Source organism: Streptomyces sp. JHA26, assembly GCF_002005565.1.
GTDB lineage: Bacteria > Actinomycetota > Actinomycetes > Streptomycetales > Streptomycetaceae > Streptomyces.
In genome coordinates this window covers 1-57,671 of record NZ_BDJC01000041.1, presented here as the reverse complement: position 1 = coordinate 57,671, position 57,671 = coordinate 1, and the positions used below count along the sequence as shown (strand labels likewise).

Sequence of the window (57,671 nt, the reverse complement as noted above, 5' to 3'; positions counted from 1 at the left end):
CGGGACCTGGACGTCGAGGTCGGGGGCGGACGCGATCGCGGCGCGGAACGCGGCCGATCGGTCTTCGATCAACCGCAGGACCTCGGGGAACTCCAAGATGTTTTGCACGTCGGTTGTGTATCACGGCGCCCCGGCCGCCGGTAGCGAATTTGTCGGACGAACGCGTCGACGGCCGGGCGGAGCGCCGGCGCCGGAGGAGGGAAACGAGCGCTGGTAGGACTCCGTTGCTGAGATCGAACTCGTGGAGTCGTGGGGGCTGGGGGCTCGTCGCCCGTGCGGTAGCACCGGGGCGTGCGGTGTCCGCAAGGATGCGGGCCGGCTGCCGAACGGCAGTGGTTCCGTGAGGAGTTACGGCTCAGGGTCGTCGAACGATTCTCCCAGGGTGAGGCGAGCTGGGTGATCGCCAAGGGTCTGCGGGTCGGTGTCCGCCCGTGCCCGTCACTCGCCGAGGCGGTAGAAGTGGAAACGCGAGCCGGTGTGATGGGGCGGAAGCGGCTCGGGGACGAGGGTGCGCAGGTGGACGGCGTTCCTGAACGAGAACTCGAGGGAGCCGTGGAGGACGCGGTCACCGGTCTCGACCACCACCAGGCACGGCGCGTAGTCGCGGGACCGCTGGATGTCCCGGATGATCTCGGGGACCGGGGGCGAGGTACGGGTCAGGTCGAGGCCTTCCGGGGTGAAGGCCGGGCCCCAGGAGGGCTCCACGATGTAGACGTCGCGCTCGCTGCGGGCGGGAAGCGCGCCGAGCAGGTCGCGGTAGTCCGCCAGTCGGAGATCGACGGTGGAGCCGACGCGGTCGAGGTTGTGCCGGCAGGCCTCGTGGACGACCGGGTCGAGTTCCGAGGCGTGTACGGGACGGTTCAGGCACCGGCCGAGGTGGTGGCCGAAGTTTCCGGAGCCGCAGAACAGGTCGACGACCATCGCCTCACCACCGGTCCCGGGGGCGGTGGCCTCGATTTCGGTGATGACGCCGGCGACGGCCACGGGGTGGGGGTCCTTGGTGCACTCGACGGCGGTGCGGCCCAGGACGCGGATCCCCCGGGCCTCCATCTCGGGGGCGGGGATGCCGTAGAGGGACAGGTCCTCGGAGCGACCGCACATGAGGCGGCCTGCCTCGCACAGCTGGTCCGGGGTCAGGAACTGGTCGCGCAAGGGGCCGAGCAGCCGGTCCCTGAAAGCGAAGCAGGCCGCGTGACCGAGTTCTTCGGAGGCGTTCAATCCGTCTCCAGGTGTCGGGAAGGTTCTCCTGCCGGTCGCGCGACAGGCGCGGTACGGGCCGCGGCGGTTGGCCGGACCGGCCGTTCCCACGGGGCTGGGCGCCCTGGGCTGTCACTCGCCGCGTCGAGGGGGAGGATCCTGGCCAGCACCGCGTGGACCGGCTCACCGCCGAGCAGTCTCCGCAGTTCCTCGACGCCGTGCCGCCGCCGCACCGGGGTGAGCGAGACGTGGTGTTCGATCCGCTCGTTGAACGTTCTGCGGAACACGCTGTAGAGCTCGTCGTCCTCCTGGACACGGCCTGCGATCTCCACGAGGGCCGCGGTCCCGGTGAAGTCGTCCTCGGGTATCCGGTGGAGCGGCAGGACGTCCGCGAACCGGCAGGCGTTCCGGCCGAAGACCGTGCCGTCGAGACGGCGCAGTGTGTAGACGTGTGCGTAGTGCTGTTCGTGGATCCCCAGCGGCAACCGTCCCAGGGCCATCGACTCGTGGAGTGCCGTGAGCCCCGGGGCGAGCAGGTAGCCGGGCGTGCTGGCCACCGCCCGTAGCAGGTCGCGCTGCCGCAGGAGACGGCAGTCGGCCCGTCGGCCGGCGACCGAGACCTTCCGCTCGCGGTGCCCGCCGAAGGGGCCGCCGCAGACCAGGACGCGCGGAAACCGGGGCCAGTCCCGCAGCAGGTCGGGGATCCAGCGGTGGAGCAGGCGCAGGTAGTCGTTGTTGGCGTCGAAGTCCAAGAGGAAATTCTTGAACCCGCCGACGTTGACCAGCAGGTCGTACTCCGGTTCGGCGTCGCGCGGGGTGTTCCTCAGTCCTTCGAGGTCGATGATCGGGCCGGTCAGGCGGATCGCGGACCCGACACCGAGAGCGGTGACCTCGGCCGCGCGCTCGGGGACGCCCGGGAAGTTCTGCACCACGCTGTGCGTGGCGAGCAGATGGGCCGCGACGACGCGCTCGTGAGGTGAGAGAGCGGCCAGGTGTCGGTCTGCCGCGCCGTAGGAGGAACGCGGCATGCTCGCACACAGGTCGCGGATCTGGGCCAACGGCCGTCCGAGCCGCCAGAAGCCGAACAGGCTGTCCACCATGACCACCGGACGCCGCGCCACGACGGACCGCAGGACGAGATCGGCGTCCATGACCGAGACCACCTGGTCTGCGGTCTTCAGCAGGTCGTCGACCGACTCCGCCCCGGCCCTCCCGCACATCCCGTCGTACTCGCGGACGGCGTCGAAGGCGTCCGGGTTGCGCCGCGCGAACGTCGCCGCCACGCCGCTGCCGACGAACACCCGTTCATGGCCGGAGAACAGCCGGGAGATCGCGACGAGTTCGGAGACCGGGCCGAAACCACAGTTCTGAGCTCCCATCACGATGCGCATGTCAGCGTCCCGCACCGGTGCGGGACGGAGTCACCGCGTCGGACGGGGTCGCGAACATTCCGACGAGTCGCCTGGCGAACTCGACCGGATACCTCGCGTAGCCGACATGGCCGCCGGGGAACAGGATCCGTTCACAGCCGAGCCGCTCCGCGAGGACGACCGCGGGCCGGTGGACGGTGTGGGTGCGCGAGTCACGACCACCTGCCACGACGATCCGGTCCGCCACTGTCACGAGCTTGGCGAGGTCGGGTACGAAGCGCGTGACCGGCCTGACGGTGTGGGCCAGGAAGAACGCGGTGTTGTCGTGGGCCTCGGGCAGCGTCGGGGCGGGTCCGTCGCCGAACACGAGCTGGAGCTTGCGCAGGGCCGCCGCCGCGCCTTCGCGGCGGAACGTCTCGTGGACGTCGTCGAAGAACGCCAGGTGGTCCTCGGCATCCGGCAGCAGTCCCATCGCGGGTGGTTCGTGGGCGATCGTCAAGCGGATCCGGGCTCGGTCGCGGACGGCGAGTTCGAGTGCGACGAGCCCTCCCGAGCAACTTCCGAAGACGTGCGCGGGTTCATCGGGTCCGGTGAGGTGATCGAGCAGGCGGTACGCGTCGTCGGCGTGCTCCTCGATCCGCTGATCCGTCGGTGGGCCGTCGAGGAGGCTGCGCGAATTGCCGCGCGGGTCGTACGTGATGACGCGGTGGTCCGCGGCCAGGACGTCGGCCAGGCGTTTGAAGACAGCCGCGTCGGAGTTGCCGCCCGCGATGAGCAGCACCGGTGGTCCTTCTCCGCGCACTTCGAAATGAAGCCTCGCGCCCGGTACCGCAAGTGTGCCGTTCTTCCGTGGACCCATCACACTCCAGGATTCGAAGCCGGTACGGCGTTCCAGGGGGTCGGGAGGACCGCCCGCGTGGAGGAACGGGCAAAAGCCCGTGCTCCCGTCTGCCGCGCGCATGGTCCACTGACTCACACCCGTGTGCCGGGCGACAAGGGAGTGGGCCGGAAGAACGGAGGCGACACCCGGCGCAGTCTTCACGGGGGCAGCGCAGTCTTCACGGGGGCAGCGCGCGGGACTTCGCGTACCTCCGTCACTGCTCCCGCGCGCTCGTCTCACGGACGGGCGTGCCGGGCATCATCCCCACCACGCCGTCACTTCGAAGGAGGCCGCCTCATGTCCGTCATGGGGTCATGGGCACGCTCGGCAGTCCTGACAACCGCCGCTACCGTACTTCTCACGGTCGCGCCGGCCGCCGTGCCCGCCCACGCGGAACCGCTCGCGCTGTTGCAGTGCCAGGGAACCGAGTCCGTCGCCTACAGTCCGGGGATCACCTTCCAACCGCGGGACGTCGACGTCAGTACCGACGGACGTCTCGGGTCGTGCGTCGACGGTGCGGGTGAGGTGACGAGCGGGGCGTACGGGGAACGGTTCACCCTCCATGCGGGCTGCAACGACCTCCTCGACGGATTCCAGGGTCCGCGGACTTTCACGTGGAGCACCGGCGACACCAGCGTCGTCGAAGCCGAGGGCAGCAGCACCGCGATCGCCGGGCAGGTCGTCACCACGCTCACCGGGACCGTCGTCCAGGGCCGCTTCCACGGCCGCTCGGTGGTCCAGGTCATCGTCCTTCCGCAGCCGGCACTGCCGTTGTGTCTGACCACCGGTGTCACGGGTGCGACCGGGGCGACGACGCTCACCATCGTCTGAGGCCGTCCGCGCGGCCGGTCACCGGACGCGGCGGACCCAGGCCGGGCGGCAGGGGCAGGCCGGCTCCACGACGGACAGCGGGATCCGTGACCTCCCGGTTGCGGACGCGGCGTCCGCCGTACACGTCAGGGACACGAGCGGTCCGCCGCCGGTGACACCCTCTGCCTGAGCCGTCCCCGCACCAGAACGTTCCCTCGACCCGACCGGGAGGGCCGGTTGCCGGGCATCGACGACGTGCGAAGGATCCTCTCCGAGCTGGGCATCGCGCAGGAGCTCCTGCGCGAGGACGCGCTTCTGCGTGCCCATCTCGGGCTCGACTCGGTCGACATCACGCAACTGGAGATCGAGCTCTCCGAACGACTCGGCACCCGCGTCGACCTCTGGAGCGAGCACGACTGCACCCTGCGGCAGCTCGCCGACGCCCTGGACGGGAGAGGGCCGGACCCTCAGGCGTCGGCGGACTACCGGAGCCGCGGCTGGTGGCGCCCGGACCTGCTGGACGGACTGGTGCTGGACACCCGCGGGCGTCGGGGCTGCCGTGAGGCACTCGTCGGCGGCGGCCGGGTTCTCACCGGGGCCGAACTGGACGCCGCGGTGTCAGGCTGCGCCGCCCGGTTGGCGCGCTGCGGAACGCAGCCGGGCGAGAACGTACTCGTACAACTCCCCAACCAGCCCCAGTTCGTCGTCCTCGTGCTCGCCCTGATCCGGCTCGGCGCGCGCCCGGTCCTCGCTCCGCCGACGCTGCGCGAACACGAACTCGTCCCCGTGCTGTCTTCGGTACGGCCGGGAGCGATGGCCGTACCCGTTCGGCAAGCCCGTTTCGACCATGTCCGGTTCGCCGAAAGGCTTCGCGAACGCCATCCGTTCGTTCGGAACCTGCTGGTCTCCGGCGGGGTCGACCCGGTCCGCGGCCATCTGGACCTCGACGAGTTCACCGCGGCCGAAGAGACGGCTCCCGCGGCGGACGGCCGCCGGGACCCCTCGGACATCGCCCTGTTCCTGCTGTCGAGCGGTACCACCGGCGCGCCCAAGCCCATCCCCCGTACACACGAGGCGTTCGGCCATGTCATCCGTGCCTCGGCGGCCGCGTCGGCTCTGACACCGGACTCGGTCTACCTCGCGGTCCTGCCCGTGACGCACAGCTTCGCCTTCGGCCACCCCGGAATCCTCGGCGCACTCGCCCACGGAGGGAAGGTCGTGCTCGGCGCACCCGGCGATCCTGTCGGCGCGATGGCGCTGATCGAGCGGGAACGCGTCACGCACTGCGCGCTGACCCCTGCGGTCGCCCGCCAGTGGCTCACCGCACGTGCCGCCTCGCACGGGTCCGACCTGTCGAGCCTGGAGGTACTGCAAGTCGGTGGGGCCCGTCTGGAGGAGGAGACGGCCAGGCAGCTCGGTGACGCCTTCGGCTGCCGGATCCAGCAGGTGTACGGAATGAGCGAGGGACTGCTGAACTTCACCCGACTCGGTGACCCCCCGGAAGTGGTGTTCACCACCCAGGGGCGGTCCGTCTCACCGGGTGACGAGACCCTTGTGGTGGACGGCCGGGACCGCCCCGTCGCCGACGGGGAGACGGGCGAGCTCCTGGCCCGGGGACCTGGTGTCATCACGGGCTACCACGGCGACACGGACACCGCTTCGTTCACCTCCGACGGCTTCTACCGCACCGGTGACCTGGTCCACCGCCATCCCTCGGGCAACTTCGTGGTCATCGGACGCGTCAAGGACGTGATCAACCGCGGTGGCGAGAAAATCCCGGCGGGCGAACTGGAGGCACTGGTCCAGAGGCATCCCGGCGTACGCGCCGCCGCCGCTGTCCCGATGCCCCACCGGGTCCTGGGCGAAACGGTCTGCCTGTACGTCGTCGACGGGGAGGGCTCTCCGACGCTGAGGGAGATCCGCCGTTTCCTCGAAGACGGCGGACTGGCTCCGTTCAAACTGCCCGAGCGCATCGTCAGGGTGCCGGCATTGCCTCTGACCGGAGTCGGCAAGATCGACAAGAAGTGGTTGCGCGAGGACATCGCGAACCGGATGGAGGCCGAGCACGACGGCCGTCGCCCCCGCTGAGGGACCGGTACCGCTGTCGGGCGACCACGGTGCGGAAACGGACGCGTTTCCCCGTCGGGCCCAGGCTCATCGACGCCGTGCAGACGCGCTTGAGGGCAACGGCCTCGTCGGGGAAGTGACCGTGAGCGCGGACGGCCTCGCGGATGGGGCGCTGACGCTTTCGATCACGTTCGTGCTGCAGACGGCCTTGCGGATCTCGACGTCGAAGGAGCGGGTCCGAGGACACGGAGGCACCACGCGTGTGCCTCCGGACGTGGGAATTCCCGACGACTCGCCGCGGCCGTCGACGGCCGCGGCGGAAGGAGGGGACGGCCACCGCGCAAGATCGTCTGGCCGGGCACGCACTCGGTGGTGAACGCCGGCCGGAGCCGGCCCTCGACGTCGGCACACCCTGACAACACGGACGGGCAGTGGCTCCAGGAGGTGATCGGATGAGGATTCCCCCCAGGCATCAGTCACGCTCACATCCGAAAGTGCGGCGGTCCCCACCGGGAACCCCGTGGTCCCGCGTGACAATGACGGTGATCCTGCTGGTCCTCCTCACGACGACGCTGGTCATGGGGTGGTTCGGCCTCGAGGACTTCGTCCACGCCCTGACCTTCCCCGGACGTCTCACGGGCGCTGTGCTCATCGCGGTCGCCTTCATCACGTTCCTGGGCGCCGCCGCCGTCGTGGACCACTGGTGGTGGCACAGTTTCCCCTACTCCGGCGTGGTAGCGCTGATCAGCACGTTCGCGGCCCTGCTGACGAACGCCCTGCTCGTGGTCGAGACGGCGAGGGGCGACACCGCGTTCTACCTCGCGGTGTTCGGCGCGCTCACGGTGGGTTCGGCGTGGGCCGTCTTCGCGGTGTGGCGGACAGCAGTCAAGATCCCCGCTCCCAAGCGGGTGGCCGCGGCGCTCATCGTCTCCTCGGCCATCGCGATCGCCAATTTCGGCTATCAGAACCTTTACCAGCCCTACCAGCGTGAGACCAGACCTCTCATCGAGATGTCCCTGGGAGATCCCGTACTGAGTCAGGACCGGAAAGAATTCTCCCTACCGGTCGACATCACTCTGAAGAACCAGGGGAACGTCGGTTTCTACGTACTCGGCACGGAGTTCCACGCCATGGGAGAACGGGTGCCCTTGAGCGCGAAAGACCGGCTCCGTCAGCAATGGCGGACCGATGCGGAGCAGTGGAGCAAATTCCAGGAAATGAATCCGCTCTCCCGCAGGAAGATCCATCAGCCCGGCGAAATGGTCGAGGCCCGGCCGTGGATGCCCTTCGGGCAGTGGATCGAGTCGAGCGATACGTTCGCCACCCGAGTCATGGTGCAACTGCCCATGGACACCCCGTACGACCAGCTGGCGTTCTACGCCACCGCGAGCCTCGCCCGCAAGGACCGGCTCGCCCTGGAGCCACCGCTCCAGTTCAAGGCGTACTCCTGGAACGGAAAGGGGGTCCCCACCTGGGTGAAGAAGGGGCAGCAGCAGGGCCTGGACTCCATCATCTACCGCGCCAGGGTGCACGAGAACAACGCGATCGACGAGCGCGCCCGGGACCCCCGGTACGTGACCGTCTACTGGAGGTTCGGCACGCACGGCGCGAACGTGGCGACGAGCATCGCACGCAAGGGCGAGGAGGACCACGTCCCCACCGGAGAGGAGAGGCGCGCGCTGGTGAGCCGCTACGGTCTCGTCGACGTCATCACGGGCCCGATCGAACGGTCACTGTGGGACGTCAAGAGTCGGCGCTGACAGGCCGGGCCGCGCCGACACCGCTGGAGCGCCCTTCCAGCCGCTCCAGCCAGGCCACCAGCGCCAGCGAACTGTTCACCCGGTCCCAGGCGTGCGCGTCCCCGAGCCCGAAGCGGGCCTCCTGCACCGCCCGGCACAGCAACGGGACGTCGAACATCTCCGCGACCAGCGGATGCCGGGCGGAGCGACACAGGTCGACGAGTGCGCCGCCGTGGGTCCGCAGACCGCGGGTGTAGAGACCGTCGAAGGGGATCTTGACCGTCCTGCGGCTGATCCGGGCCGGCAGCAGGTCCGCCATGGCCTCGCGCAGAACCGCCTTCGGACGGTCGGGGTCAAGCACGTCTTCGGTGGGGAGGCGTCGCATCGTGGCGATGACCTCCGGGTCGAGGAAGGGGTGCGAGAGGAAGAACCCGTCCTCCCGCGCGCGCTGCCAGGACAGCAGGTCGGGAGCGGCGAGGTAGTTGGCCGCTTCGTAGAGCGACCGCTCCGGCCTGCGCCCGTAGACGAAGCGGCTCTCCGCGATGGCGGCCTCCCGGTATCCGTGCGCCCGCGCGAACGCGGCTCGTAGCCAGGGGGGACGGTTGAAGGAGCCCAGTCCGCCGAGCACGGTTCCGCTGCGGACGAGGGCCCCCGTCCGTTCGGCCGTCAGTGGGAGGGCCGGCCGTACGACGTAGGCGTGGATGGTCTCCCGCAGCCCCCGCTCGCCGCCATCGGCCCAGGCGCGTGCCTGCCTGGCCAGCTCCCGCAATTTCCCCGTGCGGGCGAGCCGGTGCAGGTGGAACGGGTTGGCGTCCACGACCGGGTCGGCGCCGCAACCGGTCAGGACGGTGTCACAGCCCAGTTCGGCGGCGGCGTTGTGGAGCCTGGCCCAGAACGGGGCGCGGAAGGCGTGCGCATGAGGTTCGTCCGCGTCTCCCGCGTGGTGCTCGAAGTCGTCGAAATCGGCAACGTCGTCGGCGTCGACGATCACCGGGCGGGCCGCGGGGGCGAGACGGCGGATCCCCTCCACCGCCGCGTCGAGGTACGGCTGCTCCCCGGCCAGCTCTCCCGTCGTGAAACGTCCTGCGAGCAGCAGGAGGTTCCCGCTGCCGTCCCCTTCCCCTTCCTCGGCCAGCAGCTGTGCCGCGAGCAGCGCCACGCTGGTGGAGTCGAGGCCGCCGGAGACATGGCATGCCGTCGTGGTGCCCAGGCGGCGCCGGACGGCCTCCTCCAGCACCCGGCGCAGCTCCTCGGCCGCCCCGTGGCGGTAGGACCCGTCGGCTGCGGGCACGGGCGGGTCGTGGGCCCGGCGGGCTCGTCGTGGCTCCCGGCCGCGCACCCGCCCGGTGACCGAAAGTTCCATCACCTCACCGCCGAGGACACGGTGGACCCCCGCGAAGGGTGTGAGGTCCGCGTGCGGTTGCGCCATGTTGCCGGTGAGATACCGGCAGAAGTAGCGGGGTTCCAGCGTCGAGCCGCTCCCCAGCCGGCGGGCCGAGGTGCTCACGGCGCTCACGCGGCCACCCGACTCCCGGAAGAACAGCGGGACGCGTGCCTGCTCGTCCCGGGTCACGAGGACGCGGTCGCGGTACACCAGAACGGCCGCGTAGTCGCCGGCCGGCAGCGGTGCGACGGCTCCCCGCCGGCCGAGGGCGTCCAGGAGACGGCGGGCGCCCGCCGCCCGGCCCCGGGCCGAGCCGACGAAGCCGACGACGGCCGCGGTGCCCTCCGGCGAGGAGACCGTCGTCACGAGTCCCTCACGCTCCATCGACGCAGCGGTCCAGAGCTTCGGCGCACCGTCGGCCCACTCGAGACGGAGCGCATCCATGTCACGGTCCTCCGCGGCCGATCGACAGCACGGGGGTGAACGCGTGCCCGCGCGGGTCGGCGTCCGGGATGCACAGACCGGCCGAGGAGACCCAGGTGTGCATGGCGAAGGGGTGTTCGCGTACGCCGACGTGCAGGACGGCCTCCCAGCCGCGCCGCCGCAGCAGCGCGAAGGCCGTCACGGCCTCGGTCTTGCAGTCGCCGTTGACCAGGAAGCTCCTGCGGCTCTGTGCCCGCACCGCTCGTTTCAGCCGTCCCACCTGCTCCGCCGGGGGACTGTCCGCGCGGGCGTAGTCCGGGGCGGCCACCGACAGCAGCCGGAGCACCCGTCCGAATCCCATGGTCCGGACCAGCAGGTGGGTACCGTGCAACCAGAGCCGGACGCCGGCGTCCGTGTACTCCCGTCGACGTCCCTTCGCGCAGCCGGCCCGGACGAGACCGGTGACCACTTCGGCGCGTTCCTGGGCGTTCCCCTCGGTCAGCATCCGCACGTCCGCCGGTGTCATCCCGAGGAAACGTGTCCGCTTCCAGTCCGCGATCAGCGCTCCACCGGACAACCGGGTCACACGGCAATGCGGTGCCAGGATCTCCGCCAGGGCTGTCAGGGCATCGGCCTCGTCCGCCACCGCGCCTCCTTCCGGGTCCGGTGGGGATCGGTGTCAGGCCTGGTAGCCGTGGCCGTCGTAGAGGCCTCCGCTGAAGCCCCGGATCAGACGGCCGGTGCCGAGAAGAACGAGCCGACGAGGGGTACGGATCCGCAACAATCGGAGAAACATGATCTACCTCCGAAATAGGGAATAATCTCCCAACTCCAGGCTACAGCGCCCCGAATGCTCCGCAACAAGGCCGCACGTCCCGCACCGCGTACCCGGGTGCCCGGACGGGGACGCCGCTCCTCATGCCCTGGTCCGCCACCGGCGCGCGGCCGCTGTTTCCGGCTCGGATCCGCACGCTCATCCCCTCGGCCGGGGGGGCTGCGGCCCAGACCGGCCTGGACGCCCCGTCCGCCGAGGACACCGTCGCCGGGCGCCTCACCACAGGCTTCCTGCGCTGATGCATGGGCCATGGCCTCCTGCCCCGGCTGAAGAGCTCCGTGATCCGCACCGAGAGCCCCCACCGCTCAGCCGACCCCGTCGCGTCGCCCCCGTACCAGGCATCGGACGCATCCGGCGCGTCCTGATCAGCGACGGCTTCCCGGAACCGGAGCGCACCACAGCCGCGCTCCCCCTTCTCCACGCGCTGCTGGTCGGCGCTCGGCCGACTCACCGTCCACGACGTCCTCACCGAAGCCGAACGGACCCCGTCCGTCCGGGCAAGCATGGTCGTCGAAGACGGCGCCGCGGCGCGCGGGCCGTACGCCGGGAGGCGAGGACGGACGGGATCTCGTCCGCGCTGCTGTCACGGCCGGCAGCTTCGGCCAGGGCGGGTGGGAGGCTGCCGAGAAGCGTCCGGGGCAGGCGCTCGGCGCCGCCGGCCACCGCTTCGGCGCAGCCCGTCCTCGACGAGCCGTCCCAGCAGGCCGACGACACCGTCCGGGCGCGTGTGCAGGTAGGCGGGCACGGTGCGGTCGGTGAGCATTCCGGGCCGGGTTTTCAGCAGCCGCAGACGGGTTTCGATTCCGGCGAGGTGGGGGCACCGTCTCGGGGCCGGTGCGGTGCAGTCCGCGCCAGGGGTCCTCGAAGGCGGCGGCGATCTCGCCCACCGTCTCCGTCCTGCCCTGATCGTCGGCATGGGTCTGCTCACCTGGCTGCTGTCCGGCGGCCCTGGTCACCCGGCCAGGGGTGCTCGGCTCAGCGCTTGGCGGTCGACCGACCAGGTGGCCATCGGGTGCTCCCTCGTCGACGACCGGCCGGACGGGCCGACGGATCTCGCCGTCGTCACCGCATGAGGGGCCTGCCCGATGGTGTCTTTCCGTGAAACGCCGACATGGCGGTCAACAGGGGCGGTCACCGTCGTCTAGCGTGAACAACGGGGGAAAACTCCTTGTCATCGAGCGAACAGGTGGACGAGTACCGTCGGCCGAAGGCGCCCTTCTCCGACGCCCGACGCCCCGGCACGGTTCGTCGCAGCCGACGCTCCGGGCCGAGGGCCCCGACGTCGTCTGCTGAACGCCCCGGACCGGTGGGACCTCGAATGAAGAACGGCGACGACGGTGCAGGACCGGCGACGGGCGCGGGACCGACGAGGTTCCGCGGCGCCCGGTGGGCGAGCACGCCCGAGAAGGGGTTGTGGGAACTGCGCGAGAACCTGAACTCGCGCATCGGCGAGCTCGAGGCGCAGTTTCGGGCCAAGAGCGAACGGGGGCAGATCGGCCGGGAGGATCAGGCTCTGGCCGACCAGGCCCACGAAGAGCTGAGGGCGGCACGGGACACGCTCGGCCACAACCATCGCCGACGGCTGCCCGCGGCTCATCTGGCCGTCGCCCAGACCCACTTCGATGTGGCCCACAACCTGCTGCTACGAGTGTCGTCGACGGACGAGATCACCTCGATGATGCCGGGCCTGGTGGCCTTCGTCCGGGAACACCTCCCCATCAACGACGCACGGAGGGTACAGGTCGAAGAGATCGCCCTGTCGGTCCGCAGCGGGGCGCCCCTGCAGACGGCGCAGCGCGAGGTCGTGCTCGACAGCGTGGCCGTCGCCCGTCAGGCGTATCTGAGGGAGAGGCTGCGGGTGCGCAGCTTCACCTATGTCGTCTACGGGGTCGCGATCACTCTGACCGTGATCGCCGCCCTCGTGGGCGTCTTCGGTGCGCTCGCCCCGGGCACGGTGCCGCTGTGTTTCAGCCCGGAGGGCGTGGGGGTGGTCTGCCCCACCGGGAGCGACACCTCCGAGGAGAGCCGAAAGGGCAACGTCGACGCCCTGCAGTCCCAGGTCGCTTCACCCTGGGACTACGCGGTCGTGGAATTCGTCGGCACCATCGCCGCCGCCGTGGCGGCCGCCGCGTCCCTGAGGCGGATCAAGGGCACGTCCACTCCGTACAACGTGCCGGTCGCCCTGGCCCTGCTCAAGCTGCCGACGGGCGCGCTGACCGCGGTGCTGGGGTTGCTCCTCATCCGCGGGGAGTTCGTCCCGGGTCTGCAGGCACTCAACTCGTCGGCGCAGATCATCGCCTGGGCCATCATCTTCGGCTATGCCCAGCAGTTGTTCACCAGGTTCGTCGACCACCAGGCGCAGAGCGTCCTGAACTCGGTGGGCGGGCCGAACAACACAGTCGGCAAACCGGTCCGGGACCCCCAGGTGCCGGCGGCCTGACGGACGTCGCGTGGGAGGGGTCCGGTCAGGCGAGCCGGCCGGCGGCCGTCACCAAGGCGGTGGGTACGCGGCGGGTCTTGTTCTCGGAGTGCTCGGAGAGGGGCACCCCGCGTTCCCGTACCGTCTGACGTGAAGGCCGGCACCGCGTCGCGCCGGATGTTCGCTCCGGAGGGACCCGCCCGCGCCCTGATGCGCACACCGCTGCCCGACGGGAGCGGACACATCCACGGACCGGAGTTCCGCCGCATCGAGGACGAGTCGTGACGTCGGCTCTCGGTGCGCGTCCCCCTGCTGTCGGCTTCCCTTCCTCGAGGTGGAACTCCCGGCCCCGTGACGAGCCGCAGGTCTGTTCCGGCCGACCCGTCGCCGACGAAGCCGGCCGCGTCCTGGCCGCCCTCTCGCAGTCCGTCGTCCGGACCGCCGGGCCCCGCGGCGATCGCGAGGGCCGGCCCTTTCCGCGGCGCCTCGGCGCGCGAGGCACCGGGGCCTGCCGCATCGCAACGACGCGATCGAAGTCCGGAGGGCATGGTGACGAGGTGCGCGAGGAATTGCTCGTCGCCCTTACGACGAGCTCGGTCAAGACGAAGCGTTCGGGTTTCAGCGCGCAGACGGCTGTCCCGGTCGTCCGCCGGTCGTCGGCGTACACCTGTTGCGGCGTCGCCCGCATCGCTGGTGGAGGCGGCCTCGAGCAGGACCTGGAAGCCGGGAGGTCGCATGAACATGGGCAGGTGAGAGCTGTGCCGCCTCCTCCCCCACCGACGGTGCGGAGCTGACGGCCGGTCTGGAAACGAGCGGGGACGCGAATTGACCGTTGGAGCGTTATGTGAAAACGCAAATTCGAGGCCGTTCCGCACCGGGGAAACGCGATGTTGCGTCGATCCCGGAACGTGCAATGATGGCCATGTGAGATACCTCACATCGTGACGCTGCGACGGATGGAACGGTCACCGGCCCGACGGACCGTACGCGGCCGTCTTCCGGGCGCATGCGCCTGTCCGGCGCGGGGGCTCGCGCACGGAGTCTGGACGCCCTCGCAGCGAGGAACAGACTCCCCCTGGATCACGGAGTACCGCTATGACCGTCGAATCTCGACACCATTGCATAATCCCTCCGTACCTGCTCGAGAGATTGCTGAAAAGTGACGACGGCGAGGTCCGCCAGGCCGCGCTGAACACCCTGCTCACCACTGCCCACCTGCGGGGCGAGCGAGCGGTCCGAGCAGCCTTCCCCGGTGTCGCCACTCCCGGCAACGCCCGTAGGACGATCTACGACTGCCGGAACACCACGTCTCTGCCCTTCGCGGTCCTGGCGCGGTCCGAGGACGGGCCGGAGTCGGCCGACGTCTCCGTCGACCGGGCGTTCGACATGCTCGGCAAGACGCGGGACTTCTTCCAGCGGGTGTTCGCCCGGAACTCGATCGACGGTCACGGGATGCGCCTGGACGGATACGTCCACTACGGCTACGAGTTCGCCAACGCCTTCTGGAACGGGCGCCAGATGGTGTTCGGTGACGGGGACGGTCGCCTCTTCTCCGACCTCACGGGCTCGATCTCCGTGATCGCCCATGAACTGGGGCACGGGGTGACCGAGCACACCGCGGGGCTTGAGTACCACAACCAGTCCGGAGCCCTGAACGAGTCCATGTCGGACGTGTTCGGGGCGATGGTCGAACAGTGGACACTGGGGCAGACGGCCGAGCAGGCGGACTGGCTGATCGGCCGTGAGGTGTTCACGCCCCGGATCGAGGCCGACGCGCTGCGGTCGATGAAGGCTCCCGGGTACGCGTGGAACACCGAGAAGTTCGGCAAGGACCCCCAGCCGGACCACATGTCCAAGTACGTCAACATGCCGGACACCTACGAGGGAGACTGGGGTGCGGTGCACTACAACTCCGGCATCCCGAACAAGGCGTTCTACCTGACGGCGGCGACCATCGGCGGGTACTCGTGGGAGACGCCCGGACTCATCTGGTACGAGGCTCTCAAGGCGTCCAACAGCGAGACGCGGTTCCAGGAGTTCGCGGACACCACGTACCGGAAGGCCGGAGAGCTGTACGAGACCGGCGGCGCCGAGCAGATGGCCGTGCTGAGGGCGTGGCAGGAGGTCGGCATTTCGGTCACCGGGGTCTCGGTCGGGCTCGCAAAGGCACGCAATCGCACAGTCGGCCAGAACGGGGACGCGACCGCGGCAGTCAGGTCGCTGACGGCCCAGGTGCAGGAGCTGAGCCGGGAGGTGGCCGCGCTCAAGGGGCGTGTGGCGGCAGGCGGTTGACGTCGGGGTGCCCGACGGACGGCGCCGGGCGCCTTCGCGGGAACAACGGGGGCGGCGGACAGTCGCGAGGTGCCATGAGGGTTGCTTCGGCGACGCACGGCGGGCCGGCCGCGCCGGTCCGCGCCGGCCTCCCGCCGGACGTGGTGGACACCGACGCGCTGCCCGAAGGTGCCACGGCCGAGTTGTCCCGGCTGGTGGCAGCGGCCGTCCCGGCGGCTTCGGCCGCCGCGAACACATGAGCCACGCCGTCCAGGTCCTCGCCGGCCTGCTCTCACACCCGCGGACCGCAGACCCGACGTCGGCACGGCAGACGTGAACACCGGTCCCCGCCGCCGTCCTCGACGCCTCACCGCCTGCCGCGCACGAAGTCGTTGGTTCCGGTGCTTTCCGCCTTCCGCCCGGCGGACAGAACACGGAAAGGCGAACCCGAAGAACTCCCGGGTAAAAACATTTTTACTTGAAGCGGCGATTCACCCGGCATGTCACCGGAGGACGTCGATGCAGAGGCGATCATGCCGGGACCGGCGTAGCCTGGTGTACAACTTGCGCTCCGGTCGCTGTTTCTGACAGATCGGCGAGGGTGGAGATGAACGGCGAGAAGCGGTGAATCCTCATGGCTTTGGCTCGCAGCCACTACACACAGGAAAACAATTACTCGACGGAGGCGCAGAATTGCGCCGATGTCGAGAAATATCTGATACCTGCGGGGATGGCGGCGCATTCCGCGCTGCACGTCGCAGGGGTGGGCGACGGCCTGCGGGTGAGCGCGGCGAGGGACACCGCCGAAATCAGGGTCTCTCCGGGAACAGCGCTCGATTCCGAGGGCCACGTCGTCGTCGTGGCCGAGGGCGGCGTGGTGGTGACCGACGCCCCGGGCGGCACGGCCGAGGAGCCGCACACGCTTCCGGTGGAAACGGAGGGGGTCGCTCTACCGACGACCGGCCACGAGCCGGGCGACTACCGGCTGACGGTGAGCTGGCGGGAGATCGAAGGCCGCTTCGAGGTGATGGGAACGCAGCAGACAGGACTGCTGCAGGCCCCATGGCTCCGTCTCGTGCCAGCGGCCGAGAGCACGGGTCGGCAGGTGGTGCTGGCACAGCTGACGCTGGGGACCGGCGGCGTGGTGAAAAGCGTCGTGGTGGGGGCCCGGCGCGCCGCCGGAGTCACCGCCGAGAGCCTGGAACTGCGCCGTCCGCTGCAGGACGACGGAGCCACGCCGAGCGTCGGCCAGGTGACCGCCGCCGGGCTCTCGGCCCGTCCCGGCGGTGGTGTCGAACTGGACGTGGTGTCGGCCGACGGCTCCCGGCAACTGGCTCTGTCCGTGGACGGGGCCGACAAGAAGCTTCGGGTCCCCGCGGGTGTGGAGGTCGACTCGGGGCCGGTCGACTGCGCGGGAGGGGTGCGCGTCAGCTCCGCCGCGTCCGGCTTCGACACCGGACTCCAGTTGCGGAACACGGCCTCCGGGAGCAGGACCTACGGGATGTACGCGGGCGCCGACGGCGGCTGGCACCTCGCCGACAAGGACGCCGCCTCCCGTGACCGGCTCCTGGTCGACCAGGCCGGCAACGTGGCGATCGGTTCCGTCCGCCCCGAGCGGAGTCTCCACGTCGAGGGCACGGAGGTGCACAGCGGCGGGTCGGCGGGCGGCTTCTCCTTCGCCGACCGCACCGCGTCCTCCGGCGCGTTCGTCGAGAGCCCGGGCGCCGGCCAGCGCTGGATCTGGTACGCGCAGGGCGGCCACGCCCGGCTGTGGTCGGGAGCCGACCATGTCGTGTTCGGCACCGGCAACGAGGGAGACGCCCTCGACGTCCCGCGCCGCATGCGAGTGCGCCAGGGGAGCGACCTCTCGGCCGGCATCTGGTTCCGGCAGAACTCCGGCGACGTCGGATTCGTCGGCATGCAGGACAACACCCATGTCGGGTTCTGGGGTTCGGGCGCCGATTGGGGCCTTTCCATGGACACCACCAACGGCAAAGTCGGCACCAGTTCCCTGGCGACCGGGTCTCTCAGCGCGTGGCGCGTGGACACGGAGTACGTCAACGCGGTCTCCTCCCCCGGTTACAGGGCGGGGACGGTGGTGGGTGGGCTGGTCGTCGAGGGCCATACGAACAACACCGCCTTGTCCCTGCTGGGAGCGGTGGACATGAAGAACCACCCGGGCACCGGCTTCACGGCCCTGAACCTCACTCAGCAGACTCCCGGGCGCATAGCACTCGACGTGAACGGCGGACCGATCATCGTCCGCAAGGCCGAGGGCAGCTCCTATTCCCTCTGGGCGGCGCAGGCCGTCTACTCGAACCAGGCCCTGGTCAGCCGCGACCACCGGGTGACGGTCGACCACCCCCTGGACCCCGTGAACAAGACCCTTTCGCACACGGCGGTGCAGGCGCCGGAGATGACGACCCAGTACGACGGCACCGTCGTCACCGACGAGCGGGGTGAGGCCACGGTGTACCTGCCGGCGTACACCGAGGCGTTCAGCGGCGACTTCCGTTACCAGCTCACCCCGATCGCCGACCGGCCCGTGGTGGCGACCGTGGTCCGGGAGCTCGAGGAAGGCAGCTTCACCCTTCGCACCGACGCGCCCGCCACCAAGGTCTGCTGGCAGGTGAGCGGCAAGCGGCACGACGCGTGGGCGAGGAAGAACCGCCTCGTGGCCGAAGCGGACAAGCCGGGAGAGGAACAGAGGCCGGGAGAGTTCGCCGCGCTCCCCGCCTCCACCTCCCTGCCCGCCACCACTCCCGACATGAGGGGACACTAGCCATGCCACAGGATCCTCAGGCGCGTCTGGCCGAGCTCCGGCAGGAGTACCGAGCCGGTGAGGAGCAGCTCGGCCGGTTGGTGCGGCACGAGGCCGAGCTCCGGGAGACCCTGCTGCGCATCAGCGGAGCGGTCCAGGTGCTCGAGGAGCTGACCGGCCCGGACGGGGAGCCGCAGGCGGAGGGCGGCCCCGGCGGCGCGCCGCGGGACGCCGGGGCCGTCAGGACAGATCGAGGCAGCTGAGGATGTCGACCGTCGCCGGTTCGGCGCCGGTGTTCTCGATGCCCAACGCCCGCGGCGTGCCGAGCCCCTTCAGCACGTCGGCCCCACTGATCAGCAGCGTCCCCGCGACCCTGATCCAGTTCTGCTCGCCGTCGCCCGTCTCCGACGGGTTGGGGCGGACGCGTACCGTGGCGTGCCCGCCGGACACCGTGATCGCCCGCACCGCGAGCAGGACGGGCGTTCCGTCCTGAGGCAGCAGGGAGACGTCGCGCGAGGCTCCCTGGTCCAGGGTCACCGTGGCCACGGCGTACGACTCGGCCTCGAGCTCCGACGCCAGGGAGAAGGCGGGGCCCTCCTCGATCATGACGGACGAGGTCACGGACAGATTCACCACGGCCAGCCTCCAACTCGCTCCGCTCGGCACACCTGGGTCGAGGTTCGCACGGTGGTGTCACCCTCGCGTCACCCTCGCGTCCGGGCCGTGCGTGACGTCGTCGTCACGCCCCGGTGACGGGCGCGAGGCAGGGTCCCGTGCGACAGACCGTCGTGGAGGGAGCCACCATGCCACAACCTCGCCTCGCTGGTCCGGGCGTCTACGTCACGGAACGGCCGAGCGGCAGCAGGGCCGTCACCGGGGTCTCCACCTCCGTCACCGCCTTCGTGGGCCGGACCGCCCGCGGCCCGGTGGGCGAGCCGGTGACGGTCCGCTCCATGGCCGAGTTCACCCAGGTGTTCGGAGGGTTGTGGCGTGAGAGCGGGCTGTCCTACGCGGTGCGCGACTTCTACCTCAACGGCGGCAGCACCGCGCTGGTGGTCCGTGCCGCCGGCGGCGCCGGCCTCGCCCGGCTGGACGCCGGCGGCCTCCAGCTCAAGGCGTCGGGCCCGGGCTCGTGGGGCAATCACCTGTGGGTCGAGGTCGTCCATCCGGGAGAGGGCCACACCCGCGAGCTGGCGCGGGCCGGCAGCGGGACGGAAGGTGACGAGGTCTTCCACCTGCGCATCGGGGAAGGCGACGACGGCTCGCCCCGGGAGGAGTTCCTGAACCTGACCGTGGCCGACGGCCCTCGACGCGTGGACATCGTGCTCCAGGCGTCACAGCTGGTACGGGTCGACCGCCTTCCCGATCCGCCGGCCCGCCCGTCCAAGGGCGTCCACCGGGTTCCCCAGGCGGGCACGGCGGCCACCGACGGCGGGGCGCTCACCGCGGCCGACTACACCGGCGCGGAGGGGCTCGGTGCCCTGGCGACGGGGGACTTCAACCTGCTGTGCCTTCCGCCGTCCGACCCGGGTGGTGAACTGCCCGCGCAGGTGTGGCCGGACGCCCTGGACTTCTGCCACCGGCGCAGAGCGGTCCTGCTGGTGGACCCGCCGCCCGCGGTCGTGCCACGCGACGCCCCGGCCTGGCTGGAGAAGCTGGCCCTGTCGGGCCTGGCGACCCGCAACGGCGTCTTCTACCTCCCCCGTGTCCGCGCGGCCGACCCGCTGCGCGACGGCGCGATCGGCGAGTTCGTGCCCAGTGGAGCGATCGCCGGGGTGATGGCGCGTACCGACGCGACCAGGGGTGTGTGGAAGGCCCCGGCGGGCATGGACGCCGGGGTCCTCGGCGCGGCCGGACTGTCCCACCCGATGACGGACGGCGACAGCGACGAGCTCAACCCGCTGGGGATCAATTGCCTGCGCTCGTTCCCCCAGGCCGGGTCGGTGGTGTGGGGGGCCCGCACCCTGCGCGGCGCCGACGTCCTGGCCGACGAGTACAAGTACGTGCCGGTGCGCCGCCTCGCCCTCTTCCTGGAGGAGAGCCTGAGACGCGGCACCCAGTGGGTGGTGTTCGAACCCAACGACGAGCGGCTGTGGAGCCAGATCCGCACCTCGCTGGGGGCCTTCATGCAGGATCTCTTCCGGCAGGGCGCCTTCCAGGGAAAAACCCCGCGCGACGCCTACTTCGTGGCCTGCGACGCCGAGACGACCACGCAGTACGACATCGACCGGGGCATCGTGAACATCAGTGTCGGCTTCGCTCCCCTCAAGCCGGCCGAGTTCGTCGTCATCGGAATCCAGCAGAAGACCGCCGAAGCGGCAGGATGATCCCGGAAGGTGCGACATGGCCGACTTCACCGTCAACGCGACACGCTTCGACCCCTACAAGAATTTCAAGTTCCGGGTCCGGTGGGACGGCCGGTACGTGGCCGGGGTGAGCAAGGTGAGTGCCCTGAAGCGGACCACGGAGGTCGTCAGGCACCGCCACGGCGGTGATCCGAGCAGCAGCCGGAAGTCGCCGGGGCGCACCGAGTACGACGCCATCACGCTCGAACGCGGAGTCACGCACGACCCGGAGTTCGAGCAGTGGGCCGGGAAGGTGTGGAACTGGGGGGCCGGGCTCGGTGCCGAGACGTCCCTCAAGGATTTCCGGAAGGACGTGATCATCGAGGTCTACAACGAGGCGGGACAGCTGGCCCTGGCGTACAAGGTGTACCGGTGCTGGGTGTCGGAGTTCCACGCCCTGCCCGATCTCGACGCCAACGCCAACGCCGTGGCGATTCAGTCGATCAAGCTGGAGAACGAGGGATGGGAACGCGACACCACGGTGACGGAGCCGGTGGAGCCCTCGTTCGTCGAGCCGTGAGCCGCGTCCGTCCGCCCGGGCGGGGGGCGGAGCAACGGCACCGCGTACGCGATCTCGCCGAGCCGGCGCTGCTGCTCGATGCCTGGGACCAGGCGTCGGTGGCGCCCGTCGCGGGGCGCGGAGCGGTCCTGGTCCGGCTCGCCGGCCTGTGTCCGGATCTCGACTCCGCACTCGACCTGGGGGTGGGAGAGTGCGCGGCCCTCGCGACGCTCGCCCACCTGAGGGCGTTCGGCCGCGAGGTGGCGGGGGTGATCACCTGTTCGTCGTGCGGGGAACTGCTCTCCGCGCAGGTCTCGCTGCCCGCCGCGGAGGAACTCGTGGCGGCCGCGGCGGCCGGTTGCCGGGAGGTGGCCGTCGGGGAGTTCACCGTGCGCGCGCCGACCACGAGGGACCTGCTCGCGGCGGCGGCGACGCCCGACCGTGCGTACGCCGTGCTGCTGTCGCGCTGTGTGCGCCGCGGTGACGGAAGCCCCGTCGACCCCGCGCAGCTCACCCAGGAGGAGGCGGCGCTCCTGGACGAGGCGGCGGAGACGATCACCGCCGCCACGATGACGACCCTGTGCGTGCGGTGTCCGGCCTGCGGTGAGCACGTGCGCGCCGCGCTGGACACCGCGGCCGTGCTCTGGGAACGCGTCGACATCGCCGCTCCCGCACTGATGGAGGAGGTCGCCGTCCTCGCTCGGGCCTTCGGGTGGAGCGAGGCGGACCTCCTGGCGATGCCGGCGGCCCGCAGGGCCGCCTATCTCGAACGGGTGGAGACGTGACGGGGTTCTTCGAGCGGATGGCCCGGCGCGCACTCGGGACGGAACCGCGGCTGGTCCTGCGACGCGGCTCCCGTTACGAGCCCCGGGCCCGGGCCGGCACGTGGCTGACGCTCGAGGACATGGCCGAGGACGCGTCACCCTGGGCCCCTTCCGCGCCGGCGGTGGACGACGTGCGCGACGCGGCCGTCGGCAAGCGTGCCGAGGGGGTGGCCCCCGCGGCCGTTGCGGCGGCCCCGGGGTCCGACGGCGAGACGACCGTTCCGGCGGGAGCGGCGGACGCGGTACCGCAACCGCCGTCGGGGCCGGCGGACGTCCCTTCCGTCGATCGAGCGGCGGCCTTTCGCCCTGGACCGGTTCCACCGGCCCCCGCCGTCCCCCCGGCGGAGGGCGCCACGGCGCCCGGCGGAGACGAGGGGACCGCGCCGCCGGGCGACCGGGCACCGGAGGCCGCGGTTGCCGCTCCGTCCCCGGGCGACGAGGTCTCGAAGGCCATGTTCGCCGCCTCGCCCCCGGGTGGATCCGGGAGCCCCTCCCGTCGCACGGGGGTCAGGGGCGAGGAGCCGGAGCACGTCCGGTCACCGCATGCGGACACCCCTCCCTCCCGCGCCGGTTGGCCGTCGCCGTCGTCGACGGCCGCGCTCGGTGCCCTCGTCGCCAGCCGCTCCGGGACGGTGGGAACGGGCGTCCACGGCGTGCGCGAGCCGGACCTCGGCCAGGCGCCCGGTACGACGCCGCCGGCGTCACCTGACGCCCCCGGCCCGCACGGCGTCCCGCGCGACGCCGTGCGGCCGCCCGCCGTGCCGCTCGCCGCAGCGGACGACCGCGATCGGGAGCAGCCCGTCGCGCGGACCGGCCGGTCCCCCGGGACGACGGCGCCCGCGGCCGTGGCACCACCGCCCGACAGGCCCTCCCCCGAAGCCGCTCCGGCCGGCGACCGGACGGGCCCTCTCCCGCGCCGCAGGCGCCACGGCCGGAACCGGTGTCCCCCGCCGTTCCGCCGAGCGGCGAGGACACCGGCCCGGCCGGCTCCCCCGGCCGTCCCGCGTCCTTGCCCGGCCACGAGCGGTCCCCGAAGCCCGTGGCGGCCGGCCACCCGTCGCCCGGCCGGGTGCCCCACCGGGCGGAAGCCGGGAGGACAGACGCCGCGCCGTCCGCGGACACCCGGACGGATCCGTCCCGGGGACACCGCCCGCAGCACCAGGGGCGGGCCGGCGCCGACACGCCGTCACCGCAGCCGCCCCGCCCCGGCGCGGGCCCTCCCGCCTTCCCCGGCAGCCCGGCTCCTGTTGTCGGTGCCGGGATCCCGCAGCGGCCGGAGCCGGCCCCCTCGGGCCTCCGGAAGCGGCACCCCGGGCCCCGGACGCCCGACACCGTGAAGCTGGTCCGTGACCATGTGGTGCCGGTGCTCACCGAGCGAGGGGTGCTGCCCCCCTCGGCCCCGGTCGAGGTCAGCGCGGCCGAGGCCGGGGAGCCCGCGCCTGCTCCACGTACGGGCGCGGCCGCCGTCCGCGCCACGGCGGCCCGCCGGACGCCCTCCGCGTACAGCGACGCCGACGCCTCCGGTACCCCGGCCGTCCATCTGCACATCGCCCGGATCGAAGTCCTCCCGCCCGCGCCGCCGCCGGCCCCGGCCGCGCCCGCGCCGGTCCGTCCCGCGTCGCGCGTCGACCTGGACGCCTATCTGGCCCGGAGGGACAAGGAGAACCGTTGAGCAACCACCTGGCGATCGCCACGGCTACGTCGGCGCTGCGCTACGTGCTCGCCCGGGCGCTGCGTGAGCAGCACCCGGGTGCGGTGGCGGACGCCCAGGTGACGACGTTGCGGCCCGACCGTCTCGGGTCCGCGGACCTGGTCCACTCGGCCGGCGTCAACGTCTTCCTCTACCGGGTGACGCCCAACGCCGCCCTGCGTTCGGCCGATCTGCCGGGGCGCGACCACGAGGCGGCGTTCCTCAGCCGTCCGCTGCAGGCACTGGACCTCCATTACCTCATCACCTGCCACGGGAAGGACTCGGCCCTGGAGGCGCAGCGGCTGCTCGGCCGCGCCGTCACCGCTCTCGCCGCGAACCCGGTGCTCGGGCCGCGGCTGGTGGCCGCGGCCGTGGACGCCTACGCCGACGTGGACGACACCGCGTTCCTCAGGGAGTCCGACCTCGTCGCTCAGCGGGAACCCGTCAGGGTCACCCCCACCACCCTGTCGTCCGACGAGTTGTCGAAGCTCTGGTCCGTCTTTCCGCAGACGCCCTACCAGCTCTCGGTGGCCTATGCCGCCACCGTTGTCCTGGTGGAGGAGCCGGTCGCCACCCGCCGGGCGTTGCCGGTCCGGGAGCGGGCCGTCACCGTTCACCCGGCGCCCGCGCCCCTGCTGACGTCCGTCGGCGAGGCCGGGGCGAACTCGCCGGCCGTGCCCGGGGGTCCGCTCGTGCTCCGGGGCGAGCGGCTGCTCGGCCCGGTCACCCGGGTGCGGATCGGTCCCGTGGAGCTCGACCCGCTGCCCGGCGGCACGTCGTCGCTGCTGAGCGTCGTGACCGGCGACGACGTGCCCGCGGGGCTGCATCCCGTCCAGGTGCTCCACCTCACCGCGCAGCCACCGGGCGACGGTCCGCGGGTGGCCGGCGCGTCCAACGCGCTGCCCGCCACCGTGCGGCCGGCGGTGAGGCGGGTGGTGTCCGGTGACACCGGCGTCCTGATCGACCTGACGCCTCCGTTGTTCGCCGGCCAGCAGGCGACCCTCCTGTTCTCCAGACCCCCCGGTGCCGGCGGGACAGGCCCCGGCACGGTGACCGTCGTCCTGCCTCCCAGGGCCCCGGGCGCCCCGCCGCAGTCCTCGCTGCGGGTGCCTCCCGGCGAGGTGCCCTCCGGCGCTCGGCTGGTCCGGGTGCAGGTGGACGGGGTCGACAGCCTTCCGGAGCCGATGGACCAGCCCCCCGCCTCTCCCGCCGTCCCGCTCCCGCCCTCATGAGCGGCCCCCCGCCCGCCGACGCGTGGGAGAACGCCAACCGCGACCATCTCGTCGCCGAACTGAACGTCCTCAGGCTGCTGCTGCGCCCCGACACCACGGACGCCGACCGCCGCAGGGCGGAGGAGGCCCTCGCCTCGGCCCGCCGCCTGCTGCCCGGGGAGAGCGCCCTGGACCGGGTGGCGCGGGGCTTCGGTCTCTCCGCCTTCGAACGGTCGCTCCTGCTGCTGGCGGCCGGTCCCGACCTCGTCGCGACGGTGGGCGAGGAGCTGATGGCGGCCTGCGGCTCCGCTCGGCCTTCCTTCGGCACCGCGCTCTCCGTCCTTCCGGAAGCGCACTGGAGCGCGCTGACTCCCTCGGCGCCACTGCGCCGCTGGAACCTGGTGCGCCTGCTCGACCCCTCCACACCGACGTTCAGTCCGCTGGCGGTCGACGAGCGGGTCCTGCACCACCTGGCGGGTGCCGGATACCTGGACCCCGAACTGGCGGCGGTGGCGCGCCCGGTGCCCGCCCCTTCGTACCTGCCCGGGTCGTTGCGGCGGGCAGCGGGCTCGGTGGCCGAGTCCTGGGCCGGTCTGCGGACCGTCCACCTGTACGGTCCGCAGGCGGCGAATCTGTGCGCGGTGGCCGCCGCGGCGGCCGTCCGAGGGAACTGGACGCTGCTGGTGGCTCAGGTCACCGACCTGCCCTCCGAGGCCGGTGAGCTGTGCCGGACGCTCGAGTCGATGAAACGCGAGACCGTCCTGGGCGGCTGCGCCTGGGCGATCGATCTGGAGCACGCGGACCCGGTGGAGCGCGGCCGCGTCGCCCGGCCGGCGGAGGACCTCGGCGCTCCCCTCGCCCTGTTGTCGGGGGACCAGGCCCCGCTCGGCGGCCAGGCCCTGACCCGTGTGGGGATCCACCGGCTGGAGCTGGGCGAGCGCCGTGAGCTGCTGCGGTCCGCCCTCCGCCGGGCCGGCGCGCCCACCGCAGAGGCGGATCGGGCGGCGGGCGTGTTCGACCTGACCGTCGACGCCGCCGAGGCGGCCGCGCAGGACGCCGCGTCGGGAACCCCCCTGTGGCAGGCCTGCCGGGAGCGGGCCAGGCCGTCCGTCACGGGGCTGGCCCACGTGGTGCGTCCGCGGGCCCGCTGGGAGGACCTGGTGCTGCCGGCGGGCCAGCGGGCCCAGTTGCGGGCCCTGGTCTCCTCGGTGCGGCACCGTGCCACCGTCCTGGGCGACTGGGGGTTCGCGGGCCGCCCCGCACAGGGCCTCGGCCGCACCGCGCTGTTCGCCGGCCCCAGCGGCACCGGCAAGACGCTGGCGGCCGAGGTGCTGGCGGCCGATCTGGGCCTCGACCTGGTGCGGGTCGACCTCAGCCAGGTGGTGAGCAAGTGGGTCGGTGAGACGGAGCGGCACCTGCGCGAGGTCTTCGCGGCGGCCGAGGACAGCGCCGCGGTCCTGCTCTTCGACGAGGCCGACGCGCTTTTCGGCAGGCGCACCGAGGTACGCGACAGCCACGACCGCTACGCCAACCTCCAGACCGGCTACCTGCTCCAGCGGTTGGAGTCGTTCCGCGGTCTGGCGATCCTCACCACCAACGCGCGGTCGGCCCTGGACCCGGCGTTCACCCGGCGACTGCACACCGTCGTCGTCTTCCCCTACCCGGACGTCGCGGCGCGCGAGGCCCTGTGGCGCGGGGCGTTCCCCGCCCGCACCCCGGTCGACGGCGTCGACGCGGCCGCCCTGGCCGCCGAGGACCTGGCCGGTGGCGGCATCGCCGCGGTGGCCCTGTCGGCCGCGTACCTCGCCGCGGCCGAGCGGACCCCGGTCACCGGGGAACACGTCCGGACGGCGCTACGGTGGGAGCTCGCCAAGTCCGGCAGGTCCTCGCTCGCGCGGTGAGCGTGCCCATCCGGCCGCCTCCTCCCGGTCACTGCGGCAGTCGGCCGTCCGGGGGCCGTCGGCGGACGCCCCCCGTGGACGCGGTGCTCAGTCCTCCCGCGCCGCGAGGTAGGGCTGGAGGGTCCGGCGGATCTGCTCCGTGCACACCGCGCAGAAGGGGTGGCCCAGTGCCCGCATGCGGCAGTCGAACTGGGGGCGGTAGGCGCCGCAGTGGTGGTAGTGGGCGCCCTCGAAGGCGCCGACCGTGGCCGCCGGCACCGGGCTGGGCCGGGTGTCGCACTGCGAGCAGTCGGGGTTGGACGTCGTCGGCATCGGGGTGGCCGGCAGGACCAGGTCCCGCCACTTGTTCGTCGCCCGGTCGGCGTCGACGGTGACGTTGGGCTGCGCGGGTTCGAGGGGGGGATGCCGGTCGCGGTCGGTGTCCACGCCGCAGCCGCGGTAGTACTCGTACTCGTCCGCCAGGCGGAAGGCGGTGTGGCCGATCTCGTGCAGGGCGATCTCGTTGGCGCCCGGCGCGAGGGAGTAGGCCGCCACCGAGCCGCCGGAGCCGCCGTACACGGTGGAGTTCACGGCGACGATCACCATGTTCCACTGGGGCACCTGGTCGCCGGCGAGCGTGAGCACGGTGGTGTCGTCGACGACCAGCAGCCGGCGGACTCCGTTGGTGCAGAAGGACGCGTCGAAGTACGTCCGGGGAGCCGCACCGGAGCCGCCGCACTCCGCGGGGTCGGCGGCGCCGCTGCCGGTCGAGCGGACGTCCACCCGGTGCACGTTGACGGCGTCGCGCAGGGAGTCGAAGGGCGGGGTCGCGAGCAGCGTGTCCGCGAACGACCGGGCGTCGTCGGCGAACTGGCCCATCTGCGCGCCGGTGTAGCCGTCACCGGTGATCACCAGGTTCCAGCGCCGGGCCGCGGGCCCGCTGTCGACGATCTTGGTGGTACCGAGGACGGTTCCGTCGGCGGTGGTCATGTCACCGGTCCTCCGTCTCCGGTGTCCGGGGTGTCGTCCGTGCCCGGGCGGAGGGGGAAACGGGCGATCTCGGCCGCGGGGGCGAGCCCCGGTGCGCGGCCGAGCAGGCTGCCGACGAACGCGACGTGGTCCGCGGCCGCCATGTCGGGCACCAGGACCGCGAAGGTTCCCCGGGGCCTCTCCACCGGAACCCTGGCGACGGACCGCTCGGGATCCTCGGAGAACACCTCGGCGTCGTGCCGCACGGGATCGTGCAGGACGCGTCGGTAGAGCACGTTGCGCCCGGCGTCCCGGACCTCGACCCACATGCCCTGTGCCGACCGCCGGTCGGCCGGCCGGTCACCGGGCGGGGAAATCATCTCCGTCCGCTGTCGGGAGACGAGGCGGATGTCCGTCCCCTCGTACTCGAAGATCAGCCGCACCGCGTGCGGGTGGTCCTGGTCCGCTCCGGTGGTCACGTCGCACTCCTCTTCCGTGCGGACGCCGCAACGTCCGCCTGCGTCGACATGCCTCTGCTTTCAGTGTCTGACCTGACCCCGCGGCCGCAACCGCACCCGGCGGCCGCCGTCGGGGGCGAGGCGAAGCCGGGCGTCACACCACGGAGTCGGCCCTCACCGGGCCGCGGCCGCCCACGACGGCCGGGCGGACACGTCGGCCCGGGACGTGACGCGGGGTGCGGACCCGTGCGCTTCGAGTGGCGGACCGCGCCGCTCCGGTGTGCACTGAATTGCCACCAGGCACATCGTCGAGGGCCGCCCCACGGGGCAGGCGAGCCCTGCCCCGGCTCCTCCAGTGGTTCGGCTCGGCTTTCCCCCCGAGAAACGTGTGAGAGGCGTTGCCATGCCTGTGAACGAACCCATCGACCTCGCAGAACTCCGGGCGGCCCTGGAGCGCGCCGACAATCCCTGGCGAGCGGTCAGCAACTCGATGACCCGGCTGACCGAGGAACAGCGCGTCACCCGGCTGGGCGTGCCGGTCGACGAAGCCGAACACGCCGAGATCATGGCCGCTCAGGAGCCACAGGCCGCGGCCGCACGGGAAGCCACGGCGGGGGCGGAGTTCCCCTCGTCGTTCGACCTCCGCGACATCGGCGGCCTGGACTACACGACACCCGTGAAGGACCAGAAGAGCTGCGGGTCCTGCGTCGCGTTCGGCACCGTGGCGACCATGGAGCACGTGGTCCGGTACACCGACCGGGCGCCGTTCCTCCCGACGGACCTCTCCGAGGCGCACGCCTTCTACGGCTACGGCCGCGAGGCGGGCGCCACGTGCGAGACGGGCTGGCTCCCGGAACCGCTGCTCGAGAAGGCCCGTGACTCGGGCATCACCTTCGAGGACTACTTCCCCTACACGGACCGGAACCAGGACAGCAGCAAGCTGAATCCGGACTGGCCCAACCGCCACGCCAAGGTCGTCAACTGGACGAACGACACCAATGATCCGGCCGCGATCAAGCGCGACATCGCCACCTACGGGTCCGTCGTCACCTGCTTCTACGTCTACCAGGACTTCTTCAGCTACGGGGGCGGGGTCTACCGACGGCAGACCGACACCCTCGCCGGCGGTCACTGCGTCAGCCTGGTCGGCTACGACGACGCACAGGCCTGCTGGATCGCCAAGAACAGCTGGGGAACCGACTGGGGCGAGCAAGGCTTCTTCCGCATCGGCTACGGCGAGTGCGGCATCGAGAGCTGGCACACCTGCGGCGTCCAGGGCGTCAGCCTGCGGGCCTGGCTCGCCGACCAGCGCATCCTCGGTCTGTGGAGCAACGAGGCCGACGCCAACGTGTGGGCCTACGGGGAACTCCGCGGCTGGCTGAGCCTCGGCAGCGACGTCTCCTCGACCGACGCGGCGATGCTGGCCGCGCTCGCCGCCTCGAAGTCGGCCGGCGCGAAGGTGGGGCTGTTCGAGGACAGCGGCAGGGTCCAACAGGTCTACGCCTGGTGAGGCCCGTGAGCAACGACAAGGCACCCGAGATCAGGAGTGGTGGAGGATGAGTCCGCAGATGACGAGCACGCTGGAGGCGCCCACCGGATACAGCGCCGCCCACGCCCCGGACGGCGGTGCCGGCAGACCGGTCATGCTGCCACCGGGTGTGGACGTGGGCCTGTCGGCCATCCCGCTCACCGAGTCCGGACGGCCGAGGCCCGACGCCAGGGCGGTCCGGTTCGAGGAGACGGTCGGTGAAGCCCGACCGGTGGTGCACCCGGACAGCAGGACGACGGAGCTGGCCCTCCGGGCGATCGAGACCGGCGGTTCCGCCACGGGGGTCTGGGTCCAGAACGTCCTGGTCGACGGGATGTGGTCGATGGACCAGACCCGCAACGCGTACCTGCACGTCAAGGGCGGCACGTGGAAGAAGCTCCACAACGGTTCGGACGCCGCGTTCACGGTGCTCACCACGCTGGCTGCCCAGGCCCGTCAGACGGGCCGGCCGATCACCTTCCGGGAGGAGCCGGACGGGATGGTCCACGAAATCTATTTGTGGTGAGCCGGCACACCGCCCCCCGAGCCGGCCGTCCCCGGGCGGGGACGGCCGGCTCGGGGGCGGAAACGCGACAGTGCCTTCCTGACCTGGGACGATGAACCTTGCTGAGGGGTTCTGCCGGTCCAGGCGGAGGGCACTTTCCACGTGCAGGGCATCGGGTTGCGTCCCAGGGTCCGTGTCCGTGCCGATGGTGCGGGGTGGTCGGTCATGCCGGGGCACGGTCGCCGGCGGATCCTGTTGGTGCCACGGGGCCGACCGCGACGTACTCCGCCGCTCTCGGGCCGCTTCGGCCGCGCGGGACCGAACATGGTCCGGGACGGGTCGCCACGGACCTGGCGGTGGTGCCCGCCGACACCGACGAGGCCGTCTCTGGGCGCCCACGCCCCGAAGGACCCCGGAGAACCCGACCCCGCGCCGGGTCTCCACCATGCCCGCACACCGAAAACGCGTCAGCCACCCGACAGCCGCCCCTCGACGACGCCTCATCGCCCCGACCGAAACAGCGAGGCTAACCGCTGACCAGGATCCGGATCTCACGCCGGTCCTGCACCGCGCTCTCCCAGGGCCGTTTCAACACGAGCTGCAGCAGGCCTTCGCCGGCCGCGGCGGCTCGGACCCGCACGACCTGCTGCCCACCGGATCCGGGCAACGGCTGCCCGAAGAACTGATGGTCCTCACCGATCACCTCGAGAACGCCGTCGACGCGCTGAACCGACCAGAGATAGCCCGTGGTGGCGTTCTCGGGAGTCCGCACCACGACCTCGTCTCCCGCCGACACGTGGATCTCGGAAGTCCGCAGGAGGGTGACTCTTACCTCGCCCATGACTGCACCCGCCATCGAAGTGGAGAGGCCTGCCGAGGAGCACAGGAGGCCGGCCGCCGGTTGTCCCGTGAAGAAAGGAAAAAGCCGGAAGAACGACCGAAGGAGGCCATCCGGTTCCTGGTTCAGGATGACAGCGGTCAAAACACTGCACAATTGTACGAGCCGGATCCGGGTGGAAGAATCGAACCGATGGCGCCCAAGGCGAAAGCCTGGAGGCGGCGATGGCGCTCGACCATTCCCAGGACCGACGAGTGGACCGTGGGAAGCGGTCCGCGCGGCGACGGACGCGGCCGAACGGGAGGCGCGCGTCGCCGGCCGGGCAGTGGCGTCGGGCCGCGCGTTCCGGGTGACGCGCTCCGCCACCTCACCGAAAGTGGCGCGCTGTGGCAGCACCACCCGCCCCGGTTGTCCTTGTGAGGAGGACGAATCACCGGTGCTCGTCCAGCGCCGAACGGTGATGTTGCCCAGAACGGCACCGCTGCAGCAGTACCAGGCCCCGTTCACCGGGCACGTCCCCCTGGCGGGGCGACCGGCCCCGGGTACGGTGCGACGGCCGGGCGTCGAGCCACGGACCGGTCAGCGCTATGCGCTCCGTGACCCTGCCCCGGGGGAACTCCTGGACATGCTGGAGGCACAGGGAAAGTCGGAAGCAGCAGTCGCGGAGGCGGAGGTTCCTGAGGCGACCCTTGAGCGGGCCGGCCGGCCGCCGGACTTCCTCACCGTCGCCGACCGCGGAACGATCGCCACGGAGGAGGACCTGGAGACCGTGGTGGCCACCTGCATCCCGACGGTGCGCCGGCTGATCGGCAGGGCGCCCCGGCCGCTCGTACAGTCCAAGGGCCGTCTGGACATACGGCGCATCAGGATCGCGCCGACCCTCGACCCGGGCGGCGAGAAGCGGGACAAGGCCTACCACGAAGCGGTCAGGAAGAAGGGTGTGGCCGCGCCCAGAAGGGTGCGCAGGCCGGAATACGAACGGGACGGGTGCGTCTTTCGGGCGATGAGCGGGGCATGGGGCCGCGCCCCGGTGGCCACGTTCTACTGCCAGGAGGTCACCCGCACCGACCACGAGGTGCGGGTGATTCCGCCTGGTGACCCGGAGGGCGTGGTCTTCGACGCGCTGGCAGGGAACACCGCCTACGAGTGCAAGTGCGGGTATGCCTCCTACGTACGCAACCACGGCAGTGCCGCCTGGTGGGCCCGTTGGCAGCGGGAGAAGACGGACGAGCAGATGCTGCGGCACCAGCGGGTGGCCCGGCAGTGCGGGCTCAAGTACCGGTACATGGTGTCGGACAGGGAACTGGCGGCTCTGCTGCGGGGCCGCTGGGGCTTCGGGGTGACCGTCCTGCACGAGCCCAGCGACCTGTGCCCTTGGCGGTTCGACGCGGCGGGTCACGGTCGAGGGGGCCGTCACCCTGCCCAGGGGCATCACTCGAGCATCTGCGCCGTCAGCCGGGTCGGGGCGACCCCGAGTTCGTCCCGCAGGACACGCGTGCAGGTTGCGTAGGCACGCCGCGCTTCGCTGATGTTTCCCTCCGCGAGGTGGATGCGGATCACCGCGCGGTGGGCGCTCTCCCGGGTCACATCCAGACGAAGCATGGCCAGAGCGACTTCGAGCGCGAGCCCGTAGCGGCCCTCGGACGTCAGTTGCTCGGCGAGAGCCTCCTGGAGGTGCATCTGGAGCTGGCGCACGCGTTCCCGGTCGGCGTCGAGCCATTCGTCGTCCCAGTCCGGCAGCAGCTCCCTGACCTCACCGGGCAGGCATCGCAGTTGGACGGAGGGAGTCGGACCGTGCTGCCAGGCGTCCCGGGCCTCCCGCACCAGGCGCTGCACGTCCACCGCCAGCAGGGCGGAGATGTCCGCAGTGGTCGCGGTGACGGCCACGACCCCCGGCACGGCCTGGTTCGCACGCCACAAAGACGTGCGCAGGCAGGCCCGGGCACGGTCCTCCGTGGAGTCCGGCCAGAGCGTGCCCGCCAACCGGCTGCGGCTCATCCTTCCCTGCAGTGCCAGCAGTGCCAGAACGCGCTGGGGTCCGGCGGGGAGCCGGATTTCCCGGCCGCCGGCCACCAGCCGGAACGGCCCGAGCAAACCGAGGAACAAGCGGGTCCGCGGCGCCGCAGAGGCTGGACAACCACGCGAGACCCCTTTTGCGCTTTCGGGATCAGCGGCACTGCTGGGGACGAAAACACTTCCCGGCATGATCCCTCCCACGGGTGTCCGGTATGCCCGCCCGGTCCCGCTGCCGTATCCGGTCGGTGCGAAGTGAACAGATGACGAACTGAACAGCTGATATATGTGCTCCGGTGGTCCGACGAGAACCCGCTCCGCCTGCGATCACTCGTGCGAGTGATCGCAGTACCGCTCGCTACGTTCTGGTGACGCCACAGTGACGTCGACCGGGGCACGCCTTGTCCATGAGCGGTTTTCCGGGCAGTCCCCGCACCCTGCGGGGCGCCGTGGTGGCGGTCGACAGCAGCGGGCCACTGTCACGGCTGGTGGTCTTCCAGTACAACCCCGACCAGGTCGTCCGCACGCTGCGTCCGCGCGGTCCCGCCTCCTCGCAGTCCTCCGGCGCCGCGGACGCCCACCGGTTGTGGGGGGCGCCCGTGGAGACGGTCTCCCTCACGGTCAGCGTCGACGCCACCGACCAGCTGGAGCGCGGCGATCCGGTGGCGGCTCTGACCGGCGTCGCGCCCCAGCTCGCCGTGCTGGAGATGCTGCTCTATCCGGGCATCGCCACGGTGGTGGAGAACACGGCGATGCTGCTGGCCGGCACCATCGAGATCCTTCCCATGGAGAGCCCGCTCACCCTGCTGATCTGGGGTCCGGGACGGGTGGTCCCGGTCCGCATCGAGAGTCTCACGATCACCGAGGAGTCCTTCTCGCCCGAACTGTTCCCCACCCGGGCCTCCGTGCAGATGTCGGCCCGGGTCCTCTCCTACAACGACCTGTCCGTGAGCGACGCCGGTCACGCCCTCTTCCTGGTGCACCACGTGATGAAGGAGACGATGGCCCTCGTGGCCGGAGCCACGGCCGCAGTCACGGTGGCGGGGAGTGCGGCCGGTGTCTGACAGGGCGCTCGGAGCCAGCCGGTACGCCGGAGTGGGTACGGCCACCACCACCGTCGAGGACCCGGTCGACGGCCTGCGGCAGGTGCGCCACCTGCGGGTGCGGCGGCACGTGCCCGGCCTCACGGCCGGACGGCCGCTGGCGCTGCACACGGTGGCCGAGGGAGACCGCCTGGATCTCGTCGCCCAGCGGTACCTGGGCGACCCGCTGGCCTACTGGCTCGTGGCCGACGCCAACGCCGCCCTCGATCCCGACGACCTGACCGACTTCCGCACCGTGGGCACCGTCCTGGTGATCCCCGCGCCGGGGAGATGACGATGAGGCAGACGCTGGCTTCCGGCCTGCGGCTCACCGTGCTGGCCGGCGCGACCATTCCCACGCCGCTCCCCCCTGACCTGACCGCGCGTCTTCTGTCGGTGCGCGTCCAGGAGGACGACGGCGCCCGCTCGGTGTTCACCCTCACCTTCGACGCCGGGCGGTCCGGGCCGATCGCCGCGCTGGACACGCCGGTCCTGCGTCCGCCGCTCGTACCGTTCGCCCGGGTCACCCTCGTCCTCACGTTCGCGGCGCTCCCCCGGGTCCTGTTCGACGGCATCATCACCCATCTCGAACTGATCCCCGGTGACGGGCCGGGCGGGGCGACCCTGACGGCCACCGGGGAGGACGTGTCCTATCTGCTCGACCGCCGGGAGGTGGACGCCGAGCACCCCGCCATGGACGACTTCGTGCAGGTGAGCCAGATCCTCACCCGGTACGCGTCGCACCGCATCCTGCCCATGGTGATCCCCCCGCGGGTCTCCGACCCCCCTCTTCCGATCGAGCGGATCCCCACCCAGCACGGCACCGATCTGGCGCACCTGCGCGAGCTGGCCGGCCGGCACGGGTACGTCTGCTACGTGATCCCGGGCCCGCAGATCGGCGCCAGCACCTTCTACTGGGGGCCGCCGGTGCGGTCCGGGGCGCCGCAGCCGGCCCTCTCGGTGGACCTCGGACCCGAGACCAACGTCCGTTCCGTGCGGTTTCGCACCGACGCGCTCACGCCGGTGCTCGTCGAGGGTGAACTGCAGGACCCGCGCACCGGAACGCAGATGACGGTGGACACGATGGCCAGTCTCCGCCCGCCGCTGTCGTCGCGTCCCCTGTGGGCCGCGCACACGGGGGACATCCGCAGGCGGCGCCTGGTACGGGACAGCGGGACGGGTCCTGTCGGCACGTTCGCCCGGGCCCAGTCCCTGGTGGACTCCGGCGCCGACGCCGTGGTCGCCGAGGGCGAGGCCGACGGAGGGCGTTACGGCGACGTCCTGCGCCCCCGGGCGCTGGTCGGCGTCCGGGGAGCCGGCTGGTCCCACGACGGCCACTGGTACGTGCGCCGCGTCGAGCACGAGCTGGCGCCCGGGTCCTACGTCCAGCGGTTCACCCTGTCGCGCGACGGTCACGGCCCGACCGTGCCCGTCGTGCGACCGTGACCCCTCGGCGCCGACGCCGCAAGATCAGGAGAGCGTGGAGTGAAGAGGTTCTACGGCAAGTACCGCGGCAAGGTCACCTGCAACGTCGACCCCCTGATGCGGGGAAGGGTGCAGGTCAGTGTTCCTGCCGTGCTCGGCAAGGGGCGGCTGTCCTGGGCCGAGCCCTGCGTGCCGTACGCGGGCCCTGGGGTGGGGTTCTTCGCCGTGCCGCCCGAGGACGCGAACGTCTGGGTCGAGTTCGAGGCGGGCGATCCCGACTACCCCATTGTGGGGGGTTGTTTCTGGGGTACCGGCGAGGCTCCCGCGTCTCCGGCCGTGCCCCAGGTCAAGGTGTGGAAGACGGACGCCGTGTCGATCACGTGCAGCGACCTGCCCGGAGGCGGCGGCCTCACCATCGCCGTCGGTCCGCCGGTCTCCGTCCTGCCGATGACGATCGCGTGCACGTCCGACGGCATCGAGCTGACCCTGGGCGCCTCCAGCGTGATGCTGAGCCCCACCACGGTTTCGTTGAACAAGGGTGCCCTGGAGGTCACGTAATGCCCGGACTCCTCGCTCACGACGGGGCCGTCACGCTGTGCGCGCACGCGGGGCAGGCCCGTCCGGCCGTCTCGAACCCCAGGGTCAAGGTCGGGGGCCGGCCGACCGCGCTGCTCACCGTCCCGTGGTTGGTCACCGGCTGCGCGCCGCCCAGCCTTCCGCCCTGTGTCACCGCCCAGTGGGTCACCGGGACGACGAGGGTCAGGTCGGCCGGTGTTCCGCTGGTGATCCAGGGAGGCGCCGCCGTGTGCGCGCCGTCCGGCGGGCCGCTGTCGGTGGTCGTCGTCCAGCCGCGGGTGCGGGGGATCTGATGCGTTTCGGCTTCCCCTTGCGCCTGGACGCCCGCGGCCGGCTCGCCACCGTGGACGACGAGGAGTACCTGCGCGGCCTCGTCGAGGCGGTGCTCTTCACCCGGCCGGGAGAGCGGGTCAACCGCCCGGACTTCGGCAGCGGGGTGGACCGGCTGGTCTTCGCCCCCAGCGGCGACGAACTGGCGGGGGCGACGCAGTCGCTGGTGCAGGCGGCGGTGCAGCAGTGGCTCAGCGACCTGCTGCGCGTGCACGAGGTCCGGGTCGAGGCCCGCGACGCGGTGCTGGACGTAACGATCCGCTACACACCGCTCGGCCGGGAGGCCGCCGAACCGCGGGTGCTGCGACTCACCGACCGGGGGACGCCGTGACCGGCCCGGGTGTGGTGGCCACCGCCGAGGCGACCGTGTTCGGCATCGACCGGGACCGCAGGCGCGCGCTGGTCGCGGCCACCGAGGACCCCGCGCTCGACGGGATCGACCACGTCGAGGTCCTCTCCAACCGGCCCGACAGCCCGTCGTACGTGCCGGGGGCCCCGCGGCAGCGCACCCTCGCCGTGCATCTGATGCGCGGTCCCGTGCCCGCGGACCTGGTGACCGGCCCGGACGGTGGCGCCGTCGTCGTGCTCGGCGGGGTTCGCGCCGATTCCCGCCTCAACCCGGTCGAGGTCGAATGGGCGCTCCCCGCCACCGATCTGACCTCCGCGGCCGGGGCGTCGGCGCCGGTCACGGAGGCCGACCGTGCGCTGGTGGCGGCGTGCGTGCCCGAGGAGGTGCGGGCGAGGGTACTGATCGTCAGGACGTCGTCACCCGGCGACCGGTCGACGTACGTCCTGCGCCTGCTCGGGCCGGCCGGAGCGGCCGCTCCCGCGGGCTTCGACGTGCCGCTGGCGCAGGCCCCGTTCACCTTCGCCGTGGACTGCCCCGCGGACACCGTCCGCGGCCGGCCGGCCCCGGTGCCGCCCGTCACCGCCGCCTCACCGGTGCTCGACTACCTCGCCCGCGACTACGAGGCGCTGCGCACCAGACTGCTGGACCGGATGGCGGTCCTGCTGCCCGACTGGACCGACCGGTCGCCGGCCGACATCGGCGTCACCCTGATCGAGCTCTTCGCCTACCTCGGCGACCGCCTGTCCTATCGGCAGGACGCGGTCGCCCAGGAGGCGGCGCTGAGCACCGCCCGCCGCAGGGTCTCGGTGCGCCGGCACGCGCGGCTGCTCGACTACCACGTCCACGAGGGCTGTTCCGCGCGCACCTGGCTGGCGTTCACCACGACCGCCGAAGTCCTTCTGCGGGCCGGTACCGCCGTGGGCGAAGGAGCGGCGCCGTCCGCCGCGCGCGACGGGGCGCAGGCCGACACGGCGGTCTTCGAGACCTGCGCCCCGGTGATGCTCACCCCCGCCAGGAACAGGCTTCTCCTGCACGCCTGGGGACAGGCGGACCACGTGCTGCCCGTCGGCGCTCGCTCCGCGTTCGTGGCGGTGGCCCCGGACGGCGATCCCGCACTGCGCGCCGGTGACGTGCTGGTGCTGGCCGAGCTGGGACCCTCGGGGACCCGCGCCGACGGCGATCCGACCCACCGGTACGCCGTCCGGCTGGACCGGGAACCGGTCGAGCACGTCGACGCGCTGGCCGGCCACGGTGGCGGTGCCGCTCCGCGGCGGGTGCTGGAGATCCACTGGCACCGTGACGACGCCCTGCCCCTCCCGCTGAGGGTGTCCCGGTCGGTCGGCGACCAGGCCGTGGGCTCCGCGGTCGCCCTGGCCAACATCGTCCTGGCGGACCACGGGGCCTCGGTCCACGACGACGTCCCGGTCCCCGCCCAGGTGCCGTGGGAGGGCACCTACCGGCCGTTCCTCCGCAGGGCGGGAGTGGCCTGGGCCGCCCCGGCGGATCCCGGACCGTCGAACGGGGTGCCCCCCGACCAGGGCTGGGAGAGCGCGAGCGCGGCTCTGCGTCCCGACCCGCGGCGCGCCGTCGCCCAGCTGGAGCTCGACGACGGCGCGCGCCGCTGGCTGCCGCGTCCCGACCTGCTGGACAGTGACCGGACCGCCGCGCACGTGGTGGTCGAGGCGGAGGACGACAGGACCATCAGGCTCCGATTCGGCGACGGCGTCACGGGACGCCGCCCCACACCGGGGACGACCATGACACTGCGGTACCGGCTCGGCGGCGGCTCCTGGGGCAACGTCGGCGTCGACACCCTCACGGAGCCCCTCGGCGGTCCGGACGGCGGCACGCTCGAGGGCGTCCGGGTCACCAATCCCCTGCCCGCCGCGGGCGGCCTCGACCCCCAGCCGACGGCGGAGGTGCGGGAACTGGCGCCCCGGGCTTTCCGCACTCGCCTGCAGGCGGTCACGCCCGACGACTACGCCGCGATCGCCGGCGCGGACGGCGCGGTGCGACAGGCCGTGGCCTCCTCCCGGTGGACGGGCTCCTGGTACGCCCAGCAGGTGGTCGTGGACCCGGACGGGACGGCGGACGAGCGGCTCTTCGACCGGCTGGCCGGCCTGCTGGACGTGCGACGGACCGCGGGGGTGGACGTCGAGTTCGCCGAGGCGGCCCTGGTCCCGGTGGAGATCGGCGTCGTCTGCTGCCTGGACGCGGGAACCCTGCGCGCCGAGGCCGGGCAACGCCTGCGGGAAGCCCTGTCCGCGTCGGTGCTGCCGGACGGACGCCGCGGGCTCTTCCACCCCGACAACCTGGGCTTCGGCTCGTCGCTGTACCTCAGTGACCTGATCGCGCAGGCCATGTCCGTGCCCGGGGTGGTCCAGGTCCATGTCGAACGCTTCTGCCGGGCGGGCGCCGGCGACGCCGCCAACCGCGCCGCTCTCGCCCGCGGCCGCCTGGACGCCTCGCGCCGCGAGATCCTGTGCTGCCGGAGCGATCCGGACAGCCCGGAGACCGGCTTCGTCGATCTGGTCGTCAGAGGTGGCGCATGACCGACCCGCTCCCCCGGCACGGCGACGGCCCCGCGGCCGCCGGCCGGCCGGAGCAGCTGTCCGCCCGCGTCCACGTCACGGCCCACGGCCGGTCCATGGCGAGGATGCGCACCGCCCTGGCCGCACCAAGCCAGCCCGTGGGGGTGCGCGCCCTCGCCCGGAGACCGCCCGACGAGCCGGCCATCGCCCTGCTGGACGCGTGGGCGGTCGTGGCAGACATCGTGGCCTTCTACACCGGACGGGTGGCGCAGGAAGGCTTTCTGAGCACCGCGACCGAACGGGAATCGGTCCGGGAACTCACCCGTGGCCTGGGGCACGAGCTGCGGCCCGGGGTGGCGGCCCAGGCCGAGCTGGCGTTCACCGTCGAGGATGCGCCGGGGGCGCCGCAGACCGTCACCGTGCCGCGGGGCACGCCGGTCCAGAGCGTCCCGAGCCCCGGTCAGACCCCGCAGATCTTCGAGACGGGCGCCGACCTCGAGTGCAGGGCCGCGTGGAACGCCGTCCCGGCCGTCGCCACCGTCCCCCAGTCACTGGGGTCCCGCCCGGCCCGGATCTGGGTCGAGGCGGCGGCGTCCGGGGTCCGGACGGGCGACACGCTGCTGGTCGTCACCCGCTCCGCCACCGGTGCACCGTCGTCGGCCTGGGCCTGCGTGGTGGTCACCGACGTGGCGGCTCAGCCGCCCGAGCACCCCGGCTGGACCCTGCTGTCGGTGTCCGCGGCGCCCGGCACCGACCTGCCCAGCGACACCCTCCTGCTCGTCAAGGGGGACCGCGTCCACCACTTTGCCCAACGAGCCGCCCTGTCCGGCTGGAATCTGCCGGACGGCGGCCCCCCCACGGACGGACCGGCGACGACGCCCGGGCCGCGAGGGGACGGGAAGCTGGTCCTGGAGCTGGACGGCGACGACCTGCGGATCCTGCCCGGCTCCTGGCTGGTCGTCGAGTGCGCGCGGCCGGCCGACGGCCACCCGGCGGCCGCCCCGGGAGACGGCGGGGAGCGCCGGCTGTACCGGGCGGTCTCCTCCTCCCCCTCGGCCAAGGCGCACCACGGCTTCGGCACACGGACCACGGTGGTGCGCACCGACGGCACCGCCCGGGATCTCGACCCGCGGAGCACGCTCGTGCACTGCCGGTCGGTGGAGCTGCCCACGAGCCGGATGCCGCGGACGGAACCGGCCACCGGACGGAGGCTGGAGCTGGTGGCGACCGATCCCGCGCTGCAGCCGGGACGCGTGGTCGTCGTCCAGGGCCGGGACGTCAGGACCGGCGCCATGGCCACCGAACAGGCCGAGGTCGTCGAATGCGCCGTCGACCCCACGGGCACCGTCATGACGGTCACCCTGGACCGGGAGCTGAGGGGCGCGTACGCGCCGGACACACTCGTCGTGCGCGGCAACGTGGTGACGGCCACCCACGGGGAGACGGTGACCCAGGTCCTGGGCAGCGGCAACGGCGAACAGCGGTTCACCGCGTTGCCCATCTGGCGCGGACCGCTCACCTACGTCCGCACGGCCGCCCTGGCGGGCGCCAGGAGCACGCTGGACATCCGGGTGAACGGCGAACTGTGGACGGAGGTGCCGACGTTGCGGGAGGCCGGACCGAACGACCGGGCGTACGTGGTGCGCAACACGGAGGACGGCACCGCGACCGCGGTCTTCGGCGACGGTGTGCGCGGTGCCCGCCTGCCGACCGGTACGGAGAACGTGACCGCGGCCTACCGGGTGGGCATCGGGGCCGACGGCGCCGTCGGCCCCGGTCAGCTGAGCCTGCTGCCGCGCCGCCCGCTGGGCATCGCGACCGTGGAGAATCCGGCGGCCTCGCACGACTGGGCTCCCGCGGAGACGCTGGAGGACGCGCGCGGCGCGGCGCCCCGTCGGGCCCGCACGCTGGACCGGGTGGTCTCGGTGGGCGACTACGAGGACTTCGCGCTGGGTTTCGCGGGCATCAGCACGGTGCGGGCCGACCTGGTCCTGGACGGCAGCCGGCGGACCACCGTGGTCTCGGTGACCGGTGAGGGGAACGAGCGCGTCGGTGAGGGGCTGCTCACCGACCTGGCCGCGGCGTTCCGGGACGTCTGCCCTCCGGGCGCCTGGGTGCGCGTGCTGCCGGCCGAGGTCCTGTGGTTCGGGGTGCGGGTGGGGGTGCTCGTCGACCCCGCGTACGAGTGGCCCGCGGTGGCCCGCGCCGTCGCCGCGGCGCTCGAGCGGCGTCTCGCACCGGACCGTCAGCGGTTCGGGACCCCGGTGACCGCGGCGGCCGTGACGACGGCGGTGCGGGCGGTGTCGGGTGTCACGGCCTGTGACCTGGTCCGGTTGCTGCGGCTGCCCGCCACCGAGAAGGGGGAGGTTCCGCTCCCGCCGGACACGGAGGCGGTACGGGTGCTCACGTCCTCCCCCGCTCACCAGAGCGCCGAGGGCATCTGCCCGGCACGGCTGGTGGGCCTGGCGCGGGGCGCGGTGGAGGTCGGGGTGATGCCCGCGTGAGCGGCACGGTGGACGGGGCCGGCGTCCAGGGTGACCCTGAACGGCTGTTGTCGCTGCTCCCGGCCCATGTACGCGCCCGGGACGAGCAGTCGGGCGGCGCCCTGCGCGCCCTGCTGTCGGTGGTCGCCGGGGAGCTGGACGTCCTGGAGAGGGAGCTCGCAGGTCTCTACGACGGCTGGTTCGTGGAGACCTGCGGCGAGGAACCGCTGTCGCACCTCGCGGAGCTGATCGGGCTCACCGAAGCCCTGCCGGACCTGGGCGAGGGGCACAGCTGGCGGACCGCCGTCGCCCACACGGTGTCCTACCGCCGCCGCAAGGGCACCGTCGCGGTGCTCGAGCAGGTCGCCAGGGAGGTCACCGGCTGGCAGGCGCGCGCCGTCGAGTACTTCAGGCTGCTGGCCACGACGGCGCACGTCAACCACGTACGCCTGGACAGGCCGGCGGTGGCGTCGCTGCGCGGGGCGAACCGGCTGGACCACACCGGCGGTCCCCACCTGCACACCGGCCGGTCCGTCGCCCCCCACGACTTCGAGCGGGGCGCCCTCGACCCCCTGACGCGGACCGCCGAGGCACGCGGGACCGCCTCGGGGCGCGGCCGCTACGGCATCTCCCGACTGGGCGTCTGCCTCTTCACCCTGCGCAGTCACCCGGTGGGGGACGCCGACGTGCCCGGGCTGTGGCCCGAGGCCCGGCCCGACGGGCCGGGCCGCTGGACCTTCGACGCTCTGGGCAGGCCCGCACCCCTGTTCGCCGCCGTGCCGCGGACGGAGGCGACGCGGGAGGAGAGCGCCGGTGAATCCGACCTGCCCGTCCCCCTGCGGCCGCGGAGACTGCACGCCCTGCTGGAGGCCGCGCGTCACGATGCGCTGGACGCACGGGAGTTGCCGCTGGCCGTCCGGATCGGCCGGGACGCGTCGCCGCTGCCGCCCGACCGGGTGCGGGTGTGCGGCCTGGAGCCCTTGGCGCCGGGGAACGAGGACCAGGCGTGCGTGGACCCGGTGACCGGCCGGCTGCTGCTGTTCCGCGGCGGTGCCCCGCTGAAGACGGCCGAGGTGTTCGTGCGGTACCACTACGGCGCCCTCGCCGAGGTCGGCGCCGGGACGTACGACCGGTCCGAGGGGTTCCACAGGGCTCTCGAGGCGGACGGCTACGGCGGCGAGGGGATCGACCGGCGGATCGACGTCGGCCCGGGCGGGGCGCCGTCGACGGCCGCGGGCGTCCACCGGGCGCTGGAGGCGCTCGCCGGGCTGCCGCCGGGCGCCACGGTGGTCGTCGCGGTCGGGGACAACGCCTCCCGCTCGGAGGACCTCTCCTTCGATGTGCCGGCGGGGGTCCGTCTGGTCCTGGTCGCGGCCTCCCCGCCGCGGCAGGAGCCTGAGAAGGGCTCGCAGGGGCGGTCCGTGGACGCCGCGTGCGTCCCCGCGGGGCTCCGTCCCCATCTGCGCGGCTCCGTCGTGGTCACCGGGGGGCTGGACAGCAGCCTGGTCCTGGACGGGATCGTCGTCGAGGGGGACGTGACGGTGCGGGCCGGGTCGCTCGCCCGGCTGGTGCTCTCCCAGTGCACGGTCACCGGCCGCGTCACGAGGGCGGCGAACGCGCTGCCGCCGGATGCGCCGCGGGCCCCCGGCGGGACCCGTCGGCTGGAGCTGATCCGCAGCGTGGTGCGGGCCGTGGACTGGCCCGAGGGCGTGCAGGCCATCGCGATCAGCGACTGCGTCGTCGACGCGGGTCCCGACGGGCCGGCGGTGACGGCGCCGGGGGCGCATCTGACGGTCCGGGCGAGCACCGTGCGCGGCACGCTGCGGGTCCGCACGCTGGACGCCGCCGACACGGTCTTCGACGGCCTCGTGCGCGTCGAGGACCGGCAGGAGGGCGGTCTGAGCCACTGCTACGTCCTGCCCGGATCCCTCACACCGCGCCGCTTCGACTGCGCACCGGCGAGCCGGGAGCATGCGCCGGGCGCGCCGGTGTATGCATCGGAGGAACCGGGCTCGCCGCTCTACCTCGCCCTGTCGAGGACCTGCCCGGACGCCATCCGCGAAGGCGGTGAGGGCGGCACGGAGATGGGTGCGTACCACCACCTGCGCAGGCCGTTGCGCCTCGCCGCGGTCCGGCGGCACCTGGCGTCGTACGTGCCCGCGGAGCTGGAAGCCGGGATCATCTGGAGCTGAGCCATGCACGGAGACTTCACCCGCTGGACCTTCACGCCGAAGGAGGCCTACCGCTCGGTTCTGCTGCAGCAGGGACGGGTGGTGCTGGACGCCGACTGGAACGAGCAGGCCGCGCTCACCGCCCACCACGACGAGACGCGCACCCTCGACCTGGCCGGGTGGGCCGGCGGCCCGCTCACCGGTGCGGGCTTCGCGATCGTGGGGGCGGACGGTGCGCCGGCCAAGGCGGCCCGGTGGGAGGACCTCGCGGTCACGCCCGGGCGCTACTACGTGGCCGGGACCCTGGTCGAGGCCGCCGTCCCACCGTCGGCCGCAGGCGAAGAGCGGGCCGGGTGGCCCCTGCGCGACCAGCCCCACGTGCGGGAGGTCGACGGCGTGCCCGCGCTGCCGGAGCCGCCGCCCGGCCGCTACACCGCCTTCCTCGACGTGTGGACCCACCTGGTGACCGCGGACGAGCGACCCGCCCTGCGCGAGGCGGCGCTGGGCGGTCCGGACACCAGTGGCCGTGCCCAGACGGTGTGGCAGGTGCGCGTCGCGTCCGAGGAGGCGCCCAGGACGCCCCGGTCGATGGCGGCCTCGCTCGGCACGCCGCGTGAGGAACTCGATCCGTGCGCCATGGCCCCCACCGGCGGTTACCTGGGTCTGGAGAACCAGCTCTACCGCGTGCAGATCCACCACCCGGGCCCCGATCCGACCTTCCTGTGGTCGCGCGAGAACGGCAGCGTGGTCGCGGGCGTCACCGGCATCGCCCCCGCCTCGGAGACCGAGCCTCTCTCGCAGCTGGCACTGGACCGTGAGGGCCGCGACGAGGAACTGTCCATCCGGAAGGACCATCTCGTCGAGGTCACCAGCACCGATCTGCAGGTCCGCCGGCAGCCGGGCTTCCTGGCCACCGTGACCTCGGCACGGGGCCTGCAGCTGACCGTCCGCTGGTGGGGCCCGGTCCCCACGCTCGCCCAGTTGGGCAGAACGCCCCTGGTGCGGCGCTGGGAAGGGCTGCTGCCGGTGACCGAGGAACACCAGGACCTGGAGAACGGCATCCGTGTGCGGTTCCCCTCCGGCGGAACGCCCGGCAGTGGCGACTACTGGCTGATCCCCGCCCGCACCAGCCGCCTGCTCCACGGCCAGACCTCGCAGGCCGGGACCATCGAATGGCCCCCCGGTACCGACGAGCAGGGTGAGCCCATGGCTCCCGTGGGGCCGGTGGTCCACAGCGCCCCGCTGGCCCTGCTCACCCGGGACGACACGGGCTGGACCGTGGAACGCGACTGCCGGCGCCTGTTCCCGGCCCAGACCGAGCTGGTCGCCCTCGACCTCGCCGGCGGCGACGGGCAGCAGGCGCCGCCGGGATCGCCGCTGCCCCAGCCCGTCCGCGTGGCGGCCCGCAACGGCGGGCTGCCGCTTCCCGGCGCCCCGGTGCTCTTCACGGTGGAGGGCGGCGGCGTGCTCACCGGACTCGACGGGGGCGGGACCGGACGAAGGATCACCGAGGAGACCGGCCCCGACGGGGTGGCCGCGGTGGCCTGGACCCTCGACCCCGATGGCGAACCGACCCAGCGGCTGACGGTCACGCTGCTGGAGCGCCCCGGGGCGGAGCCGGGGATCCCCCCCGCGCTCACGGTGACCGGCCGCCTCGCGATCGCCGCCCAGGTCGCCTGGCAGCGCCCGGCCGAGGCGGCGGCGTTCGCGGAGCCCCCGACCGTCCAGAACGCCCTGGAGCGGCTGGCGACCCTGCGTGAACTGCGGTTGCTCGGCGGTGACGGCCAGCATCTCGGTCCGCGGGACCGGGTGCTGCCGCAGCCGGTGCGGGCCGTCGTGGACAGCGCCTGCGGGCCCGTCCGGGGCGCCGCGGTGACCGCCACGGCGAGCGGCCAGGGACTGGTCGCCGTGGCCCGCCCCTCCGACACCGAGCCGCCCGCACCGGGGTCCGCGCCGTGGGGCGTCACCGAGGATTCCGAGACGGGCCCGGACGGCACGGTGGCGTTCTGGTGGCAGCCCGATCCGGAGGTCGCCTCCGACGTTCTGCACCTCCGCCGGCCCGACGGCCCGGACGCGCCCCTCACCGTCACAGCGCAGAAGTTCCTGGAGCGCGCCGTGGCGGACGACGTCACCTGGACGCCTCCCGGCCAGTGCGCGGACTCCCCTGCGTCCAGGACCGTCCAGGCGGCACTGGTGTGGCTCGCCGAGCGGCGCCAACTGCGTCTGGTGAGCGGCGACGGCCAGTATCCGCGGGTGGGCAGCCGAATCCTGCCGCAGCCGGTGCGGGTCCTCGTGGACAGCGCCTGCGGACCGGTCCGGGGCGCCACGGTGATCGCCAGGGCCAACTCCGGGGCCCTGGTCGCCGAGGCGACCGGCGGCACGCCCCCGGCCCCCGGCTCCTCGGCCTGGGCCGGTACGGGCGAGGGCGCGACGGGTGAGGACGGGACAGTGGCGTTCTGGTGGCAGCCGGTGCCCGGCGCGGCCGGGGACACCGTCGGGCTCCGGCTGGAGGACGGCGACGGCGCCGTGGTCACCGTCACCCTGGCACCGCGACCGGGCGTCCACATCACGGCGGTCAGATGGCTGCAGCCCGGGCCAGGAGCCGAGCAGGAGTTCCGCAACGACGACACCGTCACCACCGCCACGCTGGTCGGCGGGATCTCCGTCGTGCTGGACCGGCCCATCGACCTGCGCAGCATCATGAACTCCGCCACCGACCGGCGGCCCAAACCGGTGTGCCACGTCGCCCTCGACCTCCCGGCGCCGCTGCTCAACGAGTTCCCGTGGGCGGTGCTCCCCAACAACCCCACCATGAGGTACGTCCAGCTCAGCACCATCGTCCTGCCGCCCGCCCCCTTCGCCGCCGACGTCTCGGACCAGACGATCCAATGGCGCCCCACCCAGAGCAACACCGTCGACGCCTCGGCCACCAAGTGGCTCACCGAAAGGCTCCCGGGCAGACTCCGGGAGCTTCCCGACCCGCTCCGCCCGATCACCGGCCGCTTCGTCATCGAGGGCTCGGCGATCGTGGCCAAGGACGATCCGGGCCTGCGGCTCAACTGCCATGCTCCCTACGTCCTGGAGGGGGACCGCACCCGGCTGCTCCTGCCGACCGACGACGCGGTCCCGGGGGGCCGGTTCGTGCAGTGGTTCCGCCTGGACGCCCCGTAGCGCTCGTCACCTCGGGTGGGACGACGGGGTCGTCCGCCGCTGCGTGCCGGGGCGATGCGGCGACGGGAGGACGGACGTGCAGGCGATGGCGTGGCGGCGCGCGGGCGGACGGTCCGCCGTCCCCGGCCCGCTGTCGGTGAGCGATCCTGCAGACACGTCGGAGCGGCAGGCGAACGACGCCGCAGGCGCGGTGGTGTCCGGCGGCCCCTACCGGGTCGCCCGGAGCCGCCCGCCGGCAACGGCACGCCGTGGGGCACCGACCACTCGGCGGCAGGCCCTCGCGCGGAGGGCGGACCCGCGCCGGCGGGTTGGAGAAGGGCGCGGGTACCGGACGGACGTCCTGCGGAGCGCTCGGGACCCGTTTCCGGCGTTGTGCCGGCAAACGGCGGACACGCCCTGGACCCCTCGGGGCGGACGGAGAGGGAAGAGGGCTTCGAGCACGATTGCGGTGGCGTACGCGTACAGCGGAGGAAAGGCATCGGAGCCGGCCCGTGCCCTGGGGCACGGGCACACGCCCTCGGGCGGGACATCGTCGTCGCCCGCGGGGGATCCGTGAACGTCCCTGAGGGCCGGCACCTTCTGGCGCACGGACTTGCCCACGTCGTCCAGTACGGCGCTTCGGGGCGTGCGATCGTCTCATGCCAGGAGGGACGCGATCAGGAAAGGCTCCCGCGCGACATCGGAGACCTGCGTTCGACAGTTCAAGCCATTCCGGCTGACCAAACACGGGCCAACCGGGCGGCGCGGAAGCAGGATTTCATCGCCGTCGCCAGCGATCCGGGCAATTTGCTTGATTTTGGGCGTATCTACCAGATCTGGCTGCGCCACTGGATGGACGAGCAGACTCAGGCGCGCCGGGAGTGTCGGGACCTGGATGACACGCTCCGCAAGGCGGGCATGCAGGACTGTGCCAAGAAGCGGCCGAAGTTCGAGACCGGCGTTCGCGATCTCCACCCACGTGAACACGAGGCCGCTGCGGACCGGTCGGCCGCTGCCGAGCACTACGGTTCCTTTCTTGCTGGAGCCCACGGCCGAGCTCTTTCCGACCCCAGCCTGAGCCGGCCAAATGCAGTCAGAGGATGACTCGGGCGGGGATCATGATGCGAGTGGCGGAGCTTCACAGTCTGCGGGGGAGCCGCGAGAACCGATGGTGGCGACGGCCTGCTCGACCAAGACTCGGCTCTTCGTGAGACCGATCGGCGGCGTCGTGTCCCTGGGGATGCGTCTTCCAGCGTCCCCAGCACGGGATGCGGACCGTGCTCCCGGTGCCTTGGTATCCCTTGCCGGCCCAGCACTTGACGCAGGCGTCCGCGAGCGTGCGGATGATGCCGTGTCAGCGGGCCGCCAAGGCGTCATGGCGGCATCGGCAGAGCTGGCGAGGCCCACGGTAACCGGCCGGACGGATCGGCCAGGACCTGCATGTTCATCCGACGCTTTTCGCGCTCGTCCCGAACCGCCGAGGTCAGCCGGTTCGAAGATGCCGGGCGGCGCAATCTGCGCTTAGATGGTGGAGGGCCCGATCAGGAACCGATGGGCCCGCCGGTGTGGTGCGTATTCCCCACCGGCGTGCGGGCCCCTGGCCAGGTGGCTCTTGCCGCAGCCAGTCGACCCCAGGCCCAAGCCCTCCTCCATGGGGAACGAGGAATTGGTATGAAGTGCGTCCGTGTCCGTACCACCGCTGTCGCAGTGGCAGCAGCGCTGAGCCTCCCGCTGTCGCTGGGCGTACTGACGTCCCAGGCATCGGCCTCCGACTCGTCGCCAGGTGCCACCGACACAGCGTCGCCGTCACAGAGCGAGCAGCCCTTCGGTCCAGGCTGTTCCATGCTGCCGCAGAGCGGCAACGGAAGTGCCGCACAGATGGCGCACGAGAGCGTCACAACCGCAGTGGACAACAATCCGAACCTGTCCATGCTGGCCGATGCCATCAAGAAGACCGACCTGGCAAACACCCTGGACGGTCTCAAGGACAGCACCGTCTTCGTGCCCACCAACGACGCGTTCAACAAACTCAGCGCCACCAAGAGGGACGCGCTTCTCAACGACCGTGCTCAGCTCAAGAAGGTGCTGACCTACCACGTGGTCGAGCACAAGGAGATCACCAAGGCACAGCTCCCTCATGGCACCTTCACCACGCTTGAGGGCAGCACCCTCACCACCTCTGGCTCCGGTGACTCCTTCAAGGTCAACGGGAGTGTGCCGATCGCCTGCGGCAACATTCCCACGAAGAACGCGACGGTATACATCATTGACGGCGTTCTTGTCCCGCCGACCGCCACCCCATCGACATCGTCATCCTCGTAGAGCTCGTAACACGATCACGATCCGGGCTTCTTGAGGCGTGTCCACGCACACGCAGGTCGGTGGCGGTGCGTGCCCCGAAGGCGCGATGTCCTTCGGGGCACGCGGCAGGGGTTCGGGTTCAGGCGTTGTAGCCGCCGTGGGCGTCCAGCACCGCGCCCGTGACGTACGACGCGGCGGGGCTCGCGAGGAAGGCGATGGCCGCGGCGATTTCGTCGGGGCGCCCCATGCGTTGCAGGGACAGCGAGCTGAGCAGGGCCTTGAGGGTGTTGGGGTCCGGCGGTTGCATGCCGCTGTCCATCAGCCCGGCTTCCACGACGTTGGCCGTGATGTCGCGGGGCCCGAGGTCCCGTGCGACCCCCATGGTGTACCTCTCGATGCCTGACTTGGTCGCCGCGTAGTCGGCAACGCCCGGGACGCCGACCCGGGAGCCCAGTCCGGAACTCACGGTGATGATGCGGCCGCCCGTGCGCAGCACTCGGGAGGCGGCCCGGATGACGGCGATCACGCCGAGGTAGTTGGTGGCGTGCATCCGGTCCAGTGCGGCGGTGTCGGCGTCCGGGTCGTCCACCGTGCGGCCCTGCTCCACCGAGATCGCCGCGTTGTTGACGAGGATGTCCAGGCCACCGAAGTGCGCGACCACGTCGTCGATCAGCGCCGGCGCCCGGCTCGTGTCCGCCTGGTCGGACTTGAAGGCGACGGCCTTGGCTCCCCTGCCGTGCACCTCGTCGACGACGGCCTGCGCCCGCTTCTCGGAGCTGACATAGGTGAAGGCGACGTCGGCGCCCTGCTCGGCCAGTAGCCGTACGGTCGCGGCTCCCAGTCCGCGCGACCCCCCGGTGACCAGGGCGACCTTACCCGTGAGTGGCTTGCTCACTCTTCTCACCTCGCTGATCGATCTTTTTCAACAGTCGCAACTTTAATTGTTACAACAGCCCGTTGCAACCTTCACCGTTACGACTGCGTCGTCGCAACATGAACCGTTGTGACCGAGAGGAGGAGCTCACGAGCGCCAACAGCAGGCTGACCATCGCCGCCACGCGCTGGCCTGGTTCGGCCTCTACCAGCGCCAGGGCCATGAGGTCGCCACCTCCGAGCAGATCGCGACCAGCGCGAACACCCACCCCGTAGTGATCAGACGGCTGCTCGGCGAGCTGCGCGGGGCCGGGCTCGTGAAGTCCCGGCGGGGGGCGCCGGCTGGTCGCTGGCACGCGAGCTGGAGTCGATGGCCCTGCTCGACGTGTACGAGGCAGTGGAACCCGGCCCGCTGTTCGCCATGCACCACACCACCCCGGACCAGGGATGCGTGGTGGGCCACGGCATCCAGCCGGCAATGCAGAGCATCTACGAGGGCATCGAGGAGACCGTGGGCACGAGCTGGCCCGCATCACGCTTGCGAACGTACTCCGGGACGTACTCGCAGCACCTCGCTAGGGCCTGTCCGGCGGAGTCATTGTCCGCGGCAGGTGAGCCCGGGCAGTGATCCACTGGACGCGACTGGGAAGGAGGCGTCAGGTCATGGAGAACTTGGCGACGTACTCGTCGAAGGGCTCGATGCCGACTTCCGCACGGAGTTCGTCCATGCGGTCGGGCTCTTCACAGGGCCAAGGAACCGGCGCCCCGTCCTTCATACCAGCGATCTGAGTTCCGTAGACCTGCTTGCGGCCCTCATTGACCAGCGTGCGGTCGCGCAGGAAGGCCAGTTCGCGCGGGCTGGCCGAGCCTGCCGACACTGCCTGCCGCATCAGCTGGAGGGCGCGACGCTGAACGTCGAGCTGCCGGTCGGCGTGCTGAGCGATGAGCCATGCCGCGCGTGCGGCCTCCTCGCCGACCAGTTCCGCCGTCGGCCAGCCGTACTCCTCCATGATCTCGTTGAGCCGGTCGCCATGCCGAGCGGTCAGTCGCCGCCACGCCAGCTGCTCGGCGGGGTCATCGCTGTTCGCGCGGACTGCCAACTGGTGATCGGCCGCAGCCATATCCGCCAGTTCCACGGCCAGCGCGGCAACGTCGTGCACCACTCTCAACTCCCAGGTCGGATCCATGCGTTGCGTCCGCCTGCAAGCCTAGAGGCGCGAATCGGGTGTAAAGATCATTCCGAAGAACGGTGACAGACGCATCCCTGCACCGAGATAATGGGTCTACCCCCGAAGCCAGAGCCGGATCGCTGCGACGGTCACGGTGCCCTGGAAGACATAGACACGCTTGTCGAACCTCGTCGCCACGGCCCGGAAGTTCTTGAGGGCGTTGATCGTGCGCTCTACTTCGTTTCTGCGTTTGTAGATCGTTTTGTCGAAGCCGGTGGGCCGTCCGCCCTTGTTGCCGCGGCGTTGGCGGTTGGCCCGCTGGTTCTTCGGCTCGGGGATGGTGTGCTTGATCTGCCGTCTGCGCAGGTAGCGGCGGTTACGCCGGGAGGAATAGGCCTTGTCGCCGCCGAGGTGGTCCGGGCGGGTGCGCGGGCGTCCGCCGCCGAGCCGGCCGACGCGGATGCGTTCCATGACGGGGATGAGCTGCGGGGCGTCGCCCCACTGGCCCGGAGTGATCAGCAGGGCCAGGGGGCGGCGCCCGCCTTCTCCAGCGAGGTGAATCTTGCAGGTAAGGCCGCCCCGGGAGCGTCCGAGTCCCTCATCCGGGCGGTGCTGCCGGGGCGTGCGTCTTTTCCCGGCACTCGCGGTGGTTTCTTGCGTGCCCCGGCGGCGTGCTGGTGGGCCCGGCAGGTGGTGGAGTCCACGCTCACCATGGACCAGTCGATGCGGCCCCGGGCATCCGCGTCAGCCAGGACGGCCGCATAGATCTTGTCCCACGTGCCGTCCGCCGACCAGCGTCTGTGCCTCTCATGCACGGTCTTCCACTTGCCGAACCGCGCAGGCAGATCCCGCCACGGCACCCCAGTCCGGTTCCGGTACAGGATCCCGTTGATGCTCCTGCGGTGGCTGGCCCAACGCCCGCCGCGCTGGCCGGACTTGGGCAGACGCGGCTTCAGCCGGGCCCATTCCTCGTTCGTGGGATCTCCCCGCCCCATGAACATGCCAACGTGCCGGAGTGCGGGAAGTCACATGATCCGCCGGACAGGCCCTAGCCTCCCCGTCACGCCCTGACATCACCCGGGTCCCCATCCAAGCCCAGGCCAGCGAACAGCCTGGCGACCAGTCACGCCGAAGGCCGTTGCAGTGTCAGACCGTGTCCTACGAGCTCGTAGCTCGATCTTGTTGCAATGCCCTGGTCCGGCGTGACCGATGTGACGATTCCGCCGTTCGGGAGGATGTGAGCACCCGGCCATGGATCGCGGACGACGACTTGTGGGCGCTGATCGAGCCGCTGCTGACACCCTGGCCGAAGAAGTCGCCGGGCCCACGGCCGGTGGCGGACCGGCTGTGTCTGCAGGGCATCCTGTACGTCCTGCACAACGACATATCCTGGCAACTCCTGCCGCTGGAGCTGGGATCCGGTTCCGGGCGGACCTGTTGGCGACGCCTGGAGCGGTGGCAGCAGGCCGGGGTCTTCGACCAGCTGCACCGCATCCCGCTCGCCGAGCTGAACGCGGCCGGCGAACTCGACTGGTCCCGCGCGTGCGTGGACGGCTCCTACATCCGCGCGGAAAAAAGGGGGGCTCCGACACTGGTCCGTCGCCCGTCGACCGACGGAAGACGGGGAGCAAGCACCACCTGATCCGCGACGGACGCGGCACCCCGCTCAAGGTCATCACCACCGCGGCCAACGTCAACGACGTCATCCAGACCCTAGCCCTGGTCGACGGCATCCCGCCCGTGGCCGGACGGCGCGGGCGTCCGCGCCGCCGCCCCGACTCGCTCCCCGGCGACAAGGGCTACGACTCCAACCCCAACCGCCGAGAGCCGCGCAAGCGGCGGATCTCGCCGGTCATCTCCCGCAAGGGCGCCCCGAGCATCAAGGGCTTGGGCAAGCTCCGCCACGTCGTCGAGCAGACCTTCGCTCTGCTCCACCAGTTCGAACGCCTTGCCGTCCGTTGGGAACGCCGAACCGAACTCCACGATGTTTTCGTCTCGTTGGTCTGTAGCCTCATCTGCTGGAGACGCCTCAAGAAGGTCCGCCCATGATCGTGTCACGAGCTCTTGGGAGAATCTTCCGCCGACTCTTCGGACTTACCGTCGCCCTGCGCCCACCACAAGCGACTCCCCTGGCCCGGAACGCTTCACTTCAGTACCCGTGGGGCGGCCGGTTGGGGTCGAACTGCTGGACCTTCTTGGCGAGATCGGAACCGTCGACGGCGACGCCGTACCGGGTACGGACGTACCGCATCGCGGCGGCGATGCATGCCACGGGGTCGTAGATGTTCACCGAGGTACCGGGAGCATGACGCTGGGCAAATGTTTGCGGAATGCACTGCACGATACCCCTGGAGCACTGGAAATGTGTGAGTGAACCGTTCAGCCTCACGATCCGCCCGTCGCCCAGATAGCCGTCTCCGAAGTCCTTGACCTTGCTGAAGCCAGGAGGCGTTTTGGCATTGGCGTCCCACAGGTTGCAGGCGTTGGGGTTGCCGGACGATTCACGTGCGACGGCCGTCCTGAAGCCTTTCACCCAATGGCTGCTCGCCTGGACTCCGGCTGCTGTACTCGCCTGAGCGACCCAGTCCTCCAGCGTACCCTCGGGTGTGCACCGATGGAACGTCACCTGCTTCGGGTCGATCTGCCCCATGGCATCCAGGCCTGCGGCATCTGTCGTCACGCCCACCGGGAAACCGGTACGCACCCGGAACAGTCCGGCGCGCTGCCCGAGTTCCGTCAGCGACTGCATGCCGGGGGTCCCGACGGCGTCACTGCCGGAGAGGTGCAGCATCGTACGACGAAACTCGTCGTAAAGGTTCTGAGTGGCGGTCTCGAAGATCCCGCGCTCATCGGCCACGTCCGTATGCATGACCCTCTCCAACCCGTCCTGCACCAGAGCCACATCGGCCTTCGGGCTGGCGTCCCCGCCCGGCTGCGCCCGCTCCTCCCGGGCGCTGTGGGCCGAGGCCCAGACCACCTGGTTCAGGCTGACCCAGAGCTGCTCTGCCGCCGGGGACGAACCCGCCCTGACGTTGAACAGCTCCGACTGCTTGCCCAGTTCGACCAGCTCCTGCGTGCCGGGAACGCCGTGGCTGTCCGCTCCGGAGCAGCCCAGCTTCTCCGTGCGGAACCGCTCGAAGAGTTCCTGCGTCTCCGCCTCGAACACGGAGTACGGGTCGCCCGGGGCGACACCCATGACCTTTTCCAACGCATCCTGAAGGAGGGCGACAGCGTCCGCCGTGGTGCCGTCGCCGTTTTCCGTGGCCTGCTCCTCGGCGGTGGGGTGAGTGGCCGCCCAGGCGAGCTGGTTCGAGGACATCCACGGCAGTGCCTCTTCGACATCTGCCACGGACAGTGCGTCGGACTCACCATGGGAGGAGGCGGCAGTCATGTAGGTATATCCGGGTTTATCCTTCAAGCCCGGATCTGCCGTGATGATCCACTCCGAGAATTTCGGCAGCCCGTATCCGTAGAGATGACTGTCCCGACGGGCGCGCTTTTTCAGGTAGACCCCGTTGCCCTCGGACGAGCCGTTGGCATTGGTGTTCCCTTCGATGGTGTACGCATAATGTGCGTCATACTCGTAGACAAGCCCGACGTGTTGGCCTCCCGAGGGACCGAAAAACACCATCGCCCCGATTGCAGGATAATACGAGAACCTGCTGCTGCTCTTGTACCAGTTGACAGCCGTTGGGCATGAGGCGGTCACAGGCGCCAGACCCTTCACACCGGCCTGCTGGAAGGCCCAGGACTGAAAGGTCTGACACCATGCCTGATTCTGTGACCACTCCAGTCCAGGAACGGCGGGGGAAAATTTCTGGTGGTTGTTGTAGTGGCCGTTCGAGAAACCTTCACGGTATCCCACTTCAGCCTTCTCGATGGCGATGAGGCTGTCCGTCTGACTCATTGCTTTCCCTTCCTTTCCCGCAGCCTTCGACCCCAGGAAAACAAGGGACACGAAGACGCGCGAAGGAACGCTACGGGCATTTAGCTACCGACCACCAGGATTACACGGCCGTTATATCCATGTTATCGCCGGTGGCGTGGCGTCGCATCCCGCCCTCGTACCGACATAAAACGGTTTGGTTTTTGGTTCGTTGGTGGTGTGTGAGTGATCTGATGGGGGCGCCCGATATCCGTCGCCGTCGGCACAGGAGGCCGGCATGTGGTGGGCGAAGTGGCGGAGCCTCGGTGCTCGGCGGAGGGGAGCGGCTTGCTGCTCGACTCGTCACCGGCGACCTCCCCTGCAGGTGTGGGCATCACCGAAGATCATGGTCGCCCCACCGGCGGCGCCGGCGGGAGAGGCGGAGGCGGAGGGTTCGGCCGGGCCAGCCCCGGGGCCGGGGCCACTGGGTACGGGGGTGGCGGTGGCGGGGGCACCTCCAGCGGATTGTCCACGAGCTCGCCGATCGTTTTTCGGATCTCGTTCTGTTCCTCCTCCGAGAGCTTGTCGTATTGAAGTTCGGGAAGGGCCGCGATGACTTCATCGATGTTCTTCCGGCGCTCCCTCACCGAAGCCGGTTCGTCGGACTCCAACCCCAAAAGCAGGCTCGCGATCACCCCTACGGAGGCGCCGGCGATGCGGACGAGCAGCGCATCAACGGCCATACCCCCTACTGCTTCTCCCACGAGTTGCTGGGTCTTTGCTCCCACCGCGCGGTACAGGTACAGAGAGCCCGCGACGGCCAGTATCGTGATCAGCATGCTTCCCACGGTTGCCGATCCACGCGTCCCCGTCAGGCGGATCCCCCGTTGAAGAATGAGCTTGCCGAACGCTGCCTCCCACTCGGCATGGCTGGTGAACAACCGCATCAGGCGGACATCGTAGGCCGTCAGCCCTCTGCTGAAGAGTGAGGGAGTGAATCGAACTCCGCCCATGGCGTTGAAATTGGAGACGACCTTCACATATCTCTCCGCGTTCAATGCTCGGAGCGCCGCAGCTGCCTCCTTGCTGGCCCAGTTCGAGCGCAGCCACTCCTTGACCTTGCGAAGGTTCTCCGGGAACTGGGGCCCTGACAGGGCAGGGGCGTCAGCGATTCCCCGCGCCAATGACTTGTTGTCCATGAGCCATACGACATTTTTTCTCGGGTCCCACACCACCAGGTCGATTCCCGTCGTGGTCAAGGCCTTGGACGCGTCGGGAAGCACGACATAGCCCATGCGGTCCAACGCCTGGCTGAGGTACAGCTCCCCCAGCTCGCCCACTTTGTGTGCCTGCGGCTGCTGCCGCTGCAGGCCGACCGTGTTCACCCTTCCGGTCACCCTGGCCTGACGGCCACCAGTGACGCTTTCGGCGGCCGCTTGCGCCTCGTCTTCCAGTGACTCCCCGCCGGCCGGCGCGAACGCTGAGCCCCGGACACCCTCGAGCGCGGTCTCCTGCTGGATCACATGGGCCAGTTCGTGGGCCAGTAACTTGTCCCCGCCGCCGGTGCTCGGCCTGTACTGTCCCGCGCCGAAGACGATGTCCCTTCCCACCGTGTACGCGGTCGCCCCAAACGCATGTGCCGACTCCGCGGCTCTGGCGTCGGCGTGGACCCGCACCTGGCCGAAGTCGTGGGACAGACGGTCTTCCATCCGCGTGCGTGTGGCGGTGTCGAGAGGCTGCCCGCGGGACTGCAGCACGTCGGGGACCGCCGCTCTCATGGTGGCGGACTGCGTGTTCGTCGAGTCGTTCCGCTGCTGGGGCGGCGATGGCGCCGCGGCCGACGTGGGTGTGCGAGCGATGGCCGTGCGGCCGGGAACATCGTATTGGACGGTATGGGGAAGTTCGCGCACGGGTAGACACCGGTTGCCTGCACCACGGACGGATTCGCCCGCTCCCAGGGCGATGTCCTGTCCCACACTGTGCGCCCGTGGCGACAGGTGGCGTGCCATGTCGGCGGCCTTGTGCCCACCGTGCACCCGCACGCGACCGAAGTCGTACCCGAGGGCCCCCTCCGTCCGACTCCGCATGGCCGCATCCAGTGGGTGTCCACCGGTCGACGGGACAGCACGCACACCGGCCGTACGGCGCCCTCGCAAGCGGCCCGTCGGTGCGACCGCCTCATCGGTTCCCACCCGACGTACCACCCGCATCTGACGGGCGAGGACACTGGCTTCCCGCTTCACGGTGTCATCGGTGCTGGTGACGGGAAACCCGCGTGCGGACCGCGTCGAGCGAGCCGCGCGCATGGATTCTGCGGCAGGGGGTCGTAGGTGAAAGGGAACATTAGCTTCCCTCAGAAGGAGCCAGGGTCATGGAGGGTTCTCCTACAAGCCTGTCCCCGGGCTCAGCTTGCCGCCACATGTGGCCGGGAGGCGTCGGGCCTTGACCCC

The 57,671-nt window shown here is 71.5% G+C and carries 49 protein-coding genes and 2 pseudogenes (1 of these 51 running past the window's edge); 34 read left to right on the top strand and 17 right to left on the bottom strand.

The features are described from left to right. The 4 genes from JHAT_RS23460 to JHAT_RS23440 form a co-directional block, all read right to left on the bottom strand. On the bottom strand, positions 1 to 108 hold the 5' end (the start) of the coding sequence (locus tag JHAT_RS23460; RefSeq protein ID WP_077800236.1) for a maleylpyruvate isomerase family mycothiol-dependent enzyme. It extends 666 nt beyond the left edge of the window; 108 of the gene's 774 nt are visible here — the first part of the coding sequence; it begins with the start codon at positions 106 to 108; its stop codon lies beyond the left edge, outside the window. Between the two features lie 330 nt (positions 109 to 438). Further along, positions 439 to 1,218: a class I SAM-dependent methyltransferase gene (locus JHAT_RS23450; RefSeq protein WP_077800235.1), complete on the bottom strand. Its 780-nt coding sequence runs from the start codon at positions 1,216 to 1,218 to the stop codon at positions 439 to 441. Continuing rightward, the gene (locus tag JHAT_RS23445; RefSeq protein WP_253195584.1) at positions 1,215 to 2,588 is read right to left on the bottom strand and encodes a hypothetical protein; all 1,374 of its coding nucleotides are present in this window, start codon (positions 2,586 to 2,588) and stop codon (positions 1,215 to 1,217) included. The genes JHAT_RS23450 and JHAT_RS23445 overlap by 4 nt, the downstream gene beginning before the upstream one ends. Position 2,589: 1 nt before the next feature. Then, positions 2,590 to 3,348: an alpha/beta fold hydrolase gene (locus JHAT_RS23440; RefSeq protein WP_253195583.1), complete on the bottom strand. Its 759-nt coding sequence runs from the start codon at positions 3,346 to 3,348 to the stop codon at positions 2,590 to 2,592. A 477-nt stretch (positions 3,349 to 3,825) separates the two neighbouring features. On the opposite strand from JHAT_RS23440, the gene JHAT_RS23435 reads away from it, so the two are divergent. The 3 genes from JHAT_RS23435 to JHAT_RS23420 all read left to right on the top strand — a co-directional run bounded on the left by JHAT_RS23435 (position 3,826) and on the right by JHAT_RS23420 (position 8,084). Further along, complete coding sequence (locus JHAT_RS23435) at positions 3,826 to 4,278, top strand: hypothetical protein (protein ID WP_143660493.1); 453 nt, start codon at positions 3,826 to 3,828, stop codon at positions 4,276 to 4,278. Between the two features lie 234 nt (positions 4,279 to 4,512). Next, entirely contained in the window at positions 4,513 to 6,345 is a 1,833-nt protein-coding gene (locus tag JHAT_RS23430; RefSeq protein WP_253195582.1) for an AMP-binding protein, read from the top strand. Between the two features lie 515 nt (positions 6,346 to 6,860). Next, positions 6,861 to 8,084 (top strand): hypothetical protein, encoded by a 1,224-nt coding sequence (locus tag JHAT_RS23420; RefSeq protein WP_253195585.1) that lies wholly within the window; start codon positions 6,861 to 6,863, stop codon positions 8,082 to 8,084. Here the strand turns inward: JHAT_RS23420 and JHAT_RS23415 are convergent. Next, a complete protein-coding gene (locus tag JHAT_RS23415) occupies positions 8,068 to 9,891 on the bottom strand; it encodes an asparagine synthase-related protein (protein WP_077800232.1) in 1,824 nt (607 codons plus the stop codon). The genes JHAT_RS23420 and JHAT_RS23415 overlap by 17 nt on opposite strands. A gap of 1 nt (position 9,892) precedes the next feature. Next, positions 9,893 to 10,516 carry a lasso peptide biosynthesis B2 protein gene (locus JHAT_RS34070; RefSeq protein WP_107482001.1) on the bottom strand — a complete coding sequence of 208 codons (624 nt, stop codon included), beginning with the start codon at positions 10,514 to 10,516 and terminating at the stop codon, positions 9,893 to 9,895. 272 nt (positions 10,517 to 10,788) lie between these two features. Between JHAT_RS34070 and JHAT_RS34740 the strand changes: the two genes are divergently transcribed. From JHAT_RS34740 to JHAT_RS23380, 8 genes are all read left to right on the top strand, one after another. Beyond that, positions 10,789 to 10,944, top strand: coding sequence for a hypothetical protein (locus JHAT_RS34740; RefSeq protein ID WP_171991022.1), 156 nt, complete (start codon positions 10,789 to 10,791; stop codon positions 10,942 to 10,944). A 600-nt stretch (positions 10,945 to 11,544) separates the two neighbouring features. Beyond that, positions 11,545 to 11,778 (top strand): hypothetical protein, encoded by a 234-nt coding sequence (locus tag JHAT_RS23400; protein WP_077800230.1) that lies wholly within the window; start codon positions 11,545 to 11,547, stop codon positions 11,776 to 11,778. A gap of 245 nt (positions 11,779 to 12,023) precedes the next feature. Next, complete coding sequence (locus tag JHAT_RS23395) at positions 12,024 to 13,145, top strand: hypothetical protein (protein ID WP_077800229.1); 1,122 nt, start codon at positions 12,024 to 12,026, stop codon at positions 13,143 to 13,145. A 129-nt stretch (positions 13,146 to 13,274) separates the two neighbouring features. Beyond that, positions 13,275 to 13,409, top strand: a complete 135-nt coding sequence (locus JHAT_RS35775) for a hypothetical protein (protein ID WP_290439812.1) — start codon at positions 13,275 to 13,277, stop codon at positions 13,407 to 13,409. Positions 13,410 to 14,219: 810 nt separating this feature from the next. Continuing rightward, entirely contained in the window at positions 14,220 to 15,416 is a 1,197-nt protein-coding gene (locus JHAT_RS23390; RefSeq protein ID WP_171991021.1) for a M4 family metallopeptidase, read from the top strand. A gap of 74 nt (positions 15,417 to 15,490) precedes the next feature. Then, positions 15,491 to 15,655 (top strand): hypothetical protein, encoded by a 165-nt coding sequence (locus JHAT_RS34735; protein WP_171991017.1) that lies wholly within the window; start codon positions 15,491 to 15,493, stop codon positions 15,653 to 15,655. 470 nt (positions 15,656 to 16,125) lie between these two features. Then, a complete protein-coding gene (locus JHAT_RS23385; protein WP_143660490.1) occupies positions 16,126 to 18,177 on the top strand; it encodes a hypothetical protein in 2,052 nt (683 codons plus the stop codon). A 2-nt stretch (positions 18,178 to 18,179) separates the two neighbouring features. Then, a complete protein-coding gene (locus JHAT_RS23380; RefSeq protein ID WP_077800226.1) occupies positions 18,180 to 18,419 on the top strand; it encodes a hypothetical protein in 240 nt (79 codons plus the stop codon). Here the strand turns inward: JHAT_RS23380 and JHAT_RS23375 are convergent. After that, positions 18,397 to 18,792, bottom strand: a complete 396-nt coding sequence (locus JHAT_RS23375) for a hypothetical protein (RefSeq protein WP_077800225.1) — start codon at positions 18,790 to 18,792, stop codon at positions 18,397 to 18,399. The two genes, JHAT_RS23380 and JHAT_RS23375, sit on opposite strands and share 23 nt — an antisense overlap. Positions 18,793 to 18,959: 167 nt before the next feature. On the opposite strand from JHAT_RS23375, the gene JHAT_RS23370 reads away from it, so the two are divergent. From JHAT_RS23370 to JHAT_RS23345, 6 genes are all read left to right on the top strand, one after another. Then, positions 18,960 to 20,483: a phage tail sheath subtilisin-like domain-containing protein gene (locus JHAT_RS23370; RefSeq protein WP_077800224.1), complete on the top strand. Its 1,524-nt coding sequence runs from the start codon at positions 18,960 to 18,962 to the stop codon at positions 20,481 to 20,483. A gap of 16 nt (positions 20,484 to 20,499) precedes the next feature. Next, positions 20,500 to 21,021 carry a phage tail protein gene (locus tag JHAT_RS23365; RefSeq protein WP_077800223.1) on the top strand — a complete coding sequence of 174 codons (522 nt, stop codon included), beginning with the start codon at positions 20,500 to 20,502 and terminating at the stop codon, positions 21,019 to 21,021. Continuing rightward, positions 21,018 to 21,785 (top strand): hypothetical protein, encoded by a 768-nt coding sequence (locus tag JHAT_RS23360; RefSeq protein WP_077800222.1) that lies wholly within the window; start codon positions 21,018 to 21,020, stop codon positions 21,783 to 21,785. Before JHAT_RS23365 ends, JHAT_RS23360 begins: the two co-directional genes overlap by 4 nt. A 1,372-nt stretch (positions 21,786 to 23,157) precedes the next feature. Next, complete coding sequence (locus tag JHAT_RS23355; protein WP_077800221.1) at positions 23,158 to 23,496, top strand: hypothetical protein; 339 nt, start codon at positions 23,158 to 23,160, stop codon at positions 23,494 to 23,496. Beyond that, on the top strand, positions 23,493 to 24,746 hold the full coding sequence (locus JHAT_RS23350; protein WP_077800220.1) for a DUF4255 domain-containing protein: 1,254 nt from the start codon (positions 23,493 to 23,495) through the stop codon (positions 24,744 to 24,746). The genes JHAT_RS23355 and JHAT_RS23350 overlap by 4 nt, the downstream gene beginning before the upstream one ends. Further along, positions 24,743 to 26,626: an ATP-binding protein gene (locus JHAT_RS23345; RefSeq protein WP_077800219.1), complete on the top strand. Its 1,884-nt coding sequence runs from the start codon at positions 24,743 to 24,745 to the stop codon at positions 26,624 to 26,626. Before JHAT_RS23350 ends, JHAT_RS23345 begins: the two co-directional genes overlap by 4 nt. Before the next feature lie 87 nt (positions 26,627 to 26,713). Here JHAT_RS23345 and JHAT_RS23340 read toward each other — a convergent pair whose 3' ends face one another. Both JHAT_RS23340 and JHAT_RS23335 read right to left on the bottom strand, forming a co-directional pair. Continuing rightward, positions 26,714 to 27,595, bottom strand: a complete 882-nt coding sequence (locus tag JHAT_RS23340; RefSeq protein WP_077800218.1) for a M64 family metallopeptidase — start codon at positions 27,593 to 27,595, stop codon at positions 26,714 to 26,716. Next, positions 27,592 to 28,053 carry a hypothetical protein gene (locus JHAT_RS23335; RefSeq protein WP_077800217.1) on the bottom strand — a complete coding sequence of 154 codons (462 nt, stop codon included), beginning with the start codon at positions 28,051 to 28,053 and terminating at the stop codon, positions 27,592 to 27,594. Before JHAT_RS23335 ends, JHAT_RS23340 begins: the two co-directional genes overlap by 4 nt. 382 nt (positions 28,054 to 28,435) lie before the next feature. Between JHAT_RS23335 and JHAT_RS23330 the strand changes: the two genes are divergently transcribed. Further along, entirely contained in the window at positions 28,436 to 29,542 is a 1,107-nt protein-coding gene (locus JHAT_RS23330) for a C1 family peptidase (RefSeq protein ID WP_077800216.1), read from the top strand. 46 nt (positions 29,543 to 29,588) lie between these two features. Continuing rightward, positions 29,589 to 30,086: a hypothetical protein gene (locus tag JHAT_RS23325; protein WP_077800215.1), complete on the top strand. Its 498-nt coding sequence runs from the start codon at positions 29,589 to 29,591 to the stop codon at positions 30,084 to 30,086. A gap of 505 nt (positions 30,087 to 30,591) precedes the next feature. Here JHAT_RS23325 and JHAT_RS23320 read toward each other — a convergent pair. Continuing rightward, complete coding sequence (locus JHAT_RS23320; protein ID WP_077800214.1) at positions 30,592 to 31,047, bottom strand: protease inhibitor I42 family protein; 456 nt, start codon at positions 31,045 to 31,047, stop codon at positions 30,592 to 30,594. A 481-nt stretch (positions 31,048 to 31,528) separates the two neighbouring features. Between JHAT_RS23320 and JHAT_RS23315 the strand changes: the two genes are divergently transcribed. Further along, on the top strand, positions 31,529 to 32,413 hold the full coding sequence (locus JHAT_RS23315; RefSeq protein WP_143660488.1) for a hypothetical protein: 885 nt from the start codon (positions 31,529 to 31,531) through the stop codon (positions 32,411 to 32,413). On the opposite strand, the gene JHAT_RS23310 is transcribed toward JHAT_RS23315, so the two are convergent. Further along, positions 32,335 to 32,901 (bottom strand): BTAD domain-containing putative transcriptional regulator, encoded by a 567-nt coding sequence (locus JHAT_RS23310; RefSeq protein WP_171991020.1) that lies wholly within the window; start codon positions 32,899 to 32,901, stop codon positions 32,335 to 32,337. The two genes, JHAT_RS23315 and JHAT_RS23310, sit on opposite strands and share 79 nt — an antisense overlap. A 422-nt stretch (positions 32,902 to 33,323) precedes the next feature. On the opposite strand from JHAT_RS23310, the gene JHAT_RS23305 reads away from it, so the two are divergent. The 11 genes from JHAT_RS23305 to JHAT_RS23255 are packed head-to-tail and all read left to right on the top strand — an operon-like array spanning position 33,324 to position 48,117. Beyond that, the gene (locus tag JHAT_RS23305; protein WP_077800211.1) at positions 33,324 to 33,980 is read left to right on the top strand and encodes a hypothetical protein; all 657 of its coding nucleotides are present in this window, start codon (positions 33,324 to 33,326) and stop codon (positions 33,978 to 33,980) included. Continuing rightward, complete coding sequence (locus JHAT_RS23300; RefSeq protein WP_077800241.1) at positions 33,973 to 34,293, top strand: LysM peptidoglycan-binding domain-containing protein; 321 nt, start codon at positions 33,973 to 33,975, stop codon at positions 34,291 to 34,293. The genes JHAT_RS23305 and JHAT_RS23300 overlap by 8 nt, the downstream gene beginning before the upstream one ends. A 2-nt stretch (positions 34,294 to 34,295) precedes the next feature. Continuing rightward, the gene (locus JHAT_RS23295; protein WP_077800210.1) at positions 34,296 to 35,444 is read left to right on the top strand and encodes a hypothetical protein; all 1,149 of its coding nucleotides are present in this window, start codon (positions 34,296 to 34,298) and stop codon (positions 35,442 to 35,444) included. A gap of 39 nt (positions 35,445 to 35,483) precedes the next feature. Then, positions 35,484 to 35,981, top strand: coding sequence for a phage baseplate assembly protein V (locus JHAT_RS23290; protein ID WP_077800209.1), 498 nt, complete (start codon positions 35,484 to 35,486; stop codon positions 35,979 to 35,981). After that, positions 35,981 to 36,292, top strand: a complete 312-nt coding sequence (locus tag JHAT_RS23285) for a hypothetical protein (protein ID WP_077800208.1) — start codon at positions 35,981 to 35,983, stop codon at positions 36,290 to 36,292. The genes JHAT_RS23290 and JHAT_RS23285 overlap by 1 nt, the downstream gene beginning before the upstream one ends. Then, positions 36,292 to 36,660 carry a GPW/gp25 family protein gene (locus JHAT_RS23280; protein WP_077800207.1) on the top strand — a complete coding sequence of 123 codons (369 nt, stop codon included), beginning with the start codon at positions 36,292 to 36,294 and terminating at the stop codon, positions 36,658 to 36,660. Before JHAT_RS23285 ends, JHAT_RS23280 begins: the two co-directional genes overlap by 1 nt. After that, positions 36,657 to 39,230 carry a hypothetical protein gene (locus JHAT_RS23275; RefSeq protein ID WP_077800206.1) on the top strand — a complete coding sequence of 858 codons (2,574 nt, stop codon included), beginning with the start codon at positions 36,657 to 36,659 and terminating at the stop codon, positions 39,228 to 39,230. The genes JHAT_RS23280 and JHAT_RS23275 overlap by 4 nt, the downstream gene beginning before the upstream one ends. Beyond that, a complete protein-coding gene (locus JHAT_RS23270; RefSeq protein WP_077800205.1) occupies positions 39,227 to 41,713 on the top strand; it encodes a hypothetical protein in 2,487 nt (828 codons plus the stop codon). Before JHAT_RS23275 ends, JHAT_RS23270 begins: the two co-directional genes overlap by 4 nt. After that, positions 41,710 to 43,884 (top strand): hypothetical protein, encoded by a 2,175-nt coding sequence (locus tag JHAT_RS23265; protein ID WP_077800204.1) that lies wholly within the window; start codon positions 41,710 to 41,712, stop codon positions 43,882 to 43,884. Before JHAT_RS23270 ends, JHAT_RS23265 begins: the two co-directional genes overlap by 4 nt. Positions 43,885 to 43,887: 3 nt before the next feature. After that, positions 43,888 to 47,034 (top strand): DUF6519 domain-containing protein, encoded by a 3,147-nt coding sequence (locus JHAT_RS23260; protein WP_077800203.1) that lies wholly within the window; start codon positions 43,888 to 43,890, stop codon positions 47,032 to 47,034. Positions 47,035 to 47,088: 54 nt separating this feature from the next. Then, positions 47,089 to 48,117: a DUF4157 domain-containing protein gene (locus JHAT_RS23255; RefSeq protein WP_107481999.1), complete on the top strand. Its 1,029-nt coding sequence runs from the start codon at positions 47,089 to 47,091 to the stop codon at positions 48,115 to 48,117. 57 nt (positions 48,118 to 48,174) lie between these two features. Here JHAT_RS23255 and JHAT_RS35455 read toward each other — a convergent pair. Further along, positions 48,175 to 48,470, bottom strand: a pseudogene (locus JHAT_RS35455) (IS5/IS1182 family transposase); the annotation flags it as partial. A gap of 214 nt (positions 48,471 to 48,684) precedes the next feature. Here JHAT_RS35455 and JHAT_RS23250 point away from each other — a divergent pair. After that, complete coding sequence (locus JHAT_RS23250) at positions 48,685 to 49,335, top strand: fasciclin domain-containing protein (protein WP_077800201.1); 651 nt, start codon at positions 48,685 to 48,687, stop codon at positions 49,333 to 49,335. A gap of 118 nt (positions 49,336 to 49,453) precedes the next feature. On the opposite strand, the gene JHAT_RS23245 is transcribed toward JHAT_RS23250, so the two are convergent. Beyond that, positions 49,454 to 50,209, bottom strand: coding sequence for an SDR family NAD(P)-dependent oxidoreductase (locus tag JHAT_RS23245; protein ID WP_077800200.1), 756 nt, complete (start codon positions 50,207 to 50,209; stop codon positions 49,454 to 49,456). Positions 50,210 to 50,375: 166 nt separating this feature from the next. Here JHAT_RS23245 and JHAT_RS23240 point away from each other — a divergent pair. After that, positions 50,376 to 50,815: pseudogene (locus JHAT_RS23240) on the top strand (Rrf2 family transcriptional regulator). Between the two features lie 28 nt (positions 50,816 to 50,843). Here the strand turns inward: JHAT_RS23240 and JHAT_RS23235 are convergent. Next, the gene (locus JHAT_RS23235) at positions 50,844 to 51,374 is read right to left on the bottom strand and encodes a DUF6624 domain-containing protein (protein ID WP_375603581.1); all 531 of its coding nucleotides are present in this window, start codon (positions 51,372 to 51,374) and stop codon (positions 50,844 to 50,846) included. 96 nt (positions 51,375 to 51,470) lie between these two features. After that, positions 51,471 to 52,351, bottom strand: a protein-coding gene (locus tag JHAT_RS23230; RefSeq protein ID WP_107482002.1) for an IS5 family transposase whose coding sequence is annotated in 2 segments (ribosomal slippage) — positions 51,471 to 51,991 and positions 51,991 to 52,351 — 882 coding nt in all. Because the reading frame shifts where the segments join, the coding sequence is not laid out codon by codon here. Between the two features lie 242 nt (positions 52,352 to 52,593). Between JHAT_RS23230 and JHAT_RS23225 the strand changes: the two genes are divergently transcribed. Beyond that, positions 52,594 to 53,405, top strand: a protein-coding gene (locus tag JHAT_RS23225; protein WP_375603580.1) for an IS5 family transposase whose coding sequence is annotated in 2 segments (ribosomal slippage) — positions 52,594 to 52,944 and positions 52,947 to 53,405 — 810 coding nt in all. Because the reading frame shifts where the segments join, the coding sequence is not laid out codon by codon here. A 100-nt stretch (positions 53,406 to 53,505) separates the two neighbouring features. Here the strand turns inward: JHAT_RS23225 and JHAT_RS35845 are convergent. Both JHAT_RS35845 and JHAT_RS34730 read right to left on the bottom strand, forming a co-directional pair. Beyond that, positions 53,506 to 55,263, bottom strand: a complete 1,758-nt coding sequence (locus JHAT_RS35845; RefSeq protein ID WP_077800199.1) for a hypothetical protein — start codon at positions 55,261 to 55,263, stop codon at positions 53,506 to 53,508. Between the two features lie 362 nt (positions 55,264 to 55,625). After that, a complete protein-coding gene (locus JHAT_RS34730; protein WP_375603582.1) occupies positions 55,626 to 57,431 on the bottom strand; it encodes a DUF4157 domain-containing protein in 1,806 nt (601 codons plus the stop codon). Positions 57,432 to 57,671 lie beyond the last annotated feature (240 nt).

Bases quoted from the DNA above. Each gene is read 5' to 3' on its own strand.
- JHAT_RS23445 (WP_253195584.1), bottom strand. From the start codon at position 2,588: ATGCGCATCGTGATGGGAGCTCAGAACTGTGGTTTCGGCCCGGTCTCC.
- JHAT_RS23420 (WP_253195585.1), top strand. From the start codon at position 6,861: ATGACGGTGATCCTGCTGGTCCTCCTCACGACGACGCTGGTCATGGGG.
- JHAT_RS23415 (WP_077800232.1), bottom strand. From the start codon at position 9,891: ATGGATGCGCTCCGTCTCGAGTGGGCCGACGGTGCGCCGAAGCTCTGG.
- JHAT_RS34740 (WP_171991022.1), top strand. From the start codon at position 10,789: ATGCCCTGGTCCGCCACCGGCGCGCGGCCGCTGTTTCCGGCTCGGATC.
- JHAT_RS23395 (WP_077800229.1), top strand. From the start codon at position 12,024: ATGAAGAACGGCGACGACGGTGCAGGACCGGCGACGGGCGCGGGACCG.
- JHAT_RS23390 (WP_171991021.1), top strand. From the start codon at position 14,220: ATGACCGTCGAATCTCGACACCATTGCATAATCCCTCCGTACCTGCTC.
- JHAT_RS34735 (WP_171991017.1), top strand. From the start codon at position 15,491: ATGAGGGTTGCTTCGGCGACGCACGGCGGGCCGGCCGCGCCGGTCCGC.
- JHAT_RS23385 (WP_143660490.1), top strand. From the start codon at position 16,126: ATGGCGGCGCATTCCGCGCTGCACGTCGCAGGGGTGGGCGACGGCCTG.
- JHAT_RS23380 (WP_077800226.1), top strand. From the start codon at position 18,180: ATGCCACAGGATCCTCAGGCGCGTCTGGCCGAGCTCCGGCAGGAGTAC.
- JHAT_RS23370 (WP_077800224.1), top strand. From the start codon at position 18,960: ATGCCACAACCTCGCCTCGCTGGTCCGGGCGTCTACGTCACGGAACGG.
- JHAT_RS23365 (WP_077800223.1), top strand. From the start codon at position 20,500: ATGGCCGACTTCACCGTCAACGCGACACGCTTCGACCCCTACAAGAAT.
- JHAT_RS23345 (WP_077800219.1), top strand. From the start codon at position 24,743: ATGAGCGGCCCCCCGCCCGCCGACGCGTGGGAGAACGCCAACCGCGAC.
- JHAT_RS23340 (WP_077800218.1), bottom strand. From the start codon at position 27,595: ATGACCACCGCCGACGGAACCGTCCTCGGTACCACCAAGATCGTCGAC.
- JHAT_RS23330 (WP_077800216.1), top strand. From the start codon at position 28,436: ATGCCTGTGAACGAACCCATCGACCTCGCAGAACTCCGGGCGGCCCTG.
- JHAT_RS23325 (WP_077800215.1), top strand. From the start codon at position 29,589: ATGAGTCCGCAGATGACGAGCACGCTGGAGGCGCCCACCGGATACAGC.
- JHAT_RS23315 (WP_143660488.1), top strand. From the start codon at position 31,529: ATGCTGGAGGCACAGGGAAAGTCGGAAGCAGCAGTCGCGGAGGCGGAG.
- JHAT_RS23310 (WP_171991020.1), bottom strand. From the start codon at position 32,901: ATGAGCCGCAGCCGGTTGGCGGGCACGCTCTGGCCGGACTCCACGGAG.
- JHAT_RS23305 (WP_077800211.1), top strand. From the start codon at position 33,324: ATGAGCGGTTTTCCGGGCAGTCCCCGCACCCTGCGGGGCGCCGTGGTG.
- JHAT_RS23295 (WP_077800210.1), top strand. From the start codon at position 34,296: ATGAGGCAGACGCTGGCTTCCGGCCTGCGGCTCACCGTGCTGGCCGGC.
- JHAT_RS23285 (WP_077800208.1), top strand. From the start codon at position 35,981: ATGCCCGGACTCCTCGCTCACGACGGGGCCGTCACGCTGTGCGCGCAC.
- JHAT_RS23280 (WP_077800207.1), top strand. From the start codon at position 36,292: ATGCGTTTCGGCTTCCCCTTGCGCCTGGACGCCCGCGGCCGGCTCGCC.
- JHAT_RS23270 (WP_077800205.1), top strand. From the start codon at position 39,227: ATGACCGACCCGCTCCCCCGGCACGGCGACGGCCCCGCGGCCGCCGGC.
- JHAT_RS23260 (WP_077800203.1), top strand. From the start codon at position 43,888: ATGCACGGAGACTTCACCCGCTGGACCTTCACGCCGAAGGAGGCCTAC.
- JHAT_RS23255 (WP_107481999.1), top strand. From the start codon at position 47,089: ATGCGGCGACGGGAGGACGGACGTGCAGGCGATGGCGTGGCGGCGCGC.
- JHAT_RS23250 (WP_077800201.1), top strand. From the start codon at position 48,685: ATGAAGTGCGTCCGTGTCCGTACCACCGCTGTCGCAGTGGCAGCAGCG.
- JHAT_RS23235 (WP_375603581.1), bottom strand. From the start codon at position 51,374: ATGGATCCGACCTGGGAGTTGAGAGTGGTGCACGACGTTGCCGCGCTG.
- JHAT_RS35845 (WP_077800199.1), bottom strand. From the start codon at position 55,263: ATGAGTCAGACGGACAGCCTCATCGCCATCGAGAAGGCTGAAGTGGGA.
- JHAT_RS34730 (WP_375603582.1), bottom strand. From the start codon at position 57,431: ATGCGGGTGGTACGTCGGGTGGGAACCGATGAGGCGGTCGCACCGACG.